This window comes from Pseudonocardia humida (assembly GCF_023898865.1).
GTDB classification, from domain to species: Bacteria; Actinomycetota; Actinomycetes; order Mycobacteriales; family Pseudonocardiaceae; genus Pseudonocardia; species Pseudonocardia humida.
The window spans coordinates 1-40,461 of record NZ_JAGSOV010000094.1 but is presented as its reverse complement, the minus strand read 5'-3'; the positions used below and the strand labels follow the sequence as shown (position 1 = coordinate 40,461).

Below are 40,461 nucleotides of genomic sequence, written 5' to 3'. Positions count from 1 at the left end.
GCGGCCCGGGGGCCCCCCCCCCCGGGGGGGGGGGGGGGGGGGGGGGGGGGGGGGGGGGGGGGCCCCCCCCCCCGGCCGGGCCCGGCTCGGCTCGCGGTGCTGCGCGCCGCCTCGCCGGCCGGGCTCGCAGCACCAGCGGTGTGTTCGCAGCACCGGGTGTGGCCGCGCAGCCCGCCGGCGCGCTGCGACAACCCAGCCAGCCCTGCGACGTCCCCGCCAGCCGCCGGCGCGCTGCGCGCCCCCAGAGCCAGTGCTGCGACACCCACCCAGCGCTGCAAGGACACCCTCCCCCGGGGATGGGGGCCGTCTTCGCAGGGGCGGTGGGGTCTTCGCAGGCGCCGTAGCACTTGCGAAGACCATGGGGACTCTGCGCAGAGGCCGACAGGCGCGCGTCGGGGGCTACCAGCCGGCGACCGACCCGGCGTCGACCGGCAGCGTCACCCCGGTGACGAAGGAGGCGTCGTCGGACATCAGCCACACGACGGCCGCGGCGACCTCCTCGGGCTCGCCGATCCGCTGCAGGGCCTGCGGGCGCATGATCTCGGCGAGCCGCTCGGGGGTGGCGCCGCGCGCGAACCCGGTCATGATCGTCCCGGGGGCGACGGCGTTGACCCGGATCAGGTCCTCGGCGTACTCGACGGCGGCGTTCTTCGTCAGCCCCACCAGTCCGTGCTTGGCCGCGGTGTAGGGCGCCAGCCGCTTCACCCCCCGCAGACCGGCGTTGGACGCGGTGTTCACGATGGACCCGCCCCCGCCTGCGAGCATCGCTCGGATCTGGCGCTTCATCCCCAGGAAGACGCCGCGCAGGTTGATCGCGATGACCCGGTCGAAGTCCTCGTCCTCGACGTCGGCGAGCAGCTTCCCGCCGCCGCCCACCCCCGCGTTGTTGTGCGCGAAGTCGAGCTTGCCCCAGCGGTCGAGCACCCCGGCGACCAGCGCGTCGTGGTCGGCGGGCCGCGCGACGTCGCAGACCTGGAACTCGGCGACGCCGCCGGCCGCCCGGCACAGCTCGACCGTCCGCGCGCCCTCAGCGGCGGCCGACCCCAGGTCCGACACCAGCACCGACGCACCCTCGGCGGCCGCGCGCACCGCGGTGGCCCGACCGATCCCGCTGGCCGCGCCGGTGACCAGTCCCGCCTTGCCCTCCATCGACCCCATCGACCCACCGTGCTGATCCCGCGCGCGCGGGACTCCACGATCCGCGCCGGGTTTGCTGGCGATCCGTGCGAGCCACCGATCCGCTGCGACCGGATCGCCCCGGCGCGTCTGGCGACTCGATCTTGTGAGGAGATGGACAAGCGTGGTTCTCCCACGCAGCACGCGTATCCCACGCAGATGTCCGCGGCCGGGCTCTCGGCCCGGATCGGCGCCGGCTCGATGCCGGCGGCAGCGCGGCTGGACCATCCGGGCGCGCGAAGGCGGCGGGGCGTCGGTGATGCTGTGGGCGTGGAGTACGTGTCCAGAGTGCCGCGACCGCCGCTGGACGGGCTGATCGACGACCTCTACTACCTGGAGGGTGCGCCGCCGTACGCCCGGCTGATGCTGCCGCCGATGCCGGGGGCGCTGCTCATCGTCAACCTCGGGGCGCCGTTCCGCATCCGCGCCGGCACCGACATCGAGACGGCCGAGTACGCCGACGGCTGCGTGATCACCACGCCCACCCGCGCGTTGGAGTTCGGCTACCCGCTCCGGACCCGGTCCGTCGGCGTGCACGTCAAGCCGTGGGGGTTGGCGCCGTTCCTGCCGATGCCCGCGGTCGAGCTGTGCGACCGGCCGGTGACGGTGGAGCAGGTGTGGGGCCGGCCCGCCGTCGCCGAACTGCGAGACCGGCTGGCCACGGCGGACGGACCGCGCGAGATGCTGACGCTGCTCGAGGAGGAGCTGATGCGACGGCTGTGCGAGACCGCCGGCCTGGGGCTGGTCCGCCGTACGAGCAGCGTCATCGCGGCGACCAGCGGGGCGGTGGCGATCGGCGACCTGAGCGTGGCAGCCGGTGTCAGCAGCACTCATCTGGCGCAGCGGTTCAAGGAGCTCATCGGTGTCACGCCGAAGCGGCTGGCCCGCACCCAGCGCTTCGCCGCCACCATGCTCGCGATCGACTTCGCCGAACCGATCGACTGGGGCGACGTCGCCGGTGGCGCGGGTTACTTCGACCAGGCCCACTTCGGCCACGAGTTCCGGGCGTTCACCGGGCTCACGCCGACCCGGTACGTCGAAGTCCGGCGGCGGTTCCTGCGCGAACATCCCGGCCACGTGCTGGACAGCTGGCCGCTGCCGGCCGATTGAATTCTTACAAGAGCGACAGCTCACGACCCGCTAATTTGGGGCCCCCGGAAGAAAGGAGAGCCCCGTGGGCAAGGTGGTCATGTACAGCTCGGTGTCGGTGGACGGCTTCATCGCGGACGAGAATGACCAGCCCGGACCGCTGTTCGACTGGTTGTCCAACGGGGACGTCCCGTTGGACGAGAGCGGCGCGGTGAAGGTGTCGCAGACGTCCTACGACTACACCCGGCCGTACTGGGACCAGATCGGGGTGACGATCGCCGGCCGCCACGTCTTCGACATCACGGACGGCTGGGACGGGAAGCCTCCGGGCGGGATCGACCACGTGGTGGTCGTGACGCACCGGCCGGAGCCCGAGGGCTGGGACCCCGGTGCGCCGTTCCACTTCGTCGACGGCGTCGAGGCAGCCGTGGCCAAGGCGCAGGAGCTCGCGGGTGACCGCGTGGTCGAGGTCGCCGCCGGCGACGTCGGTGGCCAGGTGCTTGCCGCGGGCCTGATCGACGAGGTGCGCATGGACGTCGTACCCGTCGTGTTCGGGTCCGGCAAGCGCTACTTCGGGTCGGTCCACGCGCAGCACCTGTTGGAGGATCCCGACGTGGTGATCCAGGCCAACCGGGTGCTTCACCTGCGCTATCGGGTGCGCCGTTGACACAGCGGGAACCCCGGATGGATCTGACCGTGGCAGGGCGTGATGCTGGTGAGTGATCGGGCCGTGCGAGTTCGGTGATCAGGCGGGCGACGCGAAGTCGGGCAACTGCCAGCGGCGTAGCGTGTTGTCGACACCACCGGTGATCAGCGACTGTCGGCCGTCACCGTCAGCGAGGACCGCGATGTGGACGTGATGGAACACATCGGCCCCGGAGTGCGTCCCGTGCCCGAGAAGCGGACCGATCACCTGCTCGCCCGTGCCGGGATCCCAGATTCCGACGTCGCCGCTCTGGCCGGCGATGGCCAGTGCGTCGGTGCCGTCGGGCCTCGGAATCACCGCCCAGTTCGCGACCCACACGTCGACGAGTTCGTTGACGAGCTCACCGCTCGTGACGTCCCAGACCGGCAGATCGGGGCCGCTGTCGCTGACCACGGCCACCAGCGGCCGGCCCGCCGGGCCGCGCAACCCGATCAGCTCGACGTACCGGGTGTCGTCCGGTTCGAACGGGGTCCCGAACCGGGCACCGGTGACCGGGTCGAACACCTCCACCGTGTCGTCCATGCCCGACAGGCAGGCCACCAGATCGCCACCGGTGGGACCGGGCACCGCGGCGATGGTCATCGGGACGCAGTCGAACGGGGCGGGCAGGTTCGCTCCCGTGTCCGGATCCCACAGCCTCACGACATCGGTCCGGCTCGTTCCGGAGCCGGCCGCCGGCGCGCCCCGCATGGCGATCAGGGTGCGACCGTCGGCCACCCGCAGATGGCATACCTGCTTGGTCACCAGCGGATGGGTGGCGGTTGGATCCGCCAGGGGCGTGCCGGTCATCGCGTCCCACACCTGCACGCGCGCAGGATGGTGGTCGAAGCCGACCAGCAGATCCGGCCCACCGGTGCGGGGCACGTACGCGAGCCTCTGCGTCTCCCCTGCGAGGTCCAGCACACCGATGCGGGTGCCCGCAACGGGATCCCAGATCCGCAGGCCGGAGCGGTCGCGAACGCCGGTAGGGCCGTTGACGGCAGTCACCACCGTGGCCGGAACGGACGCGGTCCCCGGCCGCACGGCCAAGAAGGCAACCTCACCCGTCGGGCGTTGCGGAAGGAACGGCGGCGCGTCGGCTCCCGGCCGGGCGTCCGCGGGCGATGCCGGCTCGTCCTCGTCCAGTTCACCGTTCATCTCCCCGCTGAGCGGATCCCACAACCGGACCGGGCCACGGTCGCCCTGACCGTTGCCGCTGGTGACCGCGACCCGCGGGCCATCGGAGCTATCCACCACCCGTACGCCCGTCACCCCCATCGCCCCTCCATCGGCGATGCAGCCGGCGGCGATCGGCGGGGCGACCTGGGCGCCGGTGGCCGGGTCCCACATGCGCAGCGTTCCGTCGCTGCCCCCGGTCACCACGACAGGACGTCCGTCCGGAAACGTCAACGGCGTCCAGCACATGATCCAGCCGAACGAGTCCGGAAAGATGAACTGGCCGGATGTGGAACGGCCCCGCTGGAGGTCATGTCGGTCGAAACCCGGCTCCGGCGAGGACACTGAAACACCCCTAGAGATCCATGACGATGATCGCGACCGATCGCAGCCTAGCGACCCGGTGCACCCGGTGGCCGTAGCGGGCCCGGACGGGCGCCATGCCCGCCTTCGACAGCGCGGACGCCACTCCGCCGCGCTGCGTCTCTGTACCGATCGGACAGGCGATGCCGGCCCGTCGAGTCCGCACTGAGGCTCTGCCGTGCGCCCCAGCAGACCGGAGGTCGCCAGTGTCGTTGGTTCTGCACCGGTACCCTCAGCGCACGAGAACGAGAAGGCGAGCGGCACATGGCACCCGGACGGTGAGCACGGCCCGCGGCCGACGGATCACCAGCGCCGACGTGGCCCGCGAGGCCGGTGTGTCCCGCGCGACCGTCAGCTACGTCCTCAACGACAAGCCCGGCCAGGCCATCCCCGACGCCACCCGCCGGCGGGTCCGCGACGCCGCCGCCCGACTCGGCTACGCCCCCTCGGCGACGGCGACGGCGTTGCGCCGCGGCCGCTCGGACGTCGTGCTCGGGCTGCTGCCGGACTGGCCGCTCGGGCACGCGCTCGGGCGGGTGGTGCAGGAGGTGACCGCGGCCTTCGCCCGCAGCGGGCTCACCTTCGTCCTGCACCCGGATTCCCGGGCCGTCCGCCCCATGGGTGAGGTGTGGAAGGCCATCACCCCGGTCGCGGTGCTCGCCTTCGACGCCCTCACCCCCGCGGAGGCGGCAGCGATGCGGGCGGCCGGCGTCGAGGTCGTGGTCACGCTGCACTCGCCGGTCGAACAGCGGCCCGGCGAGCTGCTGCAGCCCCAGGACCCGGTCGGCGGGCTGCAGGCCCGGCACCTCGCCCCCACCCACCGGCGGCTGGGCTACGCCTATCCCGACGACGACCGGGTCGCCGTGTTCGCCCGCCCGCGGTTGCAGGGGGTCCGCGATGTGTGCACGGAGCTCGGGCTGCCCGCGCCCGACGTCCGGACCGTCCCGCTGCAGCCGCGCGCGGCGGCCGAGGCGGTCCGGTCCTGGCTCGCGGCCGACCCGCCGGTGACCGGGATCTGCGCCTACAACGACGAGGTGGCCATGGCCGTGCTGACGGGCGCCCGGCGGCTCGGGGTGCGCGTCCCCGAGGAGCTGGCCGTCGTCGGGGTCGACGACGTGCCCGCCGCCGCCGTGGCCGACCCGCCGCTGACCACGGTGGTGCAGGACTACCGGGCGATCGCCGAGCACCATGTGCGCAGCGTCGTCGCCGTGCTGGCCGGCGAGCCCATCCCGGGTGCCCCGGTCAAGGACGAGTGCCGGTTGGAGATCCGCGCGTCGGCCTGACGACCCGTGGCGGGTCAGGCGCCGGCCCGGAACCGGTGGCTCCCGGCGCCCACGCGCTGGGGCTCTGCACCCGGCACGTCGATCTCGGCTGTCACCCCGTCGGGCACGGCGACCTCGACGTCCAGCGCTCCGGAGGGCTCCACCCGCCAGGCGACGGCCACCAGCCCGTGCGGTGTCTGCAGTGAGCACTCCGCCCAGGTCAGCCCACCTCCGGGGCGAGGGGCGACACGCACGGTCCGGTAGCCGGGCTCGGCGGGCGCGATGCCGCCGACCGTGCGGTGCAGCCAGTCCGCGACCGCGCCCAGGGCGTAGTGGTTGAAGCTGGTCATCTGCCCGGGGTTGATGGTGCCGTCGGGCAGCATCGAGTCCCACCGCTCCCACACCGTGGTCGCGCCCATGGTCACCGGGTAGAGCCACGAGGGGCAGTCCCGCTGCAGCAGCAACCGGTAGGCGTCGTCGAGGTGCCCGGTCTCCACCAGCGCGTCGCACACGTACGGAGTGCCGGCGAAACCGGTGGCGATGCGGTGTCCGCTCTCGGCCACCAGCGCGGCCAGCCGGTCGCCGGCCAGACCCCGGACGCGGTCGTCGAGCAGTCCGAAGTGGATGGCCAGGGCGTAGGCCGTCACCGCGTCGCTGCGGATCCGGCCGTCGTCGCCGACGTAGTGCTTGACGAACGCGCTGCGCGTGCGCTCGGCCAGCCCGGCGAAGTGCTCGGCGTCGCCGCCGCGGCCGAGCACGGCGGCGGCCTCGGACGCCGTGCGCGCGCTGCGGTACAGGCACGCGGTCGCCACCACGCCGTTGTCGGCCTTCGCGCGGATCGGGTCGTCCGGGGGCGCGGTCGGGTCGAGCCAGTCGCCGAACTGGAAGCCGGTGTCCCACAACCCGGTGTCCGACAGCAGCGTCTCGACCCGGCGGACGTGTGCGGCCATCGCACCGTAGGCCCGGTCCAGCGCGTCGCGATCGCCGTAGGCCCGCCACAGCGCCCACGGCACCCAGACCGCCGCATCCCCCCAGACGGCCGTGCTCTCCTGGGCGCCGAGGTCGCCCGGCGGGGTGTACTTGAGGACGTCGGGCACCACGTACGGGATCAGGCCCTCGGCCGCCCGCTGCTCGGCGTCCACGTCGAGCAGCCAGTCGCCGAGGAAGTCGGCGACGTCGTAGAGGAAGGCCGCGCTCGGCGCGAACGCCGCGATGTCGCCGGTCCAGCCCATGCGCTCGTCGCGCTGCGGGCAGTCGGTCGGCACGTCGAGGAAGTTGCCCCGCATCCCCCACACGACGTTGTCGTGCAACTGGTTGACCAGCTCGTCGGAGCAGCGGAACCGGCCGGTGCGGCGCAGGTCGGAGTGCACGACGACGGCGGTGATCGCGTCGGTGGTCGGCACCCCGGGCCAGCCGTCGAGCTCGGCGTAGCGGAAGCCGTGGAAGGTCAGGGTGGGCTCGAACACGTCGTCGGCGCCGGAGAGCACGAACCGGTCGGTCGCCTGCGCCGAGCGCAGCGGACGGGTGCCGAGCTCCCCGTCCTCGAGCACCTCGGCGTGCCGCACGGTGACCGTCGCGCCGGCCTCGCCGCGCACCGCCAGCCGCAGCCAGCCGACCAGGTTCTGCCCGAAGTCCACCAGCGTCCCCCCGGCCGGCGACGTCCAGATCCGGGTCGGCGACACCTCCTGCTGGCGGCGCACGACCGGCCCGACGTAGGGCGCCAGGATCGCGGCGTCGAACTCCTGGGCGTGCACCCCGGTCCACCCACTACCGGCGGCGCCCGGCCGCAGCCAGGCGTCGTCGACCAGGCGGGCGTCGATGGTCTGCCCGTCGTAGAGGTCGTTGGTCTGCACCGCCGACGGCCCGGCGCGCCAGGACCCGTCGGTGCCGACGAACTGCCGATGGCCGTCCGCGAAAGTGATCTCCAGCTGGGCCAGCACCCCGAGCTCGGGCCCGTAGATCGCGCGCTCGTCGCCCCAGCCGAGCCGGCCGCGGTACCAGCCGTTGCCCAGCGCGAACCCGAGCACCGCGGTCTCGCCCGCGTCCGGCAGCAGCGCCGCGACGTCGTACGTGCGGTACCGCAGCCGCCATTCGTAGCTCGACCAGCCCGGGCTCAGCACCTCGTCGGACACCGCGGCGCCGCCGACGAAGGCCGTGAAGACCCCGCGGGCCGTCGCGTGCAATTGGGCTCCGGTCACGGCGCCGTGGCCGGTCTCGACCGAGAACTCGGTGCGCAGCAACGGGGCGCCGGCGAAGTCCTCGTCGGGTCCGATCATCGTGGCGTGCCAGGTCGGCGGCATGGCCGTCGTCCCCTCTCGGTTTCGGGCACCGCGGTGCGGCGCGCTCAGCCCTTCACCGCACCGGACGTCATCCCGGCGACGATCTGGCGGCTGAAGAACAAGAACATGACCAGCGGCGGGATCATGATCAGCAGGATGTCCATGAACAGCAGGTTGTACTGGTTGCTGTACTGGCTGTTGAAGTTGAACAGGGTGAGCTGCACGGTGGCGTTCTGCTCGCCCGGCAGGAAGTACAGCGGGTTCACGAAGTCGTTGTAGATGGTCACCGACTGGACCACGACGACAGTGATGATCACCGGGCGCAGCAGCGGCAGGATGACCCGGAAGAACAGCCGCAGCGGGCCGGCCCCGTCCAGCACCGCCGCCTCGTCCAGCTCCCGCGGCACGGTGATCAAGAACGCCCGGAACAGCAGGATGCAGAACGACACCCCGAACGCGACCTCGACCAGGATCAGCCCGAGCATGGTGCGGAACAGCCCGATCCCGTCCAGCACCCAGATGGTCGGGACCACCGCCGGCGGGATGATCAGCCCGGACAGCACCAGCATGTTGATCAGCGGGTTCCACCGGCTCGGCCGGCGCTGCAGCACGAACGCCGCCAGCGCCGCCAGGATCACCGAGATGGCCACCGCGGACACCGTGAGGATCACGCTGTTGGTGAAAGCGATGATCAGCAGGTAGTCCCGCGCGGAGAGCACCTCGAGGAAGTTCTGCGCGATCCGCCACTCGGTGGGCCAGGTCAGCTGCAGCAGCGACGCCTCCTGGCGGGTCTTCACCGCCGCCAGGACCACGAAGGCGAACGGCACCAGGAAGACGACACCGAGCACGGCCATCGACACCGCGCTGAGGCCGAAGCGCCGCCACCGCGCCGCCGTGCTCACAGCGCGGGTCACAGCTCGGCCTCCTTGCGGTTGAGCCACCAGAACAGCGGCACCACGATCGCGGTGACCACCACGAACAGCACGACGTTCCCCGCGGTGGACAGGCCGTAGAAACCGGCCTGGTACTGCTTGTAGATCACCGAGGCGATCACGTCCGAGGTGAAGCCCGGCCCGCCGCCGGTCATCGTCCAGATCAGGTCGAACGACCGCAGTCCGCCGATCAGCGACAGGATGATCACGGTCGTGGTGGCCGGCCGGGCCAGCGGCAGGATGATGTACCGGAAGTTGTCCCACGCACTGGCCCCGTCCACCCGCGCGGCCTCGAAGTACTCCCGCGGGATGGACACGATGCCGGCGATGTAGATCACCGTGGCCAGCCCGACGCCCTTCCAGATGTCGACCAGTGCGACCGAGAGCAGGGCGTAGGACGGGTTGGTCAACCAGCCGGGGCCGGGCAGTCCCACCGCCTCCAGCGCATTGTTGATCACTCCGCCGAACGGGTCCATCAGGGCCTCGAAGGTCAACCCCACGCCCACCGTGCTGACCAGCACCGGGAAGAACACCATCGAGCGCAGGAAGTCGCGGCCGACGATGTTCGAGGTCAGCAGCACCGCCAGCAGCAGGCCGAGCACGACCTTCGCCGCCGAGGTCAGCACCCCGTAGATCAGCGTGTTGACCAGTCCGGTCACCAGCGCGGCTTCCCGGAAGAACATGACGAAGTTCTCGAACCCGATGAACTCCCAGTCGATCAGCCGCCAGCGGGTGAGGCTGAAGAAGAACGAGACGACCGTCGGCACGATGAACAGCACGAGGTAGACGACCGCGGCCGGCAGGTAGAACCAGTACGGGTACCGCGCCCCGGCGCGGACACCCGAGCGGATGCGGCCGGGTGGCCGCGGGGCCGGGCCCTCCCGGCTGGTCGCGGGCTCGAACGTCGTGGTCATGCGCGAGAGCACCTCCTCGGGCTCGCGGCGCCCCGTCCCCGGCGGTGCGCGCCGGGGACGGGGCGACCGTCGGCTAGTCCCAGCCGGGCAGCCCCAGCTGCTGGGCCTGCTTGCGGACGTCGTCGTCGTAGAGCGCCGCGCCGTCCTGCGCCGACCGGATCCCGGAGCCCACCTCGACGGTGATCTGCTCCAGCGCCGGGCCCTTGACCGGCGAGAGGAACTCCAGCGCCGGGCTCGTCCTGCCGTCGTCGACGTAGCCGGCGAAGTCGGCGACGGCAGCGGGCACGTCGGCCGGCAGCTCGCAGCCCGCGGTGGCGAAGGGCCCGGTCGGCGGGACCGCGGTGCGGGCCACCTCGCAGCCGTCGGGGCCGGTCACCCAGTTCAGGAAGGTCTTGGCCGCCTCCAACTTCGCGCCGGTGGTCGTCTGCGGGACGTAGATCCCGGCGGGCAGCCACTGGGTCGCGCCGTTGGTGGCCGCGTCGTCGCCCGGGAGCGCGAAGAACCCCACGTCCTGCGCGGACTCCGGGTTGTTCGCCACCATCTGGATGACCGTCGAGGTCAGCATCGGGTACTGCGCCCCCTCGCCGGTGGCGACCTTGCGCAGCCCGTCCTCGAGCTCGGCCGAGGCGAAGTCGACGTTCTGGTAGCCCGCCTCGTGGACCTCCTGCAGGTGCTGGAAGCCCTTGATGGCCGGCGCCGACGTCGCGTACTTGACCCGGCCCGCCGTGTACTGCTCGGCGAAGCCCGGCTCGGCCGCGGCCACGTTGTGGAAGTCGGCGAGCACCAGCAGCTGGGAGGTCCACGTCTCGCCGTAGGTCTGGACGACCGGGTCGATCCCGGCCGCCTTGATCGCCGCGCTGTTGGCCATGAACTCGGCCCACGTCGTCGGCACGCTCAGCCCGAGCCGCTCGTAGACCGGCTTGTTGTACAGGACGCCGCCGCCGAGCGAGGCACCCCAGGGAGCGCCGTACACCTCGCCGCCGGCGCTCACCGAGCTGCGGAAGTCGTCCTGCAGCGTGGAGACCCACCCCTCGCCGGTCAGCGGGGTGAGCTGCTGCTGCGGGGTGAGCGCCTGGAACAACGACCCGGAGTTGTACTGGAAGACGTCGGCCATGTCGCCGGTGGCCAGCCGGGTCTTGACGACGTTGTCGCCCTCGGAACCGCCTGGCCGCGTCTCCAGGGTCACCGTCACGCCCTGGTTGGTCGCGTTGAACGCCTCGACGAGCGCTTCGCCCAGCGCGACCGCCGACTCGTCGTTGCCGATGAGGAAGTCGAGCGTCTCCCCACCACCGCTGTCGCTGGAGGAGCCCAGGCTCCCCGCACTGCACGCCGAGAGCAGCAGTGCCGCTCCCACCAGTACCGCCAGCCGCCTCGGGCGGGGCCGTGTCCTGCCGTTCATCGTCGAACCTCCAGGAGTCCGGCCGACCGTCAGACGATCGGTCGGCGTCCGGGTCCGGCCAGGCGGCATGGAGTGCCCCGCACCGCCACCGTAATGAAACGTTTCAACCCTGTGACGCGGGGGACGCTATCGGTGCTACTTACACGTGTCAACGACCACAGACGAGCTGTGGCACGACCGAAACCCTCAGCGACGAGCGATGTCGACCCATGTAGGCGCGTACCTGCGATGGCTTCGGGTCACGGCGGAAGCCGCCGCACACTCGATGAGGAGCTGGGTGAACACCACCGAGCCGAACCCGCCCGATGCGACTTCCCGGCCGACCGCTGGGCGAGACCTGATCCGCCCGGTTTCCCCTGCCCGACGGAGATCCTGCGGCTGCCCGGGATCGGGCACTTGGCGCCTGGCGAGCGGTGCGATGCGCAGTGCCGCCTCCACGATGCGCTCGGTCGTGCGCGTGCAGCCCACTGCCCGGGACGGCGCGATCCATCGCTGGACGCCCGCGACGTCGAAGATCGTGTGCAGATGCACACTCATTTGCATGTGCAGAGCGTCGCCTCGCAGGCATCCTCGACAGACGTCAGATCAAGTGATGCTGATGCCGTGCGCACGTGGGGAAGGCACCGCCATGACGAAGCACTCCGGTGCCACACATCCCAGCAACGGGCCGACCACGTATCTGCGACCTCCCGCGATCGGCCACGATCGCGGGGTGAGTGAGCGGATCTACGCCTACATCCGCGCTGGCCGCCTCGACCAGCGCGACCACCACGGCGCCCGTCCGGCCCCGCCTCCGACTCGGACCTGAACCGCGCCGGACGCACCACGACGGCCTGACAACGTCGCCCCGAGCAGCGCGGCCCCGCGGTCGAGCCGAGGAACTGGCCCAGGGCGGGCACGAAGTCCCCCGAGGACAGGACGTGCAGGTAGAGCAGCGGCCGCACCTCGGTGATCTTCGGGGTCTTGCGCGCCCAGGGCGGGCAGGATCGCCGAGGAGAACCGCCGCCGCTGCCCTGTCTCGGCGTCGACGCGGCGGTCGTTGACCCGCGGCGCGACCACCTCGACCGCCCCGGCCGAGGTGAGGACCTCGCGAGGCTGATGCGAGCCGTTGCGCACGACCAACCGACGTCCGTCGGCGTCGCGCTCGCTGATGTGGCGGGCGATGTAGTCGTCCACCTCGGCCTGCAAGGCTTCGGCCGGCATCCGGCGGGCACCCTCGCGCACGAGCTCGTCGATCACCGACCGGCCGCTACCGGCGCGGTCGGGTCCTCAGCGCCGTGGTCTGCTCCAGGAACTACGGTGAGCACGGGTCGTCACCGACCGGCGTTCGCAGCGCCGATCTTGCTTGTGCGCCTCAAGATCACCGGGAGGGTACGACCTCCCAGGTCATCCACAGGGACCACGGTGACTTCGGTCCCGACAACACGCTGCTCGACCCGGACTCCTTCCAGATCACCGCCGTCCCGGACTGGGAGTTCTCCTCCCCGGGCCGTGCCGATCCCGTGGCCGACCTCGCCTGGTCCGAGTGGATCGTACGGATGCACCACCCCAGGCAGACGGCGGCGATTTCGGCGCTCTACGCCGGCTACGGCACGTCGTTCCCCTGGCCCGAACGACAAGCGGCCATGGTCAGCCGGTGTGAGGAACCCATCGACTTCACGCACGAGTGTGACCCGGACGGCGGCCCGGCGAGGCGCTGTGGCGCGAACGTCTCCGCAGCACCGCAGCATGGCCCGAATGAGGAGAGCGCCCTCGCCGGGCGAGCAGGTCTCCGGGATGACCGGGAGAGGCGCGGCAGGAGCGTTGGGCGTTGGGCGGGCTCGGTGAGCAGGCCAGAGCCCAGCTCACGAGCCGGAAGATACCCCGGACACCTCGGAACTCCTCACCCGAAGGTCACGTACGGAAGATCACCGGTTCCCTGGGAGCTGGCGCGGCGGGCGCGGGGTAGTTTACCCGACGAGATGTTAGGTGAGGCATTCCTATTGTACGAAGTGGAGTACCCCGACATGCGTGTCAACCGGTTCCTCACCGGGATCGTCGCCGCCACCAGCGCACTCGCGCTCGCCGCCTGCGGCGCGCCGTCCGACACCGGCGGGACGCCCGCCGCGTCCTCCGACAGCGCCGCGGCGGCGTTCCCGGTCACCGTCACCCACGCCTTCGGCACCACCACGATCGAGGAGAAGCCCGAGCGGGTCGCCACCGTCAACTGGGCCAACCACGAGGTGCCGCTGGCGCTGGGTGTCGTCCCGGTCGGCTACGCCAAGGCCAACTTCGGCGACGAGGACGGCGACGGCCTGCTGCCCTGGGACGCCGCGCGGCTCCAGGAGCTCGGTGCGCCGACCCCGGTGCTGTTCGACGAGACCGACGGCATCGACTTCGAGGCGGTGGCCGAGACCGGTCCCGACGTCATCCTGGCCGCCTACTCGGGGCTGACCCAGCAGGACTACGACACCCTGACGAAGATCGCGCCGGTGGTGGCGTACCCGGAGGCCCCCTGGGCCACCTCCTGGCGCGACAGCATCAGGCTGGAGAGCAAGGCCCTCGGCCTGGCCGCCGAGGGCGACGCGCTGATCGCGAAGATCGAGCAGCAGATGAAGGACGAGACGGCGCGCTACCCGAAGCTGGCCGGCAAGTCGGCGATGTTCCTCACCCACCTCGACCCGACCGACCTCAGCAAGATCAGCTTCTACACCACGCACGACACCCGGGCCCAGTTCTTCACCGACCTCGGCATGAAGCACCCGGAGAGCATCGCGGCGGCCTCCGCGACCACCGAGGAGTTCAGCCTCACCCAGAGCGCCGAGCAGGTGCAGAACCTCAGCGACGTGGACATCATCGTGACCTACGGCGACGCCGAGGGCACCACCCTGGCCACCCTGCAGCAGGACCCGCTGCTGTCCAAGATCCCGGCGATCCAGCGCGGCTCGTTCGTCTCGCTGCCCGGCAGCACCCCTGTCGCCACCGCCGCCAACCCGACGCCGCTCGCCGTGTCGTTCGTGCTCAAGGACTACGTCGACCTGCTCGGCGAGGCCGCCGACAAGATCTGATGACCGCCGTGACCGGGTCCGGGCCGGACGCCGCCGCGCTGCGCCGCCCGGGCCGGGTGCGGCTGGGCTGGCTGCTGGTCGTGCTGGCCGTCCTCGTCCTGGTCGTTCTCGCGTCGGTGGCCTTCGGCTCCCGGATCGTCGGCTGGGCCGACATCGCCGCCGCCGTCGGCGGCGCCGAGGAGACGCTCGACCAGGCAGCCGTGGTCAAGCGCATCCCGCGCACGGTGCTCGCCGCACTGGTCGGCGCGGCGCTGGCCCTGTCCGGCGCGGTCATGCAGGGGGTCACCCGCAACCCGCTCGCCGACCCGGGCATCCTCGGCGTGAACATGGGCGCGATGCTGGCGATCGCGGTCGGCATGGTCACCGTCGGGCTGCACACCGCCACCGCCTACATCTGGGTCGCCATCGCCGGCGCGGCGCTGTCCTCCCTGTTCGTCTACGCGGTCGGCTCGCTCGGCCGCGGCGGCGCCACCCCGCTCAAGATCGCGCTGGCCGGTGCGGCCACCTCCGCCGCGCTGGCGTCGCTGGTGGTGGCGGTCGTGCTGCCGCGCGGCGACATCGCCGAGAACTTCCAGTCCTGGCGGGTCGGTGGGGTCGGCGGGGCGAGCTGGCAGAGCATCGGCCAGGCGCTGCCGTTCCTGGTCGCCGGCCTGGTCGTCTGCCTGCTCTGCGCCCGGGCGCTGAACTCGCTGGCGCTCGGCGACGAGCTCGCCGCCGGCCTCGGTGAGCGCGTCGCCCTGGTCCGCGGGATCGCCGCGCTCGGTGCGGTGGTGCTGTGCGGGGCGGCCACCGCGGTCGCCGGGCCGATCGCGTTCGTCGGCCTGATCGTCCCGCACCTGTGCCGGCTCCTCGTCGGGCTCGACCACCGCTGGTCGCTGCCGTTCGCCACGCTCGTCGGCGCCGCGCTGCTGACCGCCGCGGACGTCGCCGGCCGGGTGGTGAACCGGCCCGACGAGATCGAGGCCGGCATCATCACCGCCCTGATCGGCGCCCCGTTCTTCATCTACGTCGTCCGCCGGCAGAAGGTGCGAGAGCTGTGAGCACCACGACCCTCGAGGCCGTCACCCGCGGCCGGGTCCGGCGCAGTCGGCGGCGACAGGCCGTCCTGACCGCCTTCTGTGTGGCGGCGGCGACGATGGTCGTCGTCTCGCTGATGGCCGGGCGGACCTTCTACCCGCCCGGCGACGTGCTGCGGGTGGTCCTCGGGGAGACGGTGCCCGGCGCTTCGTTCGCCGTGGGTGAGCTCCGGCTGCCGCGAACGGTCCTGGCCCTGCTCACCGGAGTGTGCTTCGGGATGGGCGGGGTCACCTTCCAGACCATGATGCGCAACCCGCTCGCGAGCCCCGACATCATCGGCATCAGCTCGGCGGCGAGCGCGGCGGCGGCCTTCGCCATCATCGTGCTCGGGCTCGGCGAGGCCGGCGTCTCGGTGTTCGCCATCGTCGCTGCGCTCGGCGTCGCCGTCGTCATCTACGTGCTCTCGTTCAAGGACGGGGTGGCCGGCACCCGGCTCGTCCTGATCGGCATCGGCATCGCCGCCATGCTCCACAGCGCCACCTCCTACATCCTGAACCAGGCCGGGCAGTGGGACCTGCAGGCCGCGACGCGCTGGCTCAACGGCAGCCTGAACGGCTCCACCTGGGACGAGTCCGTCCCGGTGCTGATCGCGCTGGTGGTGTTCGGCCCGGTGCTGCTGGGGCAGGCCCGGGGCCTGACGATGCTGCAGCTCGGCGACGACACCGCGGCGGCCCTGGGAACCCGGCTGGAACTCACCCGGCTGGTGTCGATCGTCTCGGCGGTCGGCCTCATCGCGTTCGCCACCTCGGCCACCGGACCGATCGCGTTCGTGGCCTTCCTCGCCGGGCCGATCGCGGCCCGGCTGGTCGGGCCCGGCGGCTCGCTGCTCGTGCCGTCCGGGCTGGTCGGCGCGCTGCTCGTGCTGGTCGCCGACTTCCTCGGCCAGTTCGCCTTCGGCACCCGCTTCCCGGTGGGCGTGATCACCGGCGTGCTGGGCGCCCCGTACCTCATCTACCTGCTCGTCCGCTCGAACCGTGCGGGAGGCTCGCTGTGACCACCGACCACCGCCTCACGGCCGAGAAGCTGACCGTGGGCTACGGCGAGCGCGTCGTCATCGAATCGCTCGACCTGCTCGTCCCGCCCGGCCGGATCACCGCGATCGTCGGCGCCAACGCATGCGGCAAGTCCACGCTGCTGCGCGCGATGTCGCGGCTGCTCGCACCGCGTACCGGTCATGTCCTGCTGGACGGCCGTGAAGTGCACAGGATGCCGGCCAAGGAACTGGCCCGCACCCTCGGCCTGCTCCCGCAGTCACCGATCGCACCGGAAGGCATCACCGTGGCCGACCTGGTAGGCCGGGGCCGCCACCCGCACCAGCGGATCCTGTCGCGGTGGAGCAGTGATGACGACCGTGCGGTGGCCGCCGCGCTCGACGCCACCCACACCGTCGACCTGGCCGACCGGTCGGTCGACGAGCTCTCCGGCGGGCAGCGGCAGCGGGTGTGGATCGCGATGGCGCTGGCCCAGCAGACCGAACTGCTGCTGCTCGACGAGCCGACCACGTTCCTCGACGTCAGCCACCAGGTGGAGGTGCTGGACCTGCTCACCGACCTGAACACCGACCGCGGCACCACCATCGTGATGGTGCTGCACGACCTCAACATGGCGGCCCGCTACGCCGACCACCTGATCGCCCTCGCCGGCGGTGGTCTGCACGCGGCCGGGGCGCCGGCCGAGGTGCTGACCGAGGATTGCGTGCGGGCGGTCTTCGGCCTGGACAGCCAGGTCATCCCCGACCCGATCTCGGGCAAGCCGCTGATGCTGCCGATCGGCCGCCACCACGTCCGGTCCGCGGTGCGGTAGACCGGTCGCGGGGCTTGAGTCCGAAGTCTCGGTCTCGAGCCAGTCGTCCGGACGGGCCGCCCGGATGCGCTTGAGCGCGGCCAGGCTGTGATCGCCGTGGACAAATTTTCGTTTTGTTCATATGGTCACTTGCATGAGACTTCTCGTGCTCGGTGGAACTCATCACGTCGGACGGGCGGTCGTGGAGACCGCGCTGGCCCGGGGAGACGAGGTCACCACGCTCAACCGCGGGGTGAGCCGCCCGCCGACGCCCGACACCCAGGCACTGGTGGCCGACCGGACCGACCACGAGGCGGTCCGCGCGGCGCTCGGCGGCCAGGAGTGGGACGCCGCCATCGACACCTGGGCCGGTGCGCCCCGCGCGGTCCGCGACGCCGCCCGGTTGCTCGCCGACCGGGTCGGTCACTACGGATACGTCTCCAGCCACGGCGTCTACCAGTGGCCGTGGCCGTCCGGCGCGGACGAGCGCGCGCCGCTGGTCACCGGCGACCCGGGCAGCGACGACGGCAAGGACTACGCCGCCGCCAAGCGGGGCGCCGAGCTGGCCGTGCTGGAGGCGTTCGGAGACCGGGCGCTGCTCGCCCGCAGCGGCGGGATCATCGGACCGTACGAGGACGTAGGCCGGATCCCGTGGTGGATGCGGCGCATCGAACGCGGCGGGCGGGTCCTGGCCCCGGGGCGCCCCGAGACGCCCCTGCAGTTCATCGACGCCCGCGACATCGCCGTGTGGATGCTGTCGGCCGCCGACCGCGGCCTCGGCGGCGCCTTCAACGTCAACAGCCGCCCCGCGAGCACGACGATGGGCGAGCTCCTGCACACTCTCGCCGAGGTCCTCGGCAGCGACGCCGAGCTCGTCTGGGCGGATTCCGGCCTGCTCGAACGCGAAGGGCTGATGCTGGGTATGGAATTCGGCCTGCGCTACCCCGGATACCCCAGCCCGACCGGCATCCACGACGCCGACACCTCGGCCGCCCACGCCGCCGGGCTGGTTTGCCGGCCGCTACGCGAGACGCTGGCCGACACCTGGGCCTGGTTGCGCACCGAAGGTGACCCCCGGCAGCCCGCGGGGACACCGCCGATGGGCTCCTGGTCCGACACCGCCGCGGAACGACGGGTCCTCGACCTGCTCACCGCCTCGTGACACCGCCCGTGGGATCGGTCGTGAGGCCGGTCACCACGGTGTCGATGAGCAGATCCAGCACGGCGGGATATGCCGCCGGATCGAACTCGCCCGCGTTGACGTGCACCACCGACACCGCTTGGAACAGCCCGACCACGGCCGCCGGATCCGCCTCGGCGATCCTGCCCTCCTGCTGGGCGCGCGTGACGAAGTCCGTCAGCGGCGCGATCAGCTCGCGCTGGACCCGCTCCATGTCCTCCTCGCCCAGGCGGTCCCGGACGGCCTTCAGTTCTTCGGGGTGAGTGAGCAGCCGCCGGTAGAGCGGGTGGTCGTCCAGGATGGTCACGATCGCGCGGAACAGCCCGGCGAGCTGGTCCCGCGCCTCGGACGCCGACGCGGCCGCCGCCAGCCTGGGACCGATCACTCCCATCTCCTCCATCATCAGATCGAGGAACAGTGCCTCCTTGCTGGCGAAGAAGGAGTAGAAGCTGCTCTTGGAGATCCCCGCTGCGGCGGTCAGGTCCTCCAGGGAGGTCTTGCGCACCCCGCGCGTGGTGAACAGCTCGGTGGCCGTGGCCCGCAGCTGAGCGGTGATGCGCCGGCGTTCGGCCGGGTTGAACGAGGGCGACATCGATGTCCGTTCAGCTAGTTCGGGTATTTGTTCACACCGTATGGCGCTCGCCATCAGCGGATCAAACCCCGGCTCACCCGACCGGCCGTTGAGACTGGTGAGATCGCCGACCACACCGGCCACGCACACCAGAGAGCCAACCCCCGGTGGGCGGCCCGGCACCCCGCACCTCCGACAACCGACTCGAACGGAGACAGCATCAGCTCGTCACGAGCGGCAGATCCGATCATTCCGGTAGGACATCGCGTCGCTGGAGCAAGGCCATGCCTGCTGCGATCAGCGCCCCTGCGATGATGACGAGCCCGATGTAGACGAGTGGCGTCGGTCGGTAGTAGGCGCTGACGTGCGAGAACGGGGAGACGGCGCGGTAGACGGCCTCGGGCAGTACTCCAGCCTTGACGGCGATCTCGGCGCCGATGCCGATGCCGATGGCCAGCCAGCCGAGGACCGGGGCGGTCCGGGACACGGCCCCGAATGCGGCCACGGTCACCCCGACGAGCACCCAGACGGCCGGGACCAGCGGGAGCGCGAGCCCGAGGCCTCGGGTGAGTCCACCAGCGAGATCACCGGTAGCCGCCCCGGCCCCGACAGCAGGGCCTGCTTGCCCACGGACAGCCGTCGCCATCGGGTGCCAGGCTGCTTGCGGCGCCGTCGCAGCACGGTGGCCAGCGTGGTCAGGGCGTGGTTGGACACGGACAACCCCGCAGGGCAGGAAGGCACCGAAGCTCCTGGTAGGCCGCGATTTGATCTAGGCAATCACTCGTCTACCAGGGGCTTCACTCATGCTCGAAGGCGGCCAGGTCGTACGGGGTACGTCGCCTCAGCAGGTTGGAAACGGCTCAATGGCCGCCGAATCGGCCCACCAGGTCGGGAAGATCATCATCGGGGTCGTCGGTTGCCCACCAGACGTATCCGTCCGGTCGGATGACTGCTGCTGACGCGTCAACGGTCAGTGGCTGGACAGGGATGCCGGCCGTGGCGGCCTGCTCGATCATGGCGTGTCCAGGAGATCCGACGAGGGCGGCGCGTCCGTCGAGCAAGGCGTCGCCCGTGGCCGTCACCCGGGCGCCGACCAGTCGGTGCTGGTCGGTCCTGCCATAGTGGACGTCCAGTCCGGCGAGTCGCCGAGCCAGTTTCAGCGACAGGTCGGGCAGGTCGGTGATCAGATCGCTCAGCACCTGACGCAGTGCCAGCCCGGTCGGAGTGGTTGCGCGGATCAAGGCGGTCTGGGCCAGGGTGTGTTCCGCGACGTCCTCGGCCCAGGGGTGGCGTTCGTCGTGGTAGGTGTCCAGCAGGCCGGCGTCGGCGCGGCCTTGGACGACGGCGGCGAGTTTCCAGCCCAGGTTCATGGCGTCCTGCAGGCCGAGGTTGAGGCCGACGCCGCCCGCCGGGAAGTGCATGTGCGCGGCGTCGCCGGCCAGCAGCACACGGCGCCGGCGGTACGTGGCGGCCACCCGGGTGGCGTTGCCGAATCTGGTCAGCCATGCCGGGTCGCGGATGTCGAAGTCCGTGCCGGAGATACGCCGTACGGTCTCTTGCAGCTCGTCGATCGTGAGGTCGCGACGTGGGGAATCCTGGTGCTCGGGGTCGAAGCCGGTGAATCGGAACCTGCCTCCGGGCAGCGGCGCGACGATCAGCGCGCCACGTTCGTTCAGCACGCCGTAGCCCGGCGGCGGAGGTGAGTCCGCGTGCGCGTCGCCGAGATAGGCGTACGTGTCGGCGTCAGTACCCGGGAATTCGATCCCGGCGGTCTGCCGTACCGTGCTCCCCGCGCCGTCGGCGCCGATCACCCAGCCGGCTCGCCAGGTCTCGCCTGATTCGGTGACGACGCGTACCTCGTCGTCGTCCTGAGTGAGCCCGGTGACGGATCGGCCGCGACGGATCCGAGCGCCCAGGGCGAGCGCCCGCTCCAGCAGAACCGCCTCGGTGCGATGCTGCGGGAACGCCAGCATGAACGGATACGGGGTGTCCAGTCGGGTCAGATCCAGCCGCTGGCTCAGGAACCCGAAGTGCCAGGCCGGTACCGGGATCCCGCCGGCCAGGAACGGGTCGACCAGCCCACGCATGGCGAGTTGTTCCAGCGTGCGGGCATGCACGCCGAGCGCTTTGGAATGCGGCGACGGCATCTCCAGCCGTTCCAGGACCACGGTCTCGACGCCAGCCAGCCGTAACTCGGCGGCCAGCATCAAGCCGACCGGCCCAGCCCCGACGATCACTACTTGGGTCTCGGTTTCAGTGTTCACCCGGCCGACGCTATTGCGGTGCCGCGGCCGGTGCCTTGACCTAACGCGACGGGTATTTCGTCTCATGTTGTACGGTCCGGCCATGCCGAACGTTGCCGAGCGTCTCACCGCCGCGTGGGGCCGGGCCTTCTCCGTTGTGGAGGATCCGGAGGGCGCGCGTCAGGTCGTCGGCCTGCGGGTGCACGCCGATGCCGGGCAGGCCGAGCACGGGCTTCTCGCCGTGCATCATGCGCTGCTGCGGCTGGCCGGCGACTACGGACCGCGTTCGGTCGATCTCCCGGTGGGCCCGGCGCGCGACGAGCACCAGTACTCGGAGACGTTCGGCGCCAAGGTGCGGTTTCGGCGTTCCCAGGCGCTGCTGCGCCTGCCCGCCGGGGTGCTGGCCGGGGCCGCTTTCCGTCCCGCGACCGACCGTTCCGACCTGGCCTGGCGCGTGCGGAGCCTGTTGACCGAACGGCTGGGCCGCGAGTCCACAGCGCTGGCCAACGTCTCCCGCACGATCGCCGTCCACCCCCGTACGCTGCAACGCAGCCTGGCCGACGAGGGTCTCAGCTTCGGCGAGATCCTCGACTGCGTCCGACGTCAGCAGGCCCGCTCCTATCTGCTCGACACCGATCTGCCGTTGGCCGAGATCAGCGCCCGGCTCGGATTCGCCGAGCAGGCCGTATTCAGCCGATGCGCCCGGCGCTGGTGGGGCGCGGCGCCATCCCGGATGCGGCCGCCACCAGCCGGTGAGCAGCCCGTACCCGCCGAGGGGCGATAGCCTCCAGGCAGGACCTGATCGTCGATGTGATCGCCGGTGGAGGTTGCGCCGCAGGCGTTCACCGTGGCCTTCCGTCGATGCGCTGAACCGGCTTCGGAGCGGATCATCCATACCGGACGGTCGGCGCGCGCATGACGAGGATCCTGTCGTCCTCGATCAAGGATCGCGCGGCACGGGGCCCGTAACGCACCGACGGCAGCAGCCGATTCGTCCAGACGCCGGTCACCTCGACCGCAGAGCTCGGCGAGCCGAATCGGAAAGGACCCCATGGGGCGTGAGCGGCCTCCGCTCACAACAAGGACAACGTCTGCTTGCTCCGTGGCTGAGTGCATTTCCATCTGAGCTGGCCGTCGAGCGTGTATCGGGTGTCTCCAGAGCGGGAGCATTCATTTCAGCTCGACCGAGAACAATCCGCGAGCTCCAACTGGACGACGTCGACCTCGGTGAGCGGCGCCTCGTTCTGGGCGGGCACGCGCGACTGCTGGACGAACTCGCCTACCACGCTCGGGCGGGGCATGGATGTTCATCCTGATACGGACAGGGGTGCCCATTGCCGGGGCCGGTGATCAGGGGCCGCCATCGGCATGGCGCCTCCCCGCAAACTACGGCGACGGCGTTCGCAGCACCTTGTCGCCGAGCCTGGCGACGACCTCGGCCACCCGGGCCGGTGCGAGGCTGTTCGCCGCGTGGCCTTGGCGGCGCAGCCGAACGCGTTCGGTGTTCGGCAGGGCGCGTTCGAGCGCATCCAGCCGTTCGCCCAGGTGTTCCGGGCTCTTCTCGCCGCCGAGCAGGACAACGGGCACGTCGATTCGCGTGTACGCATCCAGCCGGAGACCCACCTCGTCGATGGCCGCGCCGTCGTCGAGTTGGTGCTGGGCGAGCCGGCTCAGCCGAGGCATCAGCGGGACGAAGGCTCCCGACATCCAGGCGGCCCACGCCGGAGTCCGCACGACGTCGCGCAGGAAGATCCTCAGCGCCCTACCCGGTTTTCCGGCCGTCATAGCGATCTGCGCCCGCGCCAACGCCTCGCCACCGAGCGGTGGTCCGATCACGCAGGGCGGTTCGTACAGCATCGCGCCGGCGAACGCCTCGGGCATCGCCACCAGCGCCTCCAACGCCAGCACCCCACCGGACGAGTGCCCGACGATCAGCATCGGCTCGTCGATCAGCTTCACCAGGGCGCGGACATGCTCAACTTCGTCAGCCATCGTGCACACGTCACCGGTTTTGAGGTCCTGACGGTACTGCCGGCGGTGCAATCGCAGCACCCTGAACCGCGACCTGAGCCGGGCGGCGACCCTTGCCCACGACGCACCCTCGTCCATGCCGCCGTGCAGGAACAGGATCACCGGACCCTGTCCTTCGTCGTAGGCACGCACGCTGCTGCCGTCGGCTGCCGTCGTCGTGATCATGTGGGGCCTTTCGGTAGGCCATTCATGGCTGATTGAGCGCCTATCGGGATGCCGACGGACTCGTGGGCACCCAGCCGGGTTGCAGCCCGACCGGTTGAACCAGGTGGTGATCTACTTTTTCCGCCGTGCAGCGCAAAGCACTCACCCGGACGACTTCGGCGACCTCGACGAAGTCGCCGAACGGCTGCCGTCCTTCACGCTCTACCGGAACCGTGCGTGGTGGTGGGGGCGAGCCGTTCGAGCAGTGCGACGGCGTTGCGGACACCGTTCTCGTCGCGGATTCTCGCGCCGAGTTCGGCTGCTCGCGCGGACATCACCTTGTCGGTGGTCGCCCGGCGGATCGCGCCTGCGAGCTTCTCGGGCGTGAGGTGTCGCTGGGGCAGTGGTTCGGGCGCCACCCCACTGGCCTGGGTCCGACGGGCCCAGTACGGCTGGTCGGCGATGAATGGGCAGACGACCTGCGGGCGGCCCGAGGCCAGGGCGGCGGCGGTGGTGCCGCCGCCGCCGTGATGGACGATCGCCGCCATCCGTGGGAACAACCAGTCGTGCGGCGCCTGGTCGAGGACAAGGATCCGATCGGTGTCGATGAGGGCGTCGATGCCGCCCCATCCCGTGACGAGCACGGCACGGACGCCGGCGAGGCGGGCGGCCTCGGTGACGGTGCGGCCGACGCGGGCGGGTTCGCTGCCTGCCATGCTGCCGAATCCGATGTAGACCGGTGGGTCGCCGGCATCGAGAAAGGTGCTGAGCCGTTCCGGGGGCGTCCAGTCCTGGGTGGCCGGGAGGAACCAGAAGCCGGTGGTGCGGGTCCAGCTCGGATACTCCACCGGTGTGGGCAGGATGTGCTCGCTGAATGCCTGCAACACCGTGACCGGGTGCCCATCCGGTGCACGCAGGGCATCGTTCTGGTGCGGGCGCCGCGGCAGGCCGAGTGTTTCGGCCCGCCAGCGTGCGCCGCTGCCGACCAGTGCCCGCAGGACGAGGCCGTTCAACCGATAGCTGGCCCGATTCAGCGCCTTCGGGATGCCGAACGGGACCATCGGGCTCGGGAACGAACTGGTCGGCACCCAGCCAGGTTGCAACCCGACCGCAACGGCCGGCACGCCCAGTTTCTCTGCCAGGTGCTGCACAGGGGAGTTGATCGGATGGACGACGATGTCCACGTCGTCGGTGGGCACCGCGGCTATCTCGTCGTAGACCTCTCGCAGTTCCGCCTTCGCACGCGCCATCAGCCGGACCGCGGTGAGCTTGCCCCGCAGTCCCCGGTAGTTGGTCTCGATCGCCTTCCGGACCTCCGGGTCGCTCATGTCGTTCAGGTCGTCGGACAGCGGCGCGAACGGCACGCCGTACGGCTCAGCCAGCGACGCCGATCCCTCCGGAGCGCCCACCAGGACGTCGTGCCCAGCCTCCTGCAGGGCATGGGCGAGCGCGACGTACGGCTGAACGTCGCCACGGGTGCCGTGAGTGAAGATGAGGGCTTTCATGATTCGCGCTCCTTCCTGACCGCGTCCCACGCGTCGAGCGCGCGTTCGTCGGTGAAGATGCCGTGGGTGAGCATCTCGATCGCCACCCGGGAGAAGCGCAGCGTCACGTCGATGTCGTGCAGGTCCTCGACGCCGAGCACACGCGCGACGTGGTCGTCGAACGCGAGCGGCGCCAACAGATAGGTCACATAGACCACCGCACGCGTGCGCGGATGCCCGGTGACACGGACGCGCCCCTCTCGTTCGCCCTCGGCGAGCCACGCGTCCGCGAGATCGACGATCTCGTCGAACAGCGCTGCGGCCTCGGGCGAGCCATCGAGGAACGCCCGGGCCAGGTAGCGGCGCACCGGCGCGGCCGCTTCGAGCATCCTGGAAAGCCCGCTGGCGTCGCCCGCTTCCGCATCCGCCAGCTCGTCAGCGCCGTCGCCACGCATCGTCGCCGCAACGTACGCGTCGCACTCCCGGCGAAGCGCCTCCTTCGACCCGAAGTGATGCACCACCAGCGCGGGCGAGACGTCGGCATCGGCTGCGATCGCCCGGATCGTCACCCGGTTCACACCATCGCGTCCGAACCGTTCCAACGCCGCGTCCCGGATACGGGTCCGAGCGCTTGAGTCACCGGGAGCCAACACGACCCGAGACTAAACAGATGTTCAGCCTGCCGCAACCGACGCGTCACGGCTGAACCTCGGCACACGCTCGGCCCTCCGACGCGCTCACCGCTACCCGCGTCGAGGGCAAGCCGGTCCAGGATCTGCTGATCGCAGCGATGGTCCTATACGCCGGCCGCGCGGGGCGCGAGCGCGCGGTACTACCACCCGGCTCCTCGGCCACTGGACAGCTACCGACCCGAGGCGGCCGCAGCCCTGGACGAGAAGGCCCTGCAGTCGAGACCGTCACCAGAACGCTGAACGGAACCACACCCGCGTGACCATGACCTGGTCTCAGAACTCGGCATCGACAAGTCGGCGGAGATTGATCAAGACCATGCCCAGAGTCGGTAGCGGAGCCAGAGTGCGTTCGGTGCGGTCGTAGCGCAGCCCGAGCCGCTTGAACCGCAGCAGCCACGAGACGGTGCGCTCAACAGCCCTTGTCCGCGTGCAGCTTCTCGGGCCGACGTTGCGGGCGACCACGGCGGCCCGGGCGCCGGCCGACGCCCGGGTTGGTGTCGAGCAAGGGCTCGAACAGCTTGCTGTCGTGAGTGTTCGCCGCGGAGATCAGCACGTGTAGAGGTAGGCCGTTGGCGTCGCGGAGCAGGTGATACTTGCTGCCGGCGTTGCCGCGGTCGGTAGGGTTGCGACCGGTCGGTTCGCCCCCCTTTCGCCCGCACCGACACCCGCGTCGACACAGCCCCGCGACCAGTCCAGCACCTGCGCCTCGGAGAGTTCCTCGAGCACGACCCGGTGCAGGCGGTCCCACACGCCGGCGTCCTGCCAGGCCCGCAGCCGCTGCCAAGCGGTGTGTCCGGACCGCACCCCAACTGCGGAGGCAGGTCTCGCCAGCGGCATCCGGTGCGCAGCACGAACAGGATCCCTTCCAGCGCGGCTCGGTCGTCGATCCGTGGTCGGCCACCGGGTCCGCGCGGTCGTGGGCGAGGCGGGAGCAGCGGTTGGATCAGCTCCCAGAGCCGGTCGTCGATGAGTCGCTGGTGCGCCGTCACGACCGGAGAAGATCTCCGACGCGACGGTCAAGACCACGCACCGACACACCGAGTTTTGAGACCAGGTCTTAGGCTCCGTCAATCCCGGCGGGTTCAGCCCTCCTGAACATGGTGGGTGACGAACCGGCCGCGCTGGCGGTGTAGACGGTCGTGATCGCGTCGGGTTCGGGTGAACCGCGGTCAGCCCGGCGACGTGCTGGTGGCCTCAAGCGGAGCGTCGAGTGACGGCGATGGGGCGGAGTCCTCCCTCAAGGTTGCCGCCGATAACGAGGCTCCGACGCTGCCTACGCTCTTCGCGCGACTCGAGTCGACGTGGGTTGCCAACGAGCTGCAGGCGGCGTCGACGCCCGCCCGAGCACCTCAGGCAGCGCACCCGCGCTGTCCGAGGGCGAGCGCGGCGGGGCGTCGCTCACCACAGGTGCGGAACCAGCCGGAAGCGCACCTTCATCTCGTAGTCGCGGTAGCCGGACAGGCCGCCCTCCAGGAACCGCTCCTCGGCGCGAATCATCCAGACCAGCGCAGGCAGGAACAGCGCGGCGGGCAGCAGCCCCCACCACGAGCCGAGAGCCACTGGAGCGCCGACGACCAGCAGCAGGTCGCCCCCGTAGTTTGGGTGGCGGACCACCGCGTACGGGCCCGTGGAGATCACCCGCTGGTCCTCGTAGACCATGATCCCGGCACCGGCGAACGTGTTCTCCCGCTTGCTCCGGTACCACAACACGTTGGCCAGCACGACCGAAACGATGCCGAGGACAGGTACCCAGGCCGGCATCGCCGACCAGCCGAAGCGGCGGTCGAACGCGCAGACGACCAGCAGCCCGAGCTGGATCGCGTAGATGGCGCCGATGTCGATCCGCTGCCCGGTCGTGCTGGCCGCCCGGGCGGCCGGCTTGCGCCGCTCCAGCAGGGCGGGGTCGGCGATGGCGAGGTACGCGCCCTGCGCGGCCACCAGCCCCGCGAACACGGCGGCGAAGACCCAGCCCTGCCAATAGGCGGGGGTGCCGGCGATCAGACAGAGCACCCCGCCGAGCACGACCACCCCGACAACGGCGTTCCGCACCGCCGACACAATGGGGCGCGCTGGCGTGTGGCCGCCGGCAGTCACGGCAGGATCTCCACGTAGCCGGCGGTCCCGTCGACCCGGATCCGCTGCCCGTCCGCGATGCGGGTGGTCGCGTCCGGCACGCTCACCACGGCCGGCAGGCCGTACTCCCTGGCGACGACGGCGCCGTGGGTCATCATCCCGCCGACCTCGGTCACCAGGCCCGTGATGGACACGAACAGCGAGGTCCAGCTGGGGTCGGTGAACGTCGTGACGAGCACGTCGCCCTCCTCGACCCGCGCGTCCTCGAGCCGGCGCGCGACCCGAGCCCGGCCCTCGACGACACCCGCGGACACGGGCGTCCCGACCAGCGCCCCGGCGGGGACGCCGGTGTTGTCGTAGCGGCCCTGGACGACCTCTCCGTCGGAGGTCATCACCCGCGGCGGGCTCAGCCGCTCGAACGCCGCGTGGTCGGACCGGCGCCGGGCGATCAGGTCGCCGTCGAGTTGGCCGGTGTCGAGCACCTGCCGGAACTCGTCCAGTGCCAGGAAGAAGACGTCGTCCCGGTCGGCGAGCACGCCGTCGGCGACCAGCCGGTCGGCCTCGGCGAGTAGGCCCCGCCGGTACACCGCGAAGCGCTGCAGCATCGCGTACTTGGGGTACTCCCGGAACCCGACGAAGTTGCGGAACACGCTGATCTGCTTGGCCGTCCTGGCGGCCTTGCGCCGGCCAGCGGGCAGCCGCTCGATCCGGGCGAGCAGATCCGCCACCGTGCGCTGCACCTCGGCCTGCTTCTGCGCCCGGATCTTCTTCCGGGCGTCCGGTGGGAAGTTGCGGACGTCGTTGAGGACCAGCGGGACGAGCTGCGTCGGCCGCTCCGCCCAGCGCGGCGTGCTGATGTCGATCTCACCGGGGCAGCGCATTCCGTAGCGGTCCAGGTACCGGGCGAGGGAGTCAGCCACGGCCGGGCCGCCGGCCAAGCCGCGCAGCTCCGCGAAGAAGGTCTCGTCGTGGGCGCGCGGCAGGTGCTCCAGCACCGCCGGGTGCTGGCGGACGACGTCGGCGACGTCCAACAGGGCCAGGCCCATCTCGGTCGTGACGTTGTTGGTGACCCCTTGGGACAGCGCGTCGACGGCGTTCTTCTCCCCGAGCCATTTTGTCAGGTTCCGGTTGAGGCGGGTCGGGGTGAAGTAGCCGAGGATGCCCGCGCCGTAGTTCGCCAGGACGATCAACCGGAAGGCCTCGTCCACGTCACGCGTGATGAGGTCGACCACCTCGACCCCGGACGCGGCGCGCATCCGCTCTGCGAGCCCGCGCACCAGTTCGTCGTGCTCGGTGGCCACACGGTCGACGTAGGTGGGGTCGTTCTTCCGGTAGAGGCGCACCGCCTGGCGCAACCCGGACAGCAGGTCCCCGACGGAGCCGCCGTTAAGCCCCAGCCCTGGCTTGCCGCGGAACAGACACCGGACGAACTCCTCGCGCCCGAGGACGTTCTCCAACGCCTTCTGGATCAGCGGGTCGACCGATCCGAGGCCGTTGCGCACGAAGGTCCGGCGCGACCGCGCCGAGGCCAGCTCGGGGGATACGTCCATGTAGGGACGGTTGCCGAGCTCGACCATCGGGTTGTTGCTGATCTTCCGCAGCCACATCGGGAACAGCGACAGCCCCAGTGGCTTCCACGCATCGGTCATCATCTGCTGGTGGCCGATCGACATGTAGACGTGGTTGCGGCCGTCTGACACCGCGGGCACCGGGTAGAGGGTGGTGATGGGGCGGCTCTGCAGGATGTGGAACGTGTCCCCGGCCAGGGCCCACTCGATGTCCTGGGGGCGGCCGAAGCTCCGCTCGATCCGCCGGCCCATCGCCGCCAGCCGCAGGATCTGCGGGTCGGTCAGCGCGGGCGCGATCCGCTCCCGCGGGCCGAGCGTCCGCTGCTCCGTCCCGCCGCCGGCGCTGGGGACGATCGCCCGTTCCTTGCTGGAGACCGTCCGGTTGACGATCGCGTCGGCGCGCACCCGATAGGTGTCCGGGTTCACCAGCCCGGACACCAGCGCCTCACCGAGCCCGAAGCCGGCGTCGATGGAGACGACGGTGCGGTCCGAGGTGACCGGATCCGCGGTGAACATGACGCCGGCGGCGTCCGGTGCGACCATCCGCTGCACGACCACGGCCAGCTGGACCCGGCCGTCGTCGAAGCCGTTCTGCATCCGGTAGACCACCGCCCGGTCGGTGAACAGCGACGCCCAGCACCGCCGGACCGCGTCCAGGACCGCCGCGCCGCCGCGCACGTTCAGGTAGGTGTCCTGCTGGCCGGCGAAGGAGGTGGTCGGCAGGTCCTCGGCGGTCGCGCTGGACCGCACCGCGTAGGCGTGCTCGGGGCCGAGTGCGGTCAGCCGGTCGAGGACTGGCTGGGCGATGTCGTCGGGGATCTCCGTCGCCTCGATGGCGCTGCGCAACTCCGCGCTGATGGCGGTGATCCGCACCCGGTCGGTCGCGTCCGCGAGCCGGTCGAGCAGTGCCGCGAAGCCGGGTATTCGGCCGACGACGCTCGCGTACGCCTCGGTCGTGACGCAGAAGCCGGTCGGCACGCCCAGATCTCGCAGCCGCGACAGCTCCGCGAGGTTCGCGCCCTTGCCGCCCACCAGTTCCGGTCTCGTGCCGTCGGCCTGCTCGAAGTCGAGCACATAGGGGTTCATGTCGATGTCCGTTCGGTCGTCAGGGCCGCCACCCATCCGCGCACCGTGTTCGCGTCCGGCCGCTCCAGCAGCGCGCTGGTGCAGCCGAGGACGCGCTCGATCGCTTCGGCCATCGCGGCGCCGCCCGCGACGACCTCGTCGAGGTGCTGCTCCGCCGCGGGGTCCTCGGCGAGGGCGAGCATCGCCCGCAGCACGGCCTCCCCCATGCCCCGGCTGATCGCCAGCACGACCCGGCCCACCTGGTCGGGATGGCTCGCGGTGAAGACCCCCTCCGTGACGCCCTGGCGGACGATCGCGCTCAGCAGCGGCGCCCGCCGCTCCACGATGACCTGGTCGGTCCGCTCCCGCACGACTGCGTTGTCGTCGGCGAACCAGACCCGGGCCAGGTCGGCGATCAGCGCCCGCCGGTCGCTGCGGCGCTGCTGCAGGGCCGCGAAGAAGCGTCGGAACTTCTCCGGCGCGGACAGCCCCGGATCCGCGACGATCGCCCGGAACGCGCCGTCGAGCTCGTCCTGCCCACGCTCCACGTAGGCGATGAGCAGCGCGGACTTCGAGGTGAAGTAGTGGTAGAAGGCGCCGTTCGACATGCCGATCTCACGGCGGACGTCCTGTATGGACAGTCGCTCGTAGCCGACGGTGTCGAGGTGGCGCCCAGCGATGTCGAGGATCTGGCCGCGCTTGGCGGCGAACTCCTCGGCGTTGACGGTGCGGGCCATCACGGGCGTGCCTCAGGTGGGTGCGATGATTAGTAGAGATGTCTCTGCTAACGCAGAGTAGGAGCCTCCGCGCCGGCTGTCAAAGGGGCAGCGCACCACGCCGAGGCTGGCCGGCACGGCCTTCGCCCGGCCGCAGCCGCCTGGGCTACGTCGGTTTCCTGCGCCTGTGGCGGTTGTCGCTGCAGTCCAGGCCGTCGTGTACCGCGAGAAGGCTCTGCTGGTTCAGCGTGGTCGGGACACGTTCATGCCTCATGGCCTACGCAGTTGGTCTGGTGCTGCACGCTGATGGGCTAGGGCAACGCGCAGACCTGGGTGTGCGGTCTGCGGTGAGCGACCTGGCGCGAGGTGAGCAGGAGGCTGAGCAACGCGAATGACTGACCGGCTCGTTGGCCGCGGGTACGAGCTCGCGTTGCTGCGCGATGCGGCGCGAGGCGGGCGTGGGCGGCTCGTGCTGGTCGGCGGCGAGCCCGGCGTTGGTAGGACCCGACTTGTCCGCGAGCTTGCTGTCGAGGCGGTGGCGGCGGGTAGCGAAGTGGCGGAGGCGGCGTGCTGGGCGGGGTCTGGGGCGCCAGCGTATTGGCCCTGGGCGCAGCTCGTCCGTGCCATCGCAGCCCGCCTCGATGGCAGCACGCTGCTGGCGGCGGCCGGAACGGGTGCCGTGGACCTGACCCGGCTGGTGCCCGGGTTGGGCGCACGCCTTGATCCTGGCGTCGTGCCGCCGCTGGCACCAGATCAGAGCCCATTCCGGCTGTTCGACGCGGTGGCTACCTTTGTTGTGGCGGTCTCGACCTCGGTGCTGCGGGGGCACTACTGCTTGTCGTCGACGACCTGCACTGGGCCGACCCGTCGTCGATCGCTCTGCTGCATGCCATGTCCGCTCGGTTGCCGCTGGTGCCGATCCTGGTGGTGGCGATGCTCCGCGATGACGAGGTTCATCCCACGCATCCCCTCGCTGCCCTGCGCGGCGGCCGACGAGCGACCACGACCAGCTCACCCTCACCGGGCTGCCGCAGGACGAGGTCGCCGAGCTGGCCGAGGTGATGACTGGCCGGCCCATTGATGCCGCCGCGGTCAGCGACCTGCACGGGCGAACGGATGGAAACCCGTTCTTCGTCCGGGAACTGCTGCGGCTGGGATCACGGGTGCGGGGCGGGCCGCCTGCGGGCGTGCGCGAGACCGTGCGGCGCAGGCTGAACCAGCGCACCGTCGAGTGCCAGGCCCTGCTCGAGGATGCGGCGGTGCTCGGCGAGGACATCGAGATTGATCGGCTCGCGGCGATGGCTACCCTCGACCGACGGCACTGCGCGGCGCTGCTGGCTGAGGCCACCTCCGCGCACCTGGTCGAGCCGTCCAACGGCGGTTGCCGGTTCGTGCACGCGCTCGTCAGCGAGGTACTCCGCGACGGGCTTGATGCCGCGGCCCGCCGAGCCGCCCACCGCCGCTGCGCGGAAACCCTGGGCCGCGGCCGCGAGGACAGGCAGGCCGAGCTTGCGTTCCACCTGGCCCGCGCGGTGCCCGATGTCGCCGTGGTCGAAGCGATCGCGGCCGCAGACGGGGCGGGCCGGGCGGCCCTGGGCCGCCTCGCGTATGCCGAGGCGGCCGAGCTGTTCACGCTGGCGCTCGACCTCGGCGAGCGCCACGACGAGCGGCGTGGCCGCGGGGCTGCTCGTGCGAATAGGCGCCGCCCGGCGGGCGGCGGGAGAGTTGGAACAGGCCCGAGATGCGTTCGCCGCCGCGGTCGAGGAGGCCCGCCGAACCGGGGACACCGCCACGTTCGTCGACGCCGCACTGGGGATCGGCACCGACTTCGGCATCGGCTACGCCGATGAGCTGGAGATCCGGCTGCTCGAGGAGGCTCTGACGGCACTCGCGCCAACCGACGTGCAACGGCGCGCCCAAGTCCTCGCCCGGCTCGCCCGGGCCCTGCACCTGGCCTCCGATCCGGCCGCCGGCTCGCGCTCGCCAACGCGGCTGCGGACATGGCCAGCGGGCTGGACGATCCGGCTGTGCTCGGAGGGGTCCTCTTCGACCACTTGACCGCAGTATGGGGAAATCTCTCGGCGGCGGAGCGCCTGGCCGTGACCGACCGGATTGAGCGCGCCGCGGCCTCCGCGGGCGACGACGCACTGCGTATGCAAGCCCGGTTACTGCGCGTCGGAGAGCTCGTCGAGAGCGGACCTCGCTGGTGCGCGCGCCGCGCTGGACGCTGCTGAACAGGCAGTCGAGACGCTGCGCCAACCCCCGTTCCGGTGGCAAGTGCTGCTCGTTCGGGCGTCACTCGCTGTGCTGGGGGATCAGTTCGCGGAGGCAGAGAGGCTCATCGGGGAGGCGGCCGCCGCTGGTACCGCCATCGGCCACCCGAGCTCGGCCGGGTTCGTGCTGGCCACCTCCTGCGCGATGCTGATCGTCCGAGCAGGGCCTCGGCGTGTCGCCGCCCGCCCAGTGTGCCGCGCCGGCCGCGCGGCCCCGCGCGCTGTCGTGATCTGTGGGGTACGGGTCGTGGACGCCATCCGGTGCGCATCGCAGGCTGAACGCATGGCCGATGGACTCGTCGCGGTGCTGGCCCGCGGGCGGCTCGCCCGGATTCTCGGAATGGCCGCCCTGCTGGTGGTGAGCGCGGCGATCCCGCTGGTCGGCCCGCAGCTCATGCGGGTGTTCATCGACGAGGCGGCGGCGGGCCGGCCGGTGACGCTGCTGGTGGCCGTCGCCGGCGGGTATGTCGCGGTCTCGTTCGTCCAACAGACCCTCCGGGTCCTGGTGACGTCCGCGAGCACGCACCTGACCTGGGCTGCGACCAACGAACTGCGGGAGAAGGTCGCACGGCACATCCTCGGGCTCGATCTGTCCTTCCACGAACGGCATTCCCCCGGCGAGCTGATCGAACGGGCCGACGGCGACGTCACCGCGCTCACCTCGTTCGCCTCGTCGTTCCTGGTGCAGTTCGTCGGCAGTGCGGTGACGCTGCTGGGCGTCCTGGTCGTGGTGTTCGTCGAGGACTGGCGGGTGGGGCTGGGGCTGGCCGGGTTCGTCGTGGTGGCTGGGGTGACGATCGGTCGAGTGCGGCACTCGGCCGTCCCGATGGCGGTGGAGCGCCGGGCGGCCTCGGCGGCATTGTTCGGCGAGCTCGAGGAGCGGCTGGGCGGGGCCGAGGAGCTCCGCGCGAACGCCGGCGGGGCGTTCGCGATCCGGCGATTCCAGCGTGCGCTGGAACGCCTGATCCGGGTCTCCCGGCGGGCGTCGCTGGCCTCCCGGACCAACTGGGTCGTCACGCTGACGGTCTTCGCGGCCGGCGGGGTGGCCAGCCTGCTGGCCGGAACGCTGCTGTTCCAGGCCGGTTCGATCAGCCTGGGGACGGTCTACCTGCTGTTCCGCTACACCGATCTGCTCCGCGGGCCGCTGGAGGCGATCTCCGATCAGCTGCCGAAGGCCCAGGAGGCGCTCGCCGGGGTCAGCCGGGTGCGGCAGGTGCTGGCCGAACGGTCGGCGGTGCCCGACGACGGTCGCGCGACGCTCCCGCCGGGACCGCTGTCGGTCGAGCTGGACGGCGTCCGGTTCGCGTACACGCCGGACACCGACGTCCTCGGCGGGCTGTCGCTGACCGTCGAGCCCGGAACCGTGCTGGGCGTGGTCGGTCGGACGGGCAGCGGCAAGACCACCGTGACCCGGCTGCTGCTGCGGCTGCTCGATCCGACCGACGGGGCGGTGCGCATCGCCGGCACCGACGTCCGGCACGTGCGCCTCGCGGACCTGCGCAAGCGGGTCGCCCTGGTGACCCAGGACGTGCAACTGTTCGCGGCATCGCTACGGGACAACCTCACGCTGTTCGGCGCGCACCGGGCCGACGACGACGAGATGGTCGCCGTCCTGCGCGACCTCGGCCTCGGTGACTGGTACCGGGCGCTGCCGGACGGGCTGGACACCGTGCTCGGACCGGGCGGGGCGGGGGCCTCCGCCGGGGAGGCCCAGCTCGTCGCGTTCGCCAGGGTGTTCCTGCGCGACCCCGGCCTGGTCGTCCTGGACGAGGCCACCTCCCGGATGGACCCGGTGAGCGAGGCCCGCATCGAGCGGGCCGTAACGATGTTGCTGGTCGGCCGGACCGCGATCGTGATCGCCCACCGGCTCGGCACCCTCGACCGCGCCGACCGGATCCTGGTACTGGAGCGGGGCCGGATCGCCGAGCACGGCCCGCGCCAGGCGCTGGCCGACGATGCCGGATCCCTCTTCGCCGGGCTGCTCGCCGCGGCGGCCGGGGGCGTGCGATGACCGAGCGGCGCCCGTCGACCTGGCGGCTGGCCGGCCGGCTGGCCTGGTACCGGCCCGGCCTGCTGCTGCTCTCGCTGGTCTTCTTCGTCGCGGCCAGCTCCTCGATGGTGCTGATCGGCTGGCTGTTGCAGCAGATCTTCACCACGCTCGGCGGCGGTGCTGCCGCCGGCTTCGACGGCCTCGGGCTCATCGCGGTGCTGGCCGCGGTCGAGGTGACCCGGATCGCCGCGAGCTGGGCCGGCGTGCTGCGCACCCTGTACTGGGAACGGCTGCGCGGGCTGCTCCGGCTCAACCTGCTGCGCGCCCAGCTGGCCAGCGGGGGACCGGGTGCCGGATCCCTGCCCTCCTCCACCGGGGAGGCGGTCAGCCGGTTCCGCGACGACGTGGACGACTTCCTCTACCTCTGCGAGATGACCGTCTTCGTCGCCGGCGAACTGCTGTTCGCCGTCGGGGCGATCACCATCATGCTGTCCATCGACCCGCTGATGACGATCGCGGTGCTGCTCCCGCTGGCCGCGATGGTGTTCACCACCCGGAGCGTGAGCAACCGGATCCGGGACCGCCGAGTGGCCTACCGGCGCGCGTCGGGGGCGGTGGCCGGGCTGCTCGGGGAGATGTTCGGCGCGGTGCTGGCGGTCAAGACCGCACAGGCCGGCGGCGGGATCCTGGGCCGGCTCGCGGAGCTCAACGAGCGTCGCAGCCGGGCCGGCCTGCGCGACCAGCTCGCCACCGACCTGCTGGACACGTTCAACCGGCTGACCGTCGACCTCAGCGTCGGGCTGGTGCTGCTGCTCGCCGTCCCGGCGATGCACTCCGGCCGGTTCACCGTGGGCGACCTCGCGCTGTTCGCCGGCTACGCCGCCGCACTGGTGGCGATGCCGCGCTACGTCGGTCGGCTGATCGCCGGGCACCGGCGGGCCGGCGTCGCGGTCGACCGGATGACCGCGCTCCTCCCGGCCGGGTCGCCCGCGGCGCTGGTCACCCACCGTCCGCTGTTCGACGCCGAACCGCCGCCGGCGCCGTACCTGCGCGCACCCGGCCCGTTGCGGAGCCTGCAGGTGCGCGGCCTGACCGCGGTCCATCCCGGGTCCGGACGCGGCGTGCACGACGTCGACCTGACCCTGACCGCGGGAACGCTCACCGTCATCACAGGTCCGGCGGGGGCGGGCAAGACGACGTTGCTGCGCGCGTTGCTGGGGCTGCTGCCCGGCCAGGCCGGGGAGTTGTTCTGGAACGGCGAGCCGGTGGCGGACCGCGCCGCGTTCCTGGTCCCACCGCGCAGCGCCTACGTGCCCCAGGTACCCCGGCTGTTCAGCGAGCCGCTGCGGGACAACCTGCTGCTGGGCAGCGAGGATGCCGCGGGCCTCGACGGCGTGGTGCGCTCGGCCGTGTTCGACGACGACCTCGCGGCCATGCCGGACGGGTTGGACACCGCGGTCGGCACCCGCGGGGTGCGGCTGTCCGGCGGGCAGGTGCAGCGGGTGGCCATCGCGCGGGCCCTGGTGCGCCGGCCCGACCTGCTGGTCCTCGACGACGTCTCCAGTGCGATGGACGTGCACACCGAGCGTCAGTTGTGGGACCGGCTGCTCACGCGCTCGGACCGGGCGCTGCTTGTCGTGTCGAACCGCCCGGCCACCATCGCCCGCGCCGACCAGGTCGTCCGGCTCGACCACGGGCGGGCTCACCCCGGTCGCGAGCGGCTCGCCGCGTGATGGCGTGATCTGTGGGCTACTGGTCGTGGACGACATCGCGGAGCCGCAGCAGGCTGAGGACATACAGCCCAGCGAGGTCACCTGCGTGATCTTCGACGGCCACCAGTCGCTGGACCTGACGGGGCCGTTCGAGGTGTTCCGGCACGCCGGGTACGCGTGTGCGGTGGTGGCCGCGCAGGCGGGTCCGGTGCGGTCGAGCATGGGGCTGTCGATCAACGCCGACCGCCCGGTGGCCGAGGTGGATCCGCACGGCGTCGACACGGTGATCGTGGCCGGCGGCGAGGGCGTGTTCGACGCCCGGTCCGACCGGGCGCTGCTCGACTGGCTGGCCGTCGCCGGGGCGTCGGCCCGGCGGGTGGCGTCGGTGTGCAGCGGCGCGTTCCTGCTCGCCGAGGCGGGCCTGCTGGACGGACGCCGGGTGACCACGCACTGGCGGCGCGGGGCCCGGTTGGCCCAGGAGTACCCGGCGATCACCGTCGACTGCGAGCCGATCTTCATCCGGAACGGGCGGTTGTGGACCTCCGCCGGGGTGACCGCCGGGATCGACCTGGCCCTGGCGCTGGTCGAGGACGACCTCGGCGCCGAGGCCGCGCTGGACGTCGCCAGGGAGTTGGTGATGTTCCTGCGCCGGCCGGGAGGCCAGTCGCAGTTCAGCGTGCCGCTGTGGTCCCGGCCGCCGGCGACCGACGCGCTGCACGAGGTCGTGGACGCGATCCATACCGATCCGGGCGGCCGGCACGACATCACCTCGATGGCCGCGGTGGCCGGCCTGTCGCCACGGCACCTGCAGCGGCGGTTCACCCGGGAGATCGGCCTGCCGCCGGCGGCCTACGTCGAGCGGGTCCGCATCGAGGCGGCCCAGCGCGCGCTCGCCGAGCGGGACGACCCGGTGGAGGCCATCGCCCGCCGCTGCGGCTTCGGCACCGCGGAAACCCTGCGGCGGACCTTCCACCGCCTGGTCGGCGTCGCGCCATCGGACTACCGAGCCCGGTTCCATTCGGCGCACGTCTGGCCCGCCGCCGGTGCCGCCATTCCGGACCCGTGATGAATCACATCGGCGAGAGCTGACATCGGCATCTACCCGCTGTGCGGGGACGGATACCAGGCTGCGGGCAGGCACCGCCGGCGACGACAATCGGAGAGAACCGCGATGGCCCGCACCGGCACGATCCTGACCATTGTCACGAACACCGGCGAATACCAGAAGGTCGGTTACCGTACCGGCCTGTGGCTCGGCGAGCCGGCGCATTTCTACGATCTGGTGCGCGAGCACGGGTTCGCGGTGGACATCGCCAGCCCGAACGGCGGCTTCGTGCCGATCGACCCGGTCAGCCTGGCCCCCGACCACCTGGACGAGTCGACCGCCCGGCGCTACCGCGACCGCGACTTCATGAACCTGCTGACCACCACGATGAAGGCCACCGACGCCACCGTCGAGGACTACGACGCGGTCTACTTCGCCGGCGGGCACGGGGTGATGTTCGACTACCGCGGGCCGACCTCGGCGCGCTCACCGCGACGTTCTACGAGTCGGGCCGGGTCGTCTCCGTGGTCTGCCACGGCCCCGCCGGTCTGCTGAACGTCCCGCTCGGCACCGGCGAGCCGCTGGTCGAGGGCAAGCGGGTAACCGGGTTCTCCTAACCGGAGGAGGAACTCGCGGAACGTGCCGACGCGGTTCCGTTCAGCCTGCAGGACGAGTTGACGAATCTCGGCGCGGATTACCGCACCGCGGAGACCCCTTCGAGCCGTACCTGGTCGCGGACGGGCGGCTGATCACCGGGCAGAACCCGGCCACCACCCGCCACGATTCCGGATCGCCGTCCGGATCCGCCGGGGATCCGGGCCCGACCAGGTCGAACGGGCCCTGGTAGCGCTCTCCGAGCAGCTCGTCGAGGGCGATCGGGCGGATCACCTCCGCCCCGTCGCCCAGCGCGGGGGCCAGCCGTTCCGCGGCCACGACGACCGGCCGGTCGGCTGCCCGGCCGCCGCCGGCGAGCACGTAGTCGATGGCGGGGCCCACCACGGCGGCGGTGGTGGAGACGAACGTCCACGGTATCGTCGTCCCGACCAGCAGGGACGCGCCCGCTCGCGGTCCGGTCCGGCGAGCCCGTGGCCACTGGAGGCGAGCGGCCCGGTCAGCAGCGGCAGCCGGACGTAGACGCTGACGTCGTCCACCTCGCGGTAGCCCTGCGCGACCTCGTGGTCGGACAACGCCGTACCGCTGGCGCCGACCGCAAGCAGCTGTGGCTGCGGCTGCTGCCATGTCCTCCCCTTCCGAGGGCTACCACATGGCGCAGTGGGCGCAAAGCCGGGGATGGAAAAGATCGGATCCCGCAGGAGTCCGTTGTGCCCGATGAATATCTGTGGCCGGGCGACACCGCCTGGCTCCCATCGACATGCGGCGGAACGTACCCTGATCCAGGGCTGAGTACTGTCAGCGGGCACCACTGCAGAGGTGAATCGTGGAGAAGGCGGTCGAATTATTCTGGGGACCACCTGGGGACCACACGCTGTCGCGGACGTATCACAACCAGGGCGTCTGTGAACGCGACTCGCGGTACCGAGAGGGCATGACGTGCGTAAACGTCTAATCCGCTGGCCTGGGGGTCAAGGGGTCGCAGGTTCAAATCCTGTCGTCCCGACGGCACGGCGGGCGGTTCTCCTCTCACGAGGAGGGCCGCCCGTTTCGTCTCTGACCTGCGCCTTCACCTGTGGGCCATGATCGCTTGAGTCGATTCTGGTGTGGGCCACTGTTGATCTAGTGCCGCGTGCTGGAAGTTGATTGACGGTGGGCTTTCGCGATGATCGTGTCGGCGTCCTTGGTCCAGACGAACGGGTGGCAGCGGTCGTTCCAGCCGTCGATGAACGCGGTGATCGCCTCGATCAGGTCGCGGACCGAGGTGTAGGTGCCGCGGCGGATGGCCTGGCCGGTGATGATCCCGAAGAAGATCTCGACCATGTTCAGCCACGACCCCGAGGTCGGAGTGAAGTGCAGGGTGACGCGCGGGTTGCGGGCCAGCCACGCCTTCACCGCCGGGTGCTTGTGGGTGGCGTAGTTGTCCACCACGAGGTGCAGCTTCCGGCGCGGGTAGGCCCTGGCCACCTGCTTGAGGAAGGTCAGGAACTCCTGGTGGCGGTGTCGGGGCAGACACGCCTGCTCGACGCGGCCGGTCGCGACCTCCAGCGCGGCGAACAGCGTGGTGGTGCCGTGACGGACGTAGTCATGGGTGGCGCGCTCGGGCAGTCCCGGACGGATCGGGAGGATCGGCGCGGTCCGGTCCAGGGCCTGGATCTGGGACTTCTCGTCCACGCACAGCACCACCGCCTTCTCCGGCGGATGCAGATACAGGCCAACGACGTCGCGGATCCTGGCATCCAACTCGGGGTCGGGGGACTGCTGCACTCGTAGGTGACATCTGAGCTGTGGTGCCGACTGGCACTGCTGGAAGGATGTTCACCGTGCCCAAGCCTTACCCCCAGGAGTTCCGCGACGATGTCGTGCGAGTCGCGCGCGAGC

34 protein-coding genes and 4 pseudogenes are annotated in these 40,461 nt (G+C 71.3%); 16 read left to right on the top strand and 22 right to left on the bottom strand.

What is annotated here, in order from left to right; all coding sequences use genetic code 11:
• Positions 1 to 399: 399 nt before the first annotated feature.
• A complete protein-coding gene (locus tag KDL28_RS38165; RefSeq protein WP_252446372.1) occupies positions 400 to 1,158 on the bottom strand; it encodes an SDR family NAD(P)-dependent oxidoreductase in 759 nt (252 codons plus the stop codon).
• A gap of 306 nt (positions 1,159 to 1,464) precedes the next feature.
• Between KDL28_RS38165 and KDL28_RS38160 the strand changes: the two genes are divergently transcribed.
• Together KDL28_RS38160 and KDL28_RS38155 are read left to right on the top strand one after the other, a co-directional pair.
• Positions 1,465 to 2,286: an AraC family transcriptional regulator gene (locus KDL28_RS38160; protein ID WP_252446373.1), complete on the top strand. Its 822-nt coding sequence runs from the start codon at positions 1,465 to 1,467 to the stop codon at positions 2,284 to 2,286.
• 64 nt (positions 2,287 to 2,350) lie between these two features.
• The gene (locus KDL28_RS38155; protein ID WP_252446371.1) at positions 2,351 to 2,932 is read left to right on the top strand and encodes a dihydrofolate reductase family protein; all 582 of its coding nucleotides are present in this window, start codon (positions 2,351 to 2,353) and stop codon (positions 2,930 to 2,932) included.
• A 78-nt stretch (positions 2,933 to 3,010) separates the two neighbouring features.
• On the opposite strand, the gene KDL28_RS38150 is transcribed toward KDL28_RS38155, so the two are convergent.
• Entirely contained in the window at positions 3,011 to 4,471 is a 1,461-nt protein-coding gene (locus tag KDL28_RS38150) for a WD40 repeat domain-containing protein (RefSeq protein ID WP_252446370.1), read from the bottom strand.
• Positions 4,472 to 4,767: 296 nt separating this feature from the next.
• Here KDL28_RS38150 and KDL28_RS38145 point away from each other — a divergent pair, with 296 nt between their 5' ends.
• Positions 4,768 to 5,772: a LacI family DNA-binding transcriptional regulator gene (locus tag KDL28_RS38145; protein ID WP_252446369.1), complete on the top strand. Its 1,005-nt coding sequence runs from the start codon at positions 4,768 to 4,770 to the stop codon at positions 5,770 to 5,772.
• Between the two features lie 14 nt (positions 5,773 to 5,786).
• Here the strand turns inward: KDL28_RS38145 and KDL28_RS38140 are convergent, their stop codons facing one another.
• The 6 genes and pseudogenes from KDL28_RS38140 to KDL28_RS38115 all read right to left on the bottom strand — a co-directional run.
• A complete protein-coding gene (locus KDL28_RS38140; protein WP_252446368.1) occupies positions 5,787 to 8,051 on the bottom strand; it encodes an alpha-L-rhamnosidase in 2,265 nt (754 codons plus the stop codon).
• Positions 8,052 to 8,095: 44 nt separating this feature from the next.
• Entirely contained in the window at positions 8,096 to 8,944 is an 849-nt protein-coding gene (locus KDL28_RS38135) for a carbohydrate ABC transporter permease (protein WP_252446367.1), read from the bottom strand.
• Positions 8,941 to 9,876, bottom strand: coding sequence for a carbohydrate ABC transporter permease (locus tag KDL28_RS38130; RefSeq protein ID WP_252446366.1), 936 nt, complete (start codon positions 9,874 to 9,876; stop codon positions 8,941 to 8,943). Before KDL28_RS38130 ends, KDL28_RS38135 begins: the two co-directional genes overlap by 4 nt.
• 73 nt (positions 9,877 to 9,949) lie before the next feature.
• The gene (locus KDL28_RS38125; RefSeq protein WP_252446365.1) at positions 9,950 to 11,275 is read right to left on the bottom strand and encodes an ABC transporter substrate-binding protein; all 1,326 of its coding nucleotides are present in this window, start codon (positions 11,273 to 11,275) and stop codon (positions 9,950 to 9,952) included.
• A gap of 186 nt (positions 11,276 to 11,461) precedes the next feature.
• Positions 11,462 to 11,818, bottom strand: coding sequence for a hypothetical protein (locus tag KDL28_RS38120; RefSeq protein WP_252446364.1), 357 nt, complete (start codon positions 11,816 to 11,818; stop codon positions 11,462 to 11,464).
• A gap of 317 nt (positions 11,819 to 12,135) precedes the next feature.
• Positions 12,136 to 12,514 (bottom strand): annotated as a pseudogene (locus KDL28_RS38115) (transposase); the annotation flags it as partial.
• A 38-nt stretch (positions 12,515 to 12,552) separates the two neighbouring features.
• On the opposite strand from KDL28_RS38115, the pseudogene KDL28_RS42340 reads away from it, so the two are divergent.
• The 6 genes and pseudogenes from KDL28_RS42340 to KDL28_RS38090 form a co-directional block, all read left to right on the top strand.
• Positions 12,553 to 12,876 (top strand): annotated as a pseudogene (locus KDL28_RS42340) (phosphotransferase family protein); the annotation flags it as partial.
• Between the two features lie 405 nt (positions 12,877 to 13,281).
• The gene (locus KDL28_RS38110) at positions 13,282 to 14,322 is read left to right on the top strand and encodes an iron-siderophore ABC transporter substrate-binding protein (protein WP_252446363.1); all 1,041 of its coding nucleotides are present in this window, start codon (positions 13,282 to 13,284) and stop codon (positions 14,320 to 14,322) included.
• Positions 14,322 to 15,362, top strand: coding sequence for a FecCD family ABC transporter permease (locus tag KDL28_RS38105; RefSeq protein WP_252446362.1), 1,041 nt, complete (start codon positions 14,322 to 14,324; stop codon positions 15,360 to 15,362). Before KDL28_RS38110 ends, KDL28_RS38105 begins: the two co-directional genes overlap by 1 nt.
• Positions 15,359 to 16,393 (top strand): FecCD family ABC transporter permease, encoded by a 1,035-nt coding sequence (locus KDL28_RS38100; protein WP_252446361.1) that lies wholly within the window; start codon positions 15,359 to 15,361, stop codon positions 16,391 to 16,393. Before KDL28_RS38105 ends, KDL28_RS38100 begins: the two co-directional genes overlap by 4 nt.
• Positions 16,390 to 17,202: an ABC transporter ATP-binding protein gene (locus tag KDL28_RS38095; RefSeq protein ID WP_252446360.1), complete on the top strand. Its 813-nt coding sequence runs from the start codon at positions 16,390 to 16,392 to the stop codon at positions 17,200 to 17,202. Before KDL28_RS38100 ends, KDL28_RS38095 begins: the two co-directional genes overlap by 4 nt.
• A gap of 133 nt (positions 17,203 to 17,335) precedes the next feature.
• Positions 17,336 to 18,343, top strand: a complete 1,008-nt coding sequence (locus KDL28_RS38090; protein WP_252446359.1) for an NAD-dependent epimerase/dehydratase family protein — start codon at positions 17,336 to 17,338, stop codon at positions 18,341 to 18,343.
• On the opposite strand, the gene KDL28_RS38085 is transcribed toward KDL28_RS38090, so the two are convergent.
• The 3 genes from KDL28_RS38085 to KDL28_RS38075 all read right to left on the bottom strand — a co-directional run bounded on the left by KDL28_RS38085 (position 18,330) and on the right by KDL28_RS38075 (position 21,196).
• Positions 18,330 to 19,076 (bottom strand): TetR/AcrR family transcriptional regulator, encoded by a 747-nt coding sequence (locus KDL28_RS38085; protein ID WP_252446358.1) that lies wholly within the window; start codon positions 19,074 to 19,076, stop codon positions 18,330 to 18,332. The two genes, KDL28_RS38090 and KDL28_RS38085, sit on opposite strands and share 14 nt — an antisense overlap.
• 103 nt (positions 19,077 to 19,179) lie before the next feature.
• Positions 19,180 to 19,578 (bottom strand): efflux permease Rv1217c-related protein, encoded by a 399-nt coding sequence (locus KDL28_RS38080; RefSeq protein ID WP_504967692.1) that lies wholly within the window; start codon positions 19,576 to 19,578, stop codon positions 19,180 to 19,182.
• 214 nt (positions 19,579 to 19,792) lie between these two features.
• Positions 19,793 to 21,196 (bottom strand): FAD-dependent oxidoreductase, encoded by a 1,404-nt coding sequence (locus KDL28_RS38075; protein WP_252446356.1) that lies wholly within the window; start codon positions 21,194 to 21,196, stop codon positions 19,793 to 19,795.
• 82 nt (positions 21,197 to 21,278) lie between these two features.
• Between KDL28_RS38075 and KDL28_RS38070 the strand changes: the two genes are divergently transcribed.
• The gene (locus tag KDL28_RS38070; RefSeq protein ID WP_252446355.1) at positions 21,279 to 21,959 is read left to right on the top strand and encodes a helix-turn-helix transcriptional regulator; all 681 of its coding nucleotides are present in this window, start codon (positions 21,279 to 21,281) and stop codon (positions 21,957 to 21,959) included.
• A gap of 391 nt (positions 21,960 to 22,350) precedes the next feature.
• On the opposite strand, the gene KDL28_RS40985 is transcribed toward KDL28_RS38070, so the two are convergent.
• The 8 genes and pseudogenes from KDL28_RS40985 to KDL28_RS38035 all read right to left on the bottom strand — a co-directional run bounded on the left by KDL28_RS40985 (position 22,351) and on the right by KDL28_RS38035 (position 30,969).
• On the bottom strand, positions 22,351 to 22,476 hold the full coding sequence (locus tag KDL28_RS40985) for a hypothetical protein (RefSeq protein ID WP_256503550.1): 126 nt from the start codon (positions 22,474 to 22,476) through the stop codon (positions 22,351 to 22,353).
• Positions 22,477 to 22,561: 85 nt separating this feature from the next.
• A complete protein-coding gene (locus KDL28_RS38065) occupies positions 22,562 to 23,371 on the bottom strand; it encodes an alpha/beta fold hydrolase (protein ID WP_252446354.1) in 810 nt (269 codons plus the stop codon).
• 194 nt (positions 23,372 to 23,565) lie between these two features.
• On the bottom strand, positions 23,566 to 24,855 hold the full coding sequence (locus KDL28_RS38060; protein ID WP_252446353.1) for a glycosyltransferase: 1,290 nt from the start codon (positions 24,853 to 24,855) through the stop codon (positions 23,566 to 23,568).
• Entirely contained in the window at positions 24,852 to 25,487 is a 636-nt protein-coding gene (locus tag KDL28_RS38055; protein ID WP_308216127.1) for a TetR/AcrR family transcriptional regulator, read from the bottom strand. Before KDL28_RS38055 ends, KDL28_RS38060 begins: the two co-directional genes overlap by 4 nt.
• A 312-nt stretch (positions 25,488 to 25,799) precedes the next feature.
• Positions 25,800 to 26,515 (bottom strand): annotated as a pseudogene (locus tag KDL28_RS38050) (IS5 family transposase).
• Positions 26,516 to 26,924: 409 nt separating this feature from the next.
• The gene (locus KDL28_RS41945; protein ID WP_252446351.1) at positions 26,925 to 27,575 is read right to left on the bottom strand and encodes a methyltransferase family protein; all 651 of its coding nucleotides are present in this window, start codon (positions 27,573 to 27,575) and stop codon (positions 26,925 to 26,927) included.
• Positions 27,576 to 27,616: 41 nt separating this feature from the next.
• Positions 27,617 to 30,253: a rifamycin-inactivating phosphotransferase gene (gene rph / locus KDL28_RS38040; RefSeq protein WP_252446350.1), complete on the bottom strand. Its 2,637-nt coding sequence runs from the start codon at positions 30,251 to 30,253 to the stop codon at positions 27,617 to 27,619.
• Positions 30,250 to 30,969: a TetR/AcrR family transcriptional regulator gene (locus KDL28_RS38035; protein ID WP_252446349.1), complete on the bottom strand. Its 720-nt coding sequence runs from the start codon at positions 30,967 to 30,969 to the stop codon at positions 30,250 to 30,252. Before KDL28_RS38035 ends, rph begins: the two co-directional genes overlap by 4 nt.
• A 370-nt stretch (positions 30,970 to 31,339) precedes the next feature.
• Here KDL28_RS38035 and KDL28_RS38030 point away from each other — a divergent pair, with 370 nt between their 5' ends.
• Positions 31,340 to 32,029 carry an AAA family ATPase gene (locus tag KDL28_RS38030; protein ID WP_252446348.1) on the top strand — a complete coding sequence of 230 codons (690 nt, stop codon included), beginning with the start codon at positions 31,340 to 31,342 and terminating at the stop codon, positions 32,027 to 32,029.
• Between the two features lie 76 nt (positions 32,030 to 32,105).
• On the opposite strand, the gene KDL28_RS38025 is transcribed toward KDL28_RS38030, so the two are convergent.
• Complete coding sequence (locus KDL28_RS38025; protein ID WP_252446347.1) at positions 32,106 to 32,609, bottom strand: hypothetical protein; 504 nt, start codon at positions 32,607 to 32,609, stop codon at positions 32,106 to 32,108.
• Positions 32,610 to 32,619: 10 nt separating this feature from the next.
• Between KDL28_RS38025 and KDL28_RS38020 the strand changes: the two genes are divergently transcribed.
• The 5 genes from KDL28_RS38020 (at position 32,620) to KDL28_RS38000 (ending at position 38,523) form a co-directional block, all read left to right on the top strand.
• A complete protein-coding gene (locus KDL28_RS38020; RefSeq protein ID WP_252446346.1) occupies positions 32,620 to 33,006 on the top strand; it encodes a hypothetical protein in 387 nt (128 codons plus the stop codon).
• A gap of 498 nt (positions 33,007 to 33,504) precedes the next feature.
• A complete protein-coding gene (locus KDL28_RS38015; protein WP_252446345.1) occupies positions 33,505 to 35,232 on the top strand; it encodes an ABC transporter ATP-binding protein in 1,728 nt (575 codons plus the stop codon).
• Complete coding sequence (locus KDL28_RS38010; RefSeq protein ID WP_252446344.1) at positions 35,229 to 36,944, top strand: ATP-binding cassette domain-containing protein; 1,716 nt, start codon at positions 35,229 to 35,231, stop codon at positions 36,942 to 36,944. The genes KDL28_RS38015 and KDL28_RS38010 overlap by 4 nt, the downstream gene beginning before the upstream one ends.
• 25 nt (positions 36,945 to 36,969) lie before the next feature.
• Entirely contained in the window at positions 36,970 to 37,989 is a 1,020-nt protein-coding gene (locus tag KDL28_RS38005; protein WP_252446343.1) for a GlxA family transcriptional regulator, read from the top strand.
• Positions 37,990 to 38,094: 105 nt separating this feature from the next.
• Positions 38,095 to 38,523, top strand: coding sequence for a type 1 glutamine amidotransferase family protein (locus KDL28_RS38000; protein ID WP_252446342.1), 429 nt, complete (start codon positions 38,095 to 38,097; stop codon positions 38,521 to 38,523).
• A 102-nt stretch (positions 38,524 to 38,625) separates the two neighbouring features.
• On the opposite strand, the gene KDL28_RS37995 is transcribed toward KDL28_RS38000, so the two are convergent.
• Together KDL28_RS37995 and KDL28_RS37990 are read right to left on the bottom strand one after the other, a co-directional pair.
• Positions 38,626 to 38,967 (bottom strand): hypothetical protein, encoded by a 342-nt coding sequence (locus KDL28_RS37995; RefSeq protein WP_252446341.1) that lies wholly within the window; start codon positions 38,965 to 38,967, stop codon positions 38,626 to 38,628.
• A gap of 735 nt (positions 38,968 to 39,702) precedes the next feature.
• A pseudogene (locus KDL28_RS37990) lies at positions 39,703 to 40,338 on the bottom strand (IS630 family transposase); the annotation flags it as partial.
• Positions 40,339 to 40,461: the final 123 nt, after the last annotated feature.

Bases quoted from the DNA above. Each gene is read 5' to 3' on its own strand.
- KDL28_RS38120 (WP_252446364.1), bottom strand. From the start codon at position 11,818: ATGCAAATGAGTGTGCATCTGCACACGATCTTCGACGTCGCGGGCGTC.
- KDL28_RS38030 (WP_252446348.1), top strand. From the start codon at position 31,340: ATGACTGACCGGCTCGTTGGCCGCGGGTACGAGCTCGCGTTGCTGCGC.
- KDL28_RS38015 (WP_252446345.1), top strand. From the start codon at position 33,505: ATGGCCGATGGACTCGTCGCGGTGCTGGCCCGCGGGCGGCTCGCCCGG.
- KDL28_RS38090 (WP_252446359.1), top strand. From the start codon at position 17,336: ATGAGACTTCTCGTGCTCGGTGGAACTCATCACGTCGGACGGGCGGTC.
- KDL28_RS38010 (WP_252446344.1), top strand. From the start codon at position 35,229: ATGACCGAGCGGCGCCCGTCGACCTGGCGGCTGGCCGGCCGGCTGGCC.
- KDL28_RS38070 (WP_252446355.1), top strand. From the start codon at position 21,279: ATGCCGAACGTTGCCGAGCGTCTCACCGCCGCGTGGGGCCGGGCCTTC.
- KDL28_RS38105 (WP_252446362.1), top strand. From the start codon at position 14,322: ATGACCGCCGTGACCGGGTCCGGGCCGGACGCCGCCGCGCTGCGCCGC.
- KDL28_RS38035 (WP_252446349.1), bottom strand. From the start codon at position 30,969: ATGGCCCGCACCGTCAACGCCGAGGAGTTCGCCGCCAAGCGCGGCCAG.
- KDL28_RS38110 (WP_252446363.1), top strand. From the start codon at position 13,282: ATGCGTGTCAACCGGTTCCTCACCGGGATCGTCGCCGCCACCAGCGCA.
- rph (WP_252446350.1), bottom strand. From the start codon at position 30,253: ATGAACCCCTATGTGCTCGACTTCGAGCAGGCCGACGGCACGAGACCG.
- KDL28_RS38130 (WP_252446366.1), bottom strand. From the start codon at position 9,876: ATGACCACGACGTTCGAGCCCGCGACCAGCCGGGAGGGCCCGGCCCCG.
- KDL28_RS38125 (WP_252446365.1), bottom strand. From the start codon at position 11,275: ATGAACGGCAGGACACGGCCCCGCCCGAGGCGGCTGGCGGTACTGGTG.
- KDL28_RS38140 (WP_252446368.1), bottom strand. From the start codon at position 8,051: ATGCCGCCGACCTGGCACGCCACGATGATCGGACCCGACGAGGACTTC.
- KDL28_RS38065 (WP_252446354.1), bottom strand. From the start codon at position 23,371: ATGATCACGACGACGGCAGCCGACGGCAGCAGCGTGCGTGCCTACGAC.
- KDL28_RS38080 (WP_504967692.1), bottom strand. From the start codon at position 19,578: ATGGCGACGGCTGTCCGTGGGCAAGCAGGCCCTGCTGTCGGGGCCGGG.
- KDL28_RS40985 (WP_256503550.1), bottom strand. From the start codon at position 22,476: ATGCCCCGCCCGAGCGTGGTAGGCGAGTTCGTCCAGCAGTCGCGCGTG.
- KDL28_RS38000 (WP_252446342.1), top strand. From the start codon at position 38,095: ATGGCCCGCACCGGCACGATCCTGACCATTGTCACGAACACCGGCGAA.
- KDL28_RS38165 (WP_252446372.1), bottom strand. From the start codon at position 1,158: ATGGGGTCGATGGAGGGCAAGGCGGGACTGGTCACCGGCGCGGCCAGC.
- KDL28_RS38060 (WP_252446353.1), bottom strand. From the start codon at position 24,855: ATGAAAGCCCTCATCTTCACTCACGGCACCCGTGGCGACGTTCAGCCG.